The 57,671-nt window shown below is 73.0% G+C and carries 42 protein-coding genes (2 of these 42 running past the window's edge); 19 read left to right on the forward strand and 23 right to left on the reverse strand.

Translation table 11 applies throughout. From position 1 onward, the window contains the following. Window positions 1-134: the end of a succinate dehydrogenase iron-sulfur subunit gene (gene sdhB, locus WME83_RS47865; protein ID WP_020741522.1), read on the forward strand. It extends 688 nt beyond the left edge of the window; the window shows 134 of its 822 coding nt (coding positions 689-822); its start codon lies beyond the left edge, outside the window; its stop codon occupies window positions 132-134. A gap of 99 nt (window positions 135-233) precedes the next feature. Here sdhB and WME83_RS47870 read toward each other — a convergent pair whose 3' ends face one another. The 6 genes from WME83_RS47870 to WME83_RS47895 form a co-directional block, all read right to left on the reverse strand. Further along, window positions 234-818: a hypothetical protein gene (locus tag WME83_RS47870; RefSeq protein WP_437316385.1), complete on the reverse strand. Its 585-nt coding sequence runs from the start codon at window positions 816-818 to the stop codon at window positions 234-236. A 36-nt stretch (window positions 819-854) separates the two neighbouring features. Then, window positions 855-1,739 (reverse strand): branched-chain amino acid ABC transporter permease, encoded by an 885-nt coding sequence (locus WME83_RS47875; RefSeq protein WP_061623561.1) that lies wholly within the window; start codon window positions 1,737-1,739, stop codon window positions 855-857. Between the two features lie 54 nt (window positions 1,740-1,793). After that, entirely contained in the window at window positions 1,794-2,993 is a 1,200-nt protein-coding gene (locus WME83_RS47880; RefSeq protein ID WP_437316386.1) for an ABC transporter substrate-binding protein, read from the reverse strand. Between the two features lie 354 nt (window positions 2,994-3,347). Next, on the reverse strand, window positions 3,348-4,097 hold the full coding sequence (locus WME83_RS47885; protein ID WP_437316387.1) for a TlyA family RNA methyltransferase: 750 nt from the start codon (window positions 4,095-4,097) through the stop codon (window positions 3,348-3,350). After that, window positions 4,094-5,161: an ABC transporter substrate-binding protein gene (locus tag WME83_RS47890; protein ID WP_437316388.1), complete on the reverse strand. Its 1,068-nt coding sequence runs from the start codon at window positions 5,159-5,161 to the stop codon at window positions 4,094-4,096. Before WME83_RS47890 ends, WME83_RS47885 begins: the two co-directional genes overlap by 4 nt. After that, a complete protein-coding gene (locus WME83_RS47895) occupies window positions 5,154-6,323 on the reverse strand; it encodes a trypsin-like serine peptidase (RefSeq protein ID WP_437316389.1) in 1,170 nt (389 codons plus the stop codon). Before WME83_RS47895 ends, WME83_RS47890 begins: the two co-directional genes overlap by 8 nt. 322 nt (window positions 6,324-6,645) lie before the next feature. On the opposite strand from WME83_RS47895, the gene WME83_RS47900 reads away from it, so the two are divergent. From WME83_RS47900 to WME83_RS47920, 5 genes are all read left to right on the forward strand, one after another. After that, the gene (locus tag WME83_RS47900; RefSeq protein WP_437316390.1) at window positions 6,646-9,162 is read left to right on the forward strand and encodes a DNA internalization-related competence protein ComEC/Rec2; all 2,517 of its coding nucleotides are present in this window, start codon (window positions 6,646-6,648) and stop codon (window positions 9,160-9,162) included. A gap of 29 nt (window positions 9,163-9,191) precedes the next feature. Further along, the gene (locus WME83_RS47905) at window positions 9,192-10,667 is read left to right on the forward strand and encodes a B12-binding domain-containing radical SAM protein (RefSeq protein WP_437316391.1); all 1,476 of its coding nucleotides are present in this window, start codon (window positions 9,192-9,194) and stop codon (window positions 10,665-10,667) included. Between the two features lie 29 nt (window positions 10,668-10,696). Next, window positions 10,697-10,945 carry a glutaredoxin family protein gene (locus tag WME83_RS47910; RefSeq protein WP_437316392.1) on the forward strand — a complete coding sequence of 83 codons (249 nt, stop codon included), beginning with the start codon at window positions 10,697-10,699 and terminating at the stop codon, window positions 10,943-10,945. Window positions 10,946-11,010: 65 nt separating this feature from the next. Further along, on the forward strand, window positions 11,011-11,661 hold the full coding sequence (locus tag WME83_RS47915) for a TlpA family protein disulfide reductase (RefSeq protein WP_236644295.1): 651 nt from the start codon (window positions 11,011-11,013) through the stop codon (window positions 11,659-11,661). Between the two features lie 154 nt (window positions 11,662-11,815). Further along, on the forward strand, window positions 11,816-12,514 hold the full coding sequence (locus tag WME83_RS47920) for a GbsR/MarR family transcriptional regulator (protein WP_437316393.1): 699 nt from the start codon (window positions 11,816-11,818) through the stop codon (window positions 12,512-12,514). Window positions 12,515-12,659: 145 nt separating this feature from the next. On the opposite strand, the gene tssI is transcribed toward WME83_RS47920, so the two are convergent. Continuing rightward, window positions 12,660-14,708: a type VI secretion system tip protein TssI/VgrG gene (tssI, locus tag WME83_RS47925; protein WP_437316394.1), complete on the reverse strand. Its 2,049-nt coding sequence runs from the start codon at window positions 14,706-14,708 to the stop codon at window positions 12,660-12,662. Between the two features lie 52 nt (window positions 14,709-14,760). Between tssI and WME83_RS47930 the strand changes: the two genes are divergently transcribed. The 6 genes from WME83_RS47930 (at window position 14,761) to WME83_RS47955 (ending at window position 22,077) form a co-directional block, all read left to right on the forward strand. Beyond that, entirely contained in the window at window positions 14,761-15,987 is a 1,227-nt protein-coding gene (locus tag WME83_RS47930; RefSeq protein WP_437316395.1) for a hypothetical protein, read from the forward strand. Further along, window positions 15,987-18,218: a DUF2169 family type VI secretion system accessory protein gene (locus tag WME83_RS47935; RefSeq protein WP_437316396.1), complete on the forward strand. Its 2,232-nt coding sequence runs from the start codon at window positions 15,987-15,989 to the stop codon at window positions 18,216-18,218. Before WME83_RS47930 ends, WME83_RS47935 begins: the two co-directional genes overlap by 1 nt. Next, window positions 18,215-19,954, forward strand: coding sequence for a pentapeptide repeat-containing protein (locus WME83_RS47940; RefSeq protein ID WP_437316397.1), 1,740 nt, complete (start codon window positions 18,215-18,217; stop codon window positions 19,952-19,954). The genes WME83_RS47935 and WME83_RS47940 overlap by 4 nt, the downstream gene beginning before the upstream one ends. A 22-nt stretch (window positions 19,955-19,976) precedes the next feature. Further along, window positions 19,977-20,957: a S41 family peptidase gene (locus WME83_RS47945; protein ID WP_437316398.1), complete on the forward strand. Its 981-nt coding sequence runs from the start codon at window positions 19,977-19,979 to the stop codon at window positions 20,955-20,957. A 219-nt stretch (window positions 20,958-21,176) separates the two neighbouring features. Next, the gene (locus tag WME83_RS47950) at window positions 21,177-21,491 is read left to right on the forward strand and encodes a hypothetical protein (RefSeq protein WP_437316399.1); all 315 of its coding nucleotides are present in this window, start codon (window positions 21,177-21,179) and stop codon (window positions 21,489-21,491) included. Between the two features lie 25 nt (window positions 21,492-21,516). Then, on the forward strand, window positions 21,517-22,077 hold the full coding sequence (locus tag WME83_RS47955; RefSeq protein ID WP_437316400.1) for a hypothetical protein: 561 nt from the start codon (window positions 21,517-21,519) through the stop codon (window positions 22,075-22,077). Window positions 22,078-22,207: 130 nt separating this feature from the next. On the opposite strand, the gene WME83_RS47960 is transcribed toward WME83_RS47955, so the two are convergent. The 13 genes from WME83_RS47960 to WME83_RS48020 form a co-directional block, all read right to left on the reverse strand. Next, a complete protein-coding gene (locus tag WME83_RS47960) occupies window positions 22,208-23,011 on the reverse strand; it encodes a hypothetical protein (RefSeq protein WP_437316401.1) in 804 nt (267 codons plus the stop codon). 150 nt (window positions 23,012-23,161) lie between these two features. Further along, a complete protein-coding gene (locus tag WME83_RS47965) occupies window positions 23,162-23,713 on the reverse strand; it encodes a DUF3540 domain-containing protein (RefSeq protein ID WP_437316402.1) in 552 nt (183 codons plus the stop codon). Between the two features lie 130 nt (window positions 23,714-23,843). Then, complete coding sequence (locus WME83_RS47970) at window positions 23,844-25,652, reverse strand: DUF2169 family type VI secretion system accessory protein (protein WP_437316403.1); 1,809 nt, start codon at window positions 25,650-25,652, stop codon at window positions 23,844-23,846. A gap of 59 nt (window positions 25,653-25,711) precedes the next feature. Continuing rightward, complete coding sequence (locus WME83_RS47975) at window positions 25,712-26,494, reverse strand: FHA domain-containing protein (protein WP_165374547.1); 783 nt, start codon at window positions 26,492-26,494, stop codon at window positions 25,712-25,714. 632 nt (window positions 26,495-27,126) lie between these two features. Next, window positions 27,127-27,765, reverse strand: coding sequence for a signal peptidase I (gene lepB / locus WME83_RS47980; protein ID WP_437316404.1), 639 nt, complete (start codon window positions 27,763-27,765; stop codon window positions 27,127-27,129). A gap of 73 nt (window positions 27,766-27,838) precedes the next feature. Next, window positions 27,839-28,648 (reverse strand): trypsin-like serine peptidase, encoded by an 810-nt coding sequence (locus WME83_RS47985; protein WP_437316405.1) that lies wholly within the window; start codon window positions 28,646-28,648, stop codon window positions 27,839-27,841. 405 nt (window positions 28,649-29,053) lie between these two features. Continuing rightward, window positions 29,054-29,581: a hypothetical protein gene (locus tag WME83_RS47990; RefSeq protein ID WP_437316406.1), complete on the reverse strand. Its 528-nt coding sequence runs from the start codon at window positions 29,579-29,581 to the stop codon at window positions 29,054-29,056. A gap of 121 nt (window positions 29,582-29,702) precedes the next feature. Next, complete coding sequence (gene proB / locus WME83_RS47995; RefSeq protein WP_437316407.1) at window positions 29,703-30,860, reverse strand: glutamate 5-kinase; 1,158 nt, start codon at window positions 30,858-30,860, stop codon at window positions 29,703-29,705. After that, window positions 30,853-31,506 (reverse strand): hypothetical protein, encoded by a 654-nt coding sequence (locus tag WME83_RS48000; protein WP_437316408.1) that lies wholly within the window; start codon window positions 31,504-31,506, stop codon window positions 30,853-30,855. Before WME83_RS48000 ends, proB begins: the two co-directional genes overlap by 8 nt. 80 nt (window positions 31,507-31,586) lie before the next feature. Further along, window positions 31,587-32,531: an ABC transporter ATP-binding protein gene (locus WME83_RS48005; RefSeq protein WP_437316409.1), complete on the reverse strand. Its 945-nt coding sequence runs from the start codon at window positions 32,529-32,531 to the stop codon at window positions 31,587-31,589. A 4-nt stretch (window positions 32,532-32,535) separates the two neighbouring features. Continuing rightward, a complete protein-coding gene (sppA, locus tag WME83_RS48010) occupies window positions 32,536-35,142 on the reverse strand; it encodes a signal peptide peptidase SppA (protein WP_437316410.1) in 2,607 nt (868 codons plus the stop codon). Then, complete coding sequence (locus WME83_RS48015; protein WP_437316411.1) at window positions 35,139-35,636, reverse strand: DUF2505 domain-containing protein; 498 nt, start codon at window positions 35,634-35,636, stop codon at window positions 35,139-35,141. Before WME83_RS48015 ends, sppA begins: the two co-directional genes overlap by 4 nt. A gap of 174 nt (window positions 35,637-35,810) precedes the next feature. Next, window positions 35,811-36,683, reverse strand: coding sequence for a hypothetical protein (locus WME83_RS48020; RefSeq protein WP_437316412.1), 873 nt, complete (start codon window positions 36,681-36,683; stop codon window positions 35,811-35,813). Between the two features lie 296 nt (window positions 36,684-36,979). On the opposite strand from WME83_RS48020, the gene WME83_RS48025 reads away from it, so the two are divergent. The 6 genes from WME83_RS48025 (at window position 36,980) to WME83_RS48050 (ending at window position 50,357) form a co-directional block, all read left to right on the forward strand. After that, window positions 36,980-46,126, forward strand: coding sequence for a SpvB/TcaC N-terminal domain-containing protein (locus WME83_RS48025; RefSeq protein WP_437316413.1), 9,147 nt, complete (start codon window positions 36,980-36,982; stop codon window positions 46,124-46,126). 1,227 nt (window positions 46,127-47,353) lie between these two features. Continuing rightward, window positions 47,354-47,530 (forward strand): hypothetical protein, encoded by a 177-nt coding sequence (locus tag WME83_RS48030; RefSeq protein ID WP_437316414.1) that lies wholly within the window; start codon window positions 47,354-47,356, stop codon window positions 47,528-47,530. Between the two features lie 56 nt (window positions 47,531-47,586). After that, window positions 47,587-48,063: a hypothetical protein gene (locus tag WME83_RS48035; RefSeq protein ID WP_437316415.1), complete on the forward strand. Its 477-nt coding sequence runs from the start codon at window positions 47,587-47,589 to the stop codon at window positions 48,061-48,063. A 187-nt stretch (window positions 48,064-48,250) separates the two neighbouring features. After that, complete coding sequence (locus tag WME83_RS48040; RefSeq protein WP_437316416.1) at window positions 48,251-48,628, forward strand: hypothetical protein; 378 nt, start codon at window positions 48,251-48,253, stop codon at window positions 48,626-48,628. A gap of 10 nt (window positions 48,629-48,638) precedes the next feature. Next, a complete protein-coding gene (locus WME83_RS48045; protein WP_437316417.1) occupies window positions 48,639-48,872 on the forward strand; it encodes a hypothetical protein in 234 nt (77 codons plus the stop codon). A gap of 240 nt (window positions 48,873-49,112) precedes the next feature. Continuing rightward, window positions 49,113-50,357 carry an outer membrane protein assembly factor BamB family protein gene (locus WME83_RS48050; RefSeq protein WP_437316418.1) on the forward strand — a complete coding sequence of 415 codons (1,245 nt, stop codon included), beginning with the start codon at window positions 49,113-49,115 and terminating at the stop codon, window positions 50,355-50,357. A 21-nt stretch (window positions 50,358-50,378) separates the two neighbouring features. On the opposite strand, the gene WME83_RS48055 is transcribed toward WME83_RS48050, so the two are convergent. The 3 genes from WME83_RS48055 to WME83_RS48065 all read right to left on the reverse strand — a co-directional run bounded on the left by WME83_RS48055 (window position 50,379) and on the right by WME83_RS48065 (window position 56,099). Then, window positions 50,379-50,735, reverse strand: coding sequence for a hypothetical protein (locus tag WME83_RS48055; protein ID WP_437316419.1), 357 nt, complete (start codon window positions 50,733-50,735; stop codon window positions 50,379-50,381). Window positions 50,736-50,805: 70 nt separating this feature from the next. Then, complete coding sequence (locus WME83_RS48060; RefSeq protein WP_437316420.1) at window positions 50,806-53,319, reverse strand: sensor domain-containing diguanylate cyclase; 2,514 nt, start codon at window positions 53,317-53,319, stop codon at window positions 50,806-50,808. Window positions 53,320-53,465: 146 nt separating this feature from the next. Further along, window positions 53,466-56,099 carry a PAS domain S-box protein gene (locus WME83_RS48065; protein WP_437316421.1) on the reverse strand — a complete coding sequence of 878 codons (2,634 nt, stop codon included), beginning with the start codon at window positions 56,097-56,099 and terminating at the stop codon, window positions 53,466-53,468. 236 nt (window positions 56,100-56,335) lie between these two features. Between WME83_RS48065 and WME83_RS48070 the strand changes: the two genes are divergently transcribed. Then, window positions 56,336-57,671 carry the 5' portion of an ATP-binding protein gene (locus WME83_RS48070; RefSeq protein ID WP_437316422.1) on the forward strand. The gene runs 242 nt beyond the window's last position, so 1,336 of the gene's 1,578 nt are visible here — the first part of the coding sequence; the start codon lies at window positions 56,336-56,338; its stop codon lies off the right edge, out of view.

Here is a 57,671-nt window from a genome sequence, read left to right on the forward strand (position 1 = left end):
GCGGGATCACCGATTGCGGCAAATCGCAGAACTGCGTCGAGGTGTGCCCGAAGGAGATCCCGCTCGTCGACTCGCTCGCGACGGTCGCCCGCGACACCACCAAGCGAATGCTGTTTGGGTGGTTGCTGAAGTGAGCTCGCGAGCTCGTTGATCCATCGTCGCCCCTGATCCCTGACCGCGGTAGGTCCCCGGAGCCCCCGCTCGGCGCACGGAGAGCCGATGTCCGAGCGGGATCAGGGAAACGGCGCCCCCGCCCCGAACCCGAGCCCGCTCCCGAACCCGAGCCCGCTCCCGAACCCCACCCCCACCGGCTCCGTCGTCGTCTGCCGCTCCAGCTTGCGGATGCGCAGCCCGAGCAGGTGCGTGACCAGCGTGCAGGTCTGGTGCGCCCGCGGCGTCACGCCGCACCCCAGCCAGACGCCGAACGGCTCCCGCTCGCCCTCCTCGACGTAGCGGATCACCGCGCCGCTCTGGGCGACCGTGAGCCACGCGCTCGCCTCGCCCGGCAGCGACGCGTGCAGCACGCCGATCTGGCCCAGCGGGTCGTCGTTCGGGCCGATGACCCGGCCGTCCGGCTCGAGCAACGCCAGCGGCTCGGCCTCCAGGCCGAACACCCGCCCGCCGCGATCCACGTTGAGCTGGTGCTCGCCGTTCACGAGGATCTTGCCGTCGGGCAGGACGTCGACCGCGAGGTTTCCGTGCACCCAGCGCGCGCGCGGGATGTCGAGCAGCGCGCCGCCGCGGGCCCAGTTGGCCGGGGGCGCCGCGGTGCACGCCGCGAGCAGCGAGAGCGGCACGACGAGAGCGAGGCGTCGCATGCGCCGAGCATACCGCAGCGGCGCGCCGGCGCAGCGTTACACCTTCTCGGTCCCCGTCGTGCCGAGCAGCCCCGTCGGCTTCACGAGGAGCACCCCGATCAGCACCGCGAACACGAGGACGTCCTGCAGGCCCGAGTAGGGCGTGAGCTTCGTCATCTCGCCGATGATCCCGATCAGCATGCCCCCGAGCATCGCGCCCGTGATGTTGCCGATGCCGCCGATGACCGCCGCCACGAAGGCCCGATTGCCGATCACCACGCCCATCGTGGGATACACCTGCGACTGATCCAGGCAGTAGAGCACCGCACCCACCGCCGCGAGCATCGAGCCCGTGACGAAGGTCAGCGCGATGATGCGGCTCGTGCGGATGCCCATCAGCCGGGCGGCCTCGACGTTCACGCTGAGCGCGCGCATCGCCTTGCCCGTCCAGGTGCGCCGCACGAGCAGCTCCAGGCCGATCATCACGAGGATCGACGTGACGAAGATCACCTTGCGCGTGTGCTCGATCGGCAAGAGCTGCGGATATCCGCGGTAGCGCGCGGTGAAGAGGAGCTGCGCCAGGTTCTGGAGGAGGACGCTCATCCCGAGCGCCGTGACCAGCGGCGTGATCCGGGTGTTGGCGAGGCCGCGCCCCCGGGATCGCAGCGGCGCATAGGCCACCCGCTCGACCAGGACCCCGAGCGCGCCCGCGAACGCCATCGCGCAGAGGGTGCCGGCCACGCCCGCGAACAGCGGCGCGTCCTGGCCGCCGAACGCCGCAATCCCGAACAGCCCGGCGAAGGCGCCCATCATGAACACCTCGCTATGAGCGAAGTTGATGAGCTTGAGGATGCCGTAAACCATCGTGTAGCCGAGGGCGACGAGGGCGATCATCGACCCCTGGGCGAGCCCCGTGATCAGGGCATTCACGATCTTCTCCATGGAGACCCCTTCACACGCGCGCGGGGTGTGGACCCCGCGCGCGCGGCACGACCACTACTGCTTCGCGGACTTCTCGTTGACCGTCGCGTAGTAGGTAAACTGCTTGTCCTTGATCCGGACAATCACGACCGGCTTGTCCGCGTTGCGGTTCTCATCGATGGTGATGACCCCCGTCGCGCCCTGGAACCCCTTGGTGTCCTGGATGGCCTGCCGGATGGCGTCCGGCGTCATCTCCTTGGCGCGGCCCATCGCGTCCGCGAGCAGCCTGGCCGCGTCGTAGGCCTGGGCGGCGATGCTCGACGGCGTGCGCTTGTACCGCTCCTGGTACTTCTTCACGAACGCCTGCGAGTTGGGCCAGGGGACGTCCGGCGCGTAGTGGTTCGTGAAGTACGCGCCGTCGAGCTCCTCCGCGGCGTCGCGCAAGAGCTCGTTCGCGTCCCACCCGTCGGTGCCGACGAACATGCTGCCCGGCACGCCCGCGGCCTTGGCCTGCCGCGCGATCGGGGCCATCGAGGTGTAATAGATCGGCGCGTAGATCATCTCCGGGTTCGCCGACTTGAGCTCGTTGATGTACGTCGTGAAGTTGGTCTCCTTCTTGAGGAAGCTCTTCTCCATGACGATCTCCCCGCCGAGGCGCTTCACCTCGGCGCGGAACTCGTTGGCGAGGCCCGAGGAGTAGAGATCGTCGGAGGCGAAGAGGAGGCCGACCTTCTTCTTGCCGAGCGTGTTCACGATGAACTGCGCGCCCATCTGGCCCTGCACGTCGTCCGTGAAACAGGCGCGGAACACGAAGGGGCCGACCTTCGTCACGTCCGGGTTCGTGGACGACGGCGAGATCATCGGCACCTTCTTCTTGTTCGCGACGATGCCGCCGGCGCGCGAGCGGGACGAGGCGACCTCGCCGAGGAGGGCGAGCACGTGATCCCGGTCGATCAGCTGCAGGACCTTGTTGGTCGCCTCCTCGGGCTTCGACTTGTTGTCCTCGTAGAGGACGTTGATCGGCTTGCCCTTGACCCCGCCCGCCTTGTTGATCTCGTCGATGGCGAGGTCGATGCCCTCCTTCGAGTCGACGCCGAACGCCGTCTCCTCGCCCGAGAGGCTGAAGTAGGCGCCGACCTTCCACTCGGGGTCGTCCTTGGCGTGCTTGGCCGGGTCGCCGCCCGAGCCCTCGCTCTTCTTGCCGCACCCGAGCGCCATCGCGCTCAGCGCGAGCGCCCCGGCGATCATCCTCACCAAACCCCGTCGTCCGAGCATGCTGTCGTCCTCCCTGTCGCCGGGCCGCCTCGCGTGTGGGTCCGCCCGCCGGTGGCCATGGCCGCCCACGCAGCGGCCCAGAGCGCGTGTACTCATCGCGTCTACCATTGTCTACGCGGCACGTCAGCTATCTCCGGCCGCGCCGCGCTCGGCGCCGGGCCTCTTAAGTGTTCGATTCTCCACGGATTCCGCCGGTCGAGCCCGCCGCCGGCCCGCGCGGCGCCGGGGCTGACGCAGCCGGCTGCCGCGGCGCGCCGCGCGGCGCGCAGCACGCCAGGCGGCGCGGCGCGCCTCGCGGGGCGCAGCACGCCAGGCGGCGCGGCGCGCCTCGCGGGGCCGCTGCAGTCGGCGCGGCTAGCCGGCGCGGCGCGCGTGGACGAAGTGCTCGACGTTCCCCTTCGGCCCGCGCACCGCGCTGTCGACCTCCCCGACGACGGAGAAGCCCGCGGCCTCGATGGCCTGGCGCGCCTCGGCGATCGCCGCGAGGCGGGTCGCCTCGTCGCGGATGACGCCGCGCCCGCGGGCGGCGGCCTCGCGGCCCGCCTCGAACTGCGGCTTGATCAGCGCGACGAGATCGCCGGCGGGGCGGAGCAGGCGGGCGATCGCGTCGATGAGCCGGGAGATGCTGATGAAGGACGCGTCGACCACCACGAGATCGATGGGGCAGTCGAAGTCCTCGCGCCGGAGCTCGCGCGCGTTGACCCGATCGCGCACCTCGACGCGGGGATCGGCGCGGAGCTTGCTGGCGAGCTGGCCGTAGCCGACGTCGACCGCGAACACCCGCGCCGCGCCGCGCTGGAGCAGGCAGTCGGTGAAGCCGCCGGTCGAGGCGCCGACGTCGACGCAGGTCTTCCCGGCGACGTCGAGGCCGTGCTGCGCCGCGAACGCGGCGAGCGCGTGCTCGAGCTTGTCGCCGCCGCGCGAGACGAACCGGGGGCCGGACGCGACGTGGACCTCGGCGTCCTCCGGGAGCAGCGTGCCCGGCTTGTCGATGCGGCGCGGCCCCGAGGTGACCTTGCCGGCCATGATCAGCGCCTGCGCCTCGGTGCGCGAGGCGACGAGCTTCCGGGCGACGAGCAGCGCGTCGGCGCGGACGCGGGTCACGGCGCCCCCGCCGGCGAAGGGGGAACGGGGCCCGCGCCGCCGCCCCGGGCGGCGGGGGCGGCCGTCGCGTCGGAGAGCGAGAGCGCGTCGCCGTGGAGCGCCCGGGCGACCTCGGCGAGCCCGTCGCCGATGCGCGGCCCCGGGCGCAGCACGGCGTCGGTGCGGAGCGGGCGCACGCGCCCCTCGCGCACGGCGCGCAGGGATCTCCAGCCGGGCGCGTCCCGGAGCATCGCCAGCCTGGGGGCGCCTTGCGCGCGCGACGGGTCAGCGCCGTCAGCGCCGTCCGCGCCGATCGTGCCGTCGAGCAGCACGTCGGGATCCAGCGCGAGCAGGTGCTCGACGCTGATCGACGGATAGGCGCCGCCGCGGGCGATCGCGTTCTCGCCGCCGGCGAGCCGGATGAGCTCATCGGCGAAGCTGCCGGGACCCGCGGCGAAGATGGGCGAGGTGTCGAACAGCAGGGCGACCCGGACGCGCGGTCGCCCCTTCACGGCCTGCTCGACCTCCTGGCGGCGGGCGCGGAGCCGGGCGATCGCCTGCTCGGCGCCGGGGGCCGCGTCGAGCCGCCGGCCGAGCTCCGCGAGCATCTCCTCGATCTGGGCGAGCGACTCGGTCTCGGGGAAGCACGTCGCGATCCCGTGCCCGCGCAGCGCCTCTTCCAGCGCCGGCCCCGCGGGGCCGCGGGCGCCGACGACGAGGGTCGGCGAGAGCGCGATGATCGCCTCGATGCTCGGATCGGCGTAGCCGCCGACGCTGGGCAGGCGGAGCACCTCGGGCGGGTGGTCGCAGTGGCGGGAGCGGCCGACGAGCGCCGCGCCGGCCCCGATCGCGCAGACCGCCTCCGTGGTGCTGGGCGACAGGGAGACGACGCGCGCGCCGCCCTGCGCCGCCGGGGCCCGGCGCCCGCACGCCGCGAGCGCGACCGCCGCGAGCGCGGCGAGCGCGGCCCGCCGCGGGAGCGCGGCTCCGTGCGGGAGCGCGGCTCGCTGCGAGAACGCGGCTCCCTGCGAGAGCGCGGCGCCCCGCGCGCGGGGCGTCGACGATGAGCGCCGCCCTTCAGCCAAGCCGATCCCGACTGCGGCGCCGCCGCAGGCTCGCCACCGCGCCCAGGCCCGCCGCGCCGAGCAGCCAGGGGACCGGCTTCGTCGGATCAGGCCTCGGCTGGATGCTGCAGGACCCGGCGGACGCCGCGTCCTCCCCGTCTGCTTCGCCGTCGTCCTCGGGCGGCGGCTCCGGGAGCTTCGCGCAGAAGCCGAGCTCGTCGTTGCAGCTGTAGCCGCTCGGGCACGTCGCGATCTCGTTGCAGGGGCGGGTGCAGTAGCCGTCGAGGCACGCGTTCGTCGAGCACTGCTCCGGCTGCTCGCAGGCGCCCCCGATCTCCGCCGCGTAGATCGGATCGGTGGGGTAGCCGGTCGCCCAGCGGGGCGCCGCGTAGCCTCCGACGTCGGCGGCATGCACGGTCGCCTCTTTAATCCATTCCGCCCAGCCGTACACATAGCCGTAGATCGGGTACTCGCAGCCCTCGGCCCCGCGCGAGGTCACGCCGATCACCCGGTGCATCAGGTCGAGGCTGGGGCCGCCCGAGTCCCCCTCGCAGATGCCCGTGTCCCCGACCCACTCGGTCGGCTTTACCACGGACGCCGGGCAGCCGTCGGCCACGCAATCGATGAAGAGGTTGTCGCGGCGCCGCCGCAGGCCCGCGCCGGTGCTCAAGTCGTTCGTCGCGCCGAAGCCGACCGCGTAGTACTCCTCGCCCCTCTTCAGGGGTACGTCGACGCGCGGGACGAGCGGCACGGCTTCGCTCTCCGGGATCAGCTCGTCCAGGATCAGGATCGCCTGGTCGTTGCCGCAGAAGCTGTCCGCTTCCGTGCCGGGGAGCAGCACGATCTCGCTGCCGCCGTAGTAGCGCGAGGACTCGCCGATCTCCGCGTCGGTCGTCACGAAGATCCGCCGCGCCAGGTGCGTGTCCGTGAACTTGGTGCTCCGGCAGGTGATCTGGCCGTCCAGCTCATTGGCCATGTCCGATACGCAGTGCCGGGCCGTCAGCACCACGTTCGGGGCGATCAGGCTGCCGGTGCAGATCGCGCCGATCTCGGCGTTGTAGATGCCCACGACGGCCCTGTCGCCGTCGTCCAGGTAACCGTCCTGGATGGCGTCGCGCGCCTCTCCGGTCTCATCAGGGAGCTCCTCCAGGGCCGAGCTGCACGCCGTAGCAGCGAGTCCCAAGGCAAGAATCAAGGCGACTCTGGGCGACCAAAACGACATCGCTAGCCTCCAAGTACTGCAATGTAGGTGCGAGCCGTGAGGCGACGCGCCGAGCCGATGATTCTAGAGGGGAATGTGCGGTCATGCACGCGCGCCACGCGCGTTGAACGACTCGTCTCGTTGCATGCCCTACATCAAGAGACCGTCCCGGAGCCCTTGCAGGGTCGTCAGGGTACCGGCGTCCCCCGGATCCGCCATGGCGGCGCCAGGGACCTGGCGGCCCTATCCACCGTGAAAAGCCGCGGAAACGTGCGCGGCCCGGGTGTTGCGGGGCGGTGCGGCCGTGATCGATCCGGTCCTGCTCTTCGGGCTCGCGCTCGCCGCGGGCGCCCCGCTCGCCCTCGCCCCGATCCCCACCGCGCTCGGCGCGGCGCTCGCCGCGGCGGCGCTCCACCGCCGGGCCGGCCGCGCGGCGCTCGCCGCCGCCGCGGTCGCGCTCGCCGTCAGCGGCCTCCGCGCCCGCGCGCTGCTCGACGACGCGAGCGGCCTCTACGACGGCGCCGCCGCGCTGCTGCAGCCGCCGGCGCGCTGCGAGGTGACGGCCGCGGTCGTCACCTCGCCGGTCGTGGTCGGGACGGCGCAGCGGCGCTCCGACGAGGCCGGTGAGGCGCCGAGCGCGCGCGTCGATGTGGAGCTCACCGGTGGCACGTGCGGCGGGCGGGCGCTGCCGGGACCGCTCCGGGCGCGCCTCTACGGAGCGCCGCTGGAGCTCGCGCGGGGCGACCGGATCGAGGTCGTCGTCGACCTCGCGCCGATCCACCTGTTCCGCAACGAGGGGCTCCGGGACGCGACCGCCGCGATCGCGCGGAGCGGGATCGTCGCGAGCGGGACGATCGTCGACGCGCGGCGGACGCTGTCGGGGCGCTCGATCGGGGCGGCGGTCGACCGCGCGCGGGCCGCGGTGCGGGCGCGCATCGAGGCCACGTTCCACCCCGACGCGGCCGCGCTCGGGCGCGCGCTCGTGCTCGGCGAGACCGACCTCACGCCCGAGGACCAGGACGCCTTCCGCGAGAGCGGACTCGCCCACCTGCTCGCGGTCTCGGGGACGCACCTGATCCTCGCGGTGGCGGGCTTCGCCGCGGTCCTGCGCGCGATCCTCGTCCGCGTCGGCCCGATCGCGGCGCGGTGGGACGCGGGCCGCATCACCGCGGCGCTGTGCGTGCCGGCCGCGTGGCTCTACGCCGACTTCGCCGGCGGCGGCGGATCGGCCATGCGCGCGGCGGCGATGCTCAGCTGCGCCATGGGCGCCCGGCTCCTGGGCCTCCGCCCGGTGGGCGTCCGCAACTTCGCCCTGTCGCTCGCGGGCGCCGCCGCCGTCGATCCGCTGATCGCGTGCGATCTCTCGTTCGGCCTCTCCGCGGCCGCGACCGCCGGGCTGCTCTGGCTGCAGCGGCCGCTCGCCGCGCTGCTCGTCCCCGGCGAGCGAGGGCGCGAGGACGGCGGCGGTCCGGAGCGCGGTCCGCTCGACGCGTCGCCGCGGGCCCTCGCGCGCCGGCTCCTCGCGCCGCTGGCGACGACGCTCGCCGCCATGTTCGGGTGCGCGCCGCTGCTGCTCATGAACGGCGAGACGTTCCCGCTGCTCGGCGTGGCGGCGAACGTGGTGGCCGCGCCGATCGGCGAGCTGGCGGCGCTCCCGTTCTGCCTCGCGCACGCGGTGCTCTCGTGGGCGCCGCCGGTCGAGCGCGGGTGCGCGCTCGTCGGGTCGGGCGCGCTGCTCGCGGTGCGCGCCGTCGCCCGCGCCTCGGCGGAGACCGGCGTGGTGCTGCGCCTGCCCGAGCCGTCGCCCGCCCAGCTGGCCGCGCTCGCCGCCGCGATCGCGCTCGCGTGGGCCGCGGAGCGCCGCGGCCGCCGGCTCGCCGCGCTCGCGGCCGGCGCCGCCGCGTGGCTCGCGCTCGAGGTCGTCGCCGTGCGCGCCGGCGCGCCGCGCGGCGTGCTGCGCGTCAACGTCCTCGACGTGGGGCAGGGCGACGCCATCCTCATCGACCTGCCCGAGGGCGGCGCGATGCTCGTCGACGCGGGCGGCTTCGTGGGCAGCCCGGTCGATCCGGGGGCGCGCGTCCTCCGGCCGCTCCTGCGATCGCGCCGCCGCGCGCGCCTCGACGCGATCGTCCTGTCGCACCCGCACCCGGACCACTTCGGCGGCCTGCCCGCCGTGGTCGAGGGCGTGGAGGTCGGCGAGCTCTGGGACACCGGCCAGGGCGAGGCCGAGGGCGCGGGCCCGGTGTACGCCAGGCTGCTCTCGGACCTGCGCCGGCGCGGCGTGCCCGTCGTGCGGCCCGCCTCGCTGTGCGGCAGGCCGCGGGTGCTCTCGGGGGCGACGATCGAGGTGCTCGCGCCGTGCCCCGAGCTCCACCCGGACCGGGGCGCCAACGACAACTCGTTCGTCCTGCGCATCACCTACGGGGCTCGCTCCGCGCTGCTCGTGGGCGACGCGGAGCACGAGGCCGAGGACGCGCTCGTTTCGCGCCACGGCGCCGCGCTCCGCGCCGATCTGCTCAAGGTGGGGCACCACGGCAGCCGGACCTCGACCGGCGCGGCGCTCCTCGAGGCCGTCGACCCCTCGGTCGCCGCCGTGTCCTGCGGCGTCCGCAACCGCTTCGGGCACCCGAGCCCCGAGGTGCTCTCCCGCCTGTCGGCCCGGGGCGTGGCGATCGCGCGCATGGACCGCGGCGGCGCCCTGGTCTGGGAGACCGACGGCGAGCGCGTCCTCTGGTCCCGCCCGGGCCGGCCGCCGAGCCCGGCCCCGGGCTCCGGACGGCGCCGTTCGCCGCCCGTGTCCTTGCGCCTGGACGCCCCCTGAGGGACGCTCCGGCGATGGCTCGTAGCGCGATGACGACCACGATCCGCCGCCGGCTGGCGAGCGAGATCGGTCGTATCGACAAGCAGGCGCCCTTCCGCGTCGCGCTGTCTTACCCGTCCCCGTACCGGGCTGGCATGAGCTCGCTCGGCTTTCTCCAGATCTACAAGCTGATCCAGGCCGAGCCCGGGATGGCGTGCGAGCGCGCCTTCCTGCCGGACGACGAGGGCGTGAGCGCCGAGGGCGCTCCGGTCACGTACGAGGGGCTCCGCCCCCTCTCCGACTTTCCGGTCATCGCGCTCTCGGTGGCGTACGAGCTCGAGCTCGCCGGGGTCGTCCGCCTGCTCGAGCTCGCCGGGCTGCCGGCGCTCCGGGAGGAGCGCGACGGCCGCCACCCGTTCGTCCTCGCGGGCGGTCCGCTCACGTTCTCCAACCCGCTGCCGCTCGCGCCGTTCGCCGACGCGATCCTCATGGGCGAGGCCGACACGCTGGCCGTGGAGGTGCTCCGCCTGCTGCGGGACGCCCCCTCGCGCGAGGCGGCGCTCGACGCGCTGGCGGGCGTCCCCCACGTCTTCGTCCCCTCGCGCCACGGCGCGGAGATGCCCCCGGTCGCCCGGTGCGAGGACGCGCTCCTGCCCGCCTGGTCGCCGATCCGCGCCGAGGAGACCGAGCTCTCGAACATGTTCCTCATCGAGGCGGAGCGGGGCTGCTCGCGCGGGTGCACCTACTGCGTCATGCGCCGCTCGACCAACGGCGGCATGCGCATCGTCCCGAAGGATCGCCTCCTCGGGCTCATCCCCGAGGACGCGAAGCGCGTCGGCCTCGTCGGCGCCGCGGTCAGCGATCACCCGAAGATCGTCGAGGTGGTCCGGACGCTCGCCGAGCGGGGCTGCGAGGTCGGGCTGAGCAGCCTACGGCCGGACCGGCTGACCGACGAGTTCGTCGGCGCGCTGCGGCTCGCGGGCTACAAGACGCTCACGACGGCGATGGACGGCACGAGCGAGCGCGTCCGCGAGACGCTGGAGCGGCGCGCGCGGCCGAGGCACCTCCAGCGGGCGGCCGAGCTCGCGCGGCAGCACGGGATGAACCGGCTCAAGCTGTACCTGATGGTCGGCGTCCCCGGCGAGACCGACGCCGACGTCGACGAGTGCGTCGCGTTCGTCACGGAGCTCTCCCGGATCGTGCCGGTCGCGCTCGGGATCGCGCCCTTCTGCCCGAAGCGCAACACGCCGCTCCACGGCGCGCGCTTCGCGGGGATCGACGTCGTGAACAAGCGGCTCGACCGGCTCCGCCGCGGGCTGCGCGGCCGCGCCGACGTGCGGGCCACGAGCGCGCGCTGGGCGTGGGTCGAGGCGGTGCTCGCCGCCGGCGGCGAGGCCGAGGGGCGCGCGGTGCTGCAGGCGGTGCACGCCGGCGGCTCGTTCCGCGATTACGAGCGCGCGTTCGAGCGGATCAAGCGCCCGGAGCCGCCGCGTCAAAAGAGCCTGCCGCTGCTCGCGGCGGGGTGAGCGAGGGGACGCCCGTCCCGGAGGAGCGGATGAAGACGGTGACGCTGTTCACGCGCGAGCGCTGCCACCTGTGCGAGGACGCCCATGCGGCGCTCGAGCGCGTGCGCGCCCGCCTCCCGTTCGAGCTCGCCGTGGTCGACCTGGACCGCGAGGCCGGGCCGGAGAAGCGGGCGCTGTACGACTGGGAGGTCCCCGTCGTCGAGCTGGATGGGCGAAAGATCATGAAATACCGCGTCGACGAGGGGCGGCTCGAGCGGCTGCTCTCCGGGCCGGCGTGATCTTCGCGGCGCCGGGACGCTTCGCCTGCTTTCGCCCCGCGCCGCGCTAGGCTATGCCCACTACCGTGAAGTGGACGACCATCGCGCAGATCCTCTTCATCCTCGTCGCGGCCGTCGCCGTGTACGGCTTCGTGCACGCGGCGCAGAACGACCAGCGCTCCACGGGCTGCAAGGCCATGTGCGCGCTGCGCCCCGCGTACGCCGGCCGCAACCGGCTCGCGCCGGACTTCGAGCTGCCGGACATGAACGGCAAGCCGGTCCGGCTGTCGTCGTTCCGGGGCAAGACGGTCTTCTTGAACTTCTGGACCAAGACCTGCGCGCCGTGCCTGCAGGAGATGCCGGCGCTCGCGGAGCTCGGCCGGATCGCCCAGTCGCGGAAGGACTTCGTCGTCCTCACGATCTCGACCGACGAGGGGCCGGACGACGTGCGGGACGCGCTCAAGGTGGCCCTGAACGGCGATCCGCCGTTCCCGGTGCTCTTCGACCCCGAGTCCAAGGTCGTGCTGGACCAGTACGGCACGCAGCTCTACCCGGAGACGTGGATCATCGATCCGAACGGGATCATCCGGGCCCGCTTCGACGGGGCGCGGGACTGGTCGAGCAGCCTGGCCATCGACGTGGGCGAGATGGTCTCGCGCTGGGGCGGGTGCCCGGTCGAGATCTACAAGGGGCAGCCGCGCGGCGGCTTCGCCGGTCTCTGCACCGACGACTCCTGAGCGGGCTCCGGCGCGGCGCCGGAGAGGGGCGCGGGGGGTGCGCTGCGGGCGTGCAGGGGGCGCGCTCCGGGCGCGAAGGAGGAGCGTGCCGGGAGCGCGGGGCGCGCTGGCCGCTTGGCGCTTTCCCGAAAGATCGTTATGTGAGTCACCCATCATGACCGCCCGCAGGCCGACGTCGTCGACAGCGCACCCGCCGCAGCCGCCCGCAGCGAGCGAAGGGGGCGACGGGCCAGCCTCGGACGAGCGGGTCGCGGCCGCGCGGCAGGCGCTGCTCGAGGGGGTCGGCGCCGAGATCGCCGCCTCGTTCCCCGGCATCACGCGGCTCGGGGGGCAGGTCGTGGCGGCCCTCTACCTGGCGGACGTGCCGCGCTCGATGGATGAGCTCAGCCAGGAGCTCGGCCGCTCCAAGAGCAACATCTTCGCGAACCTGCGCGGCCTCGAGGCGGCCGGGATCATCGAGCGCCGGCGGGAGTCGGGGGCGCGGCACGACTCGTTCGCGCTGCGCGGCAAGTACCCCGACGTCATCGTCGGCGCCTACCTCGGCCGCCTGCGCCGCGTGGTGCAGGACAAGCGCACGCTCGCGCGGCGCGCGCTCGCGCTGCTCGGCGACGCCGAGGGCCCGGAGGCCGACGCGATGCGCGCGCGGCTCGACGACCTGTCGCGCAAGTACGACCTGTTCGCCGAGCTGATGGAGCAGCTCTTGCCGTCGATCGACGGCCCCGTCGATCTCGAGCGGCTGATCGCGCAGGTGCCCGAGGCGGTGGTCCGCTCCCTCAACGCGGCCGCCCGCGTCGCCTGGGCCGCCGGCGACGCGATCAGCCGGCTGAGCAGCCGCGCCGGTCGGAAACGCTGAGCGGCGCTCCCCGCTTCGGATACGGGCCCACCTCGGCGCTTTCGGTGCTCAGCGCCCTTTCGTGCGCCTGCGCGCCGAAAACGCCGATCTGGGCCCGTCTCCTGTGCGGGGAGCGCCGCTCAGCCGTGCAGGGGTGGAGGCGCCGTCAGCTCCGCGGCGGGCAGTCCCTCATCTCGATGAGGATGCCGGTCGACGTCTCGATCCGGTGCATCAGGTTCACCTCCCGGGTCACCGGCGACGGCGTGATCGGGTTGGGCGCGGCGCCCACGATCATCGGCCGATCGGGGTCTCCATCCACGAAGACCATCAGCACCTCGATCCCGGGCTTCAGCGGGAAATGGACGCCGTAGTTCGGCCCGGCGTGCGGCTGGATCATCCGCACGAGCCGCGAGGGAAACGCGCGCGAGGCGGGATCCCCCGCGTCGAAATGGAAGCGCACCCGGTAACGCCCCTGCTCGTCGATCGGCGACGTCGCGCCGATCTCCCCGTCCGGGAGCGGCTCGACGAGCGCCGACACCACCCCGTGGATCTTCGGCCGCGGCGTCGCCCGCGGGGGGCGGTAGGCCTGCTCGGCGCGCACCAGCCGCGCGCGATTGACGTACTCCTGCTCGCGCCCGCCCTCGCCCTCGATGGCCACCGGCTGCACGGCGCGGTGCTCCACCTCGACGATCAGAAATCGCTGCCCATCGAGCCGCGGGTGGCCCTCGATCGCGAAGACGGCCCCCGGGAGCAGCCGGAGCTCGTCGCTCCGGCACTCGTAATAGCGGCTCGCCGAGGCCCGCTCCTCCGCGCGGATCTGCGCCAGCTGCTGCCCCTCGTCCGGCGTCTTGTGGTGGGCGCCGTACTCGACGACGCCGCCCCCGAGGCCCGCCGCCGACTCGTGGGTCGCCGTGAGATCGACCCTCGGCGTCCGGTAGTTGTATTCCTGCATGACGTACGTCGCGGGAAAAGCGATGGCTTGCTCCTTGAGCTCGAACACATCGCGCCGCTCGCCCCGCGGCCGGAACACCACCGCGTCGCCCCCCGGCAGCGGCGGAAAGCCCATCTGCTCGTCGGTGAACACCATCACGTCGCGCCCGGACTCGTGCTCGAAGAAGAAGGAGATGCCGAGGTGCTCGGCGAGCCGCGAGATGAAGGCCAGATCGGTCTCCTTGTACTGGACGACCATCTCCCGCGCGGGGTGATCGCGGTAGAGGCGCATCGTCACGTCGTCGGGCCCGAGCCCCACCATCGCGAGCTTCTGCTGGATGAGCTCCGGCACGCTGACGTCGAGGAAGACCTGCTGGAGCTCCACCAGCGTCGCGCGGAACGCCCGCGGCGCGAGCCGGAGCCGGTAGGAGCGAAAAGCGGTCTCCGTCTCGTACCGGTCCTCCACCGCGGCGATCATGCCGTGCACGGTCCGCTCGTCCGCGCCCTGGACCTCGAACACGAGCGATGCGGTCGCACCGAGCACCTGCTCGATCGAGAGCTCGGCGCCGTCGCTGCACACGACGTCGATGTCGAACGAGAAGAGCTGGCCGATGGCCTCGGTGCCGCGCACCTCGCGCACCCGGACGTGGGCGCAATCGAAATCCGGGGAGTCGAGCCGCAGGACGGGGAGCTGCCGTGTCCAGTCCCGGAGCGCGGTGTTCGCCTGCTCCAGCGGCTCGAGCGGCGGCCGGAGGCGCGCCGCGGGGAGCGCCGACTCCGCCGGTCCCACCTCCGGGAACGGCAGGCGATCCGGCGCGGGCAGGTCGCCGGAGGAGGGCCGGAGCTCCCGCGGCCCCGAGGTGCTCGCCTTGAGCGATGGCGAGCCCTCGCCCGGCCCCGCGCCCCCCATCTTCGGCGACAGCGGGATTTCCCGCGGCCCCTGGGCGCGGGCCCTCGACGGCGATGGCGAGACCTCGCCCGGTCCCGCGACGCCAGCGCGCGCCGGAGCCGCGCCGACGCCACCGTTGCTCGCAGGTGGCGCGGCGGCGGATTCTTCCGCCGGTGCGGGCGCCTCTTCCGCGTTTGCAGGGCACGATGCGGGGGCGCTCGGCTCCCTGCACGGCGGCCCTGTGTCGGGCGCCTCGCGGATGCGGGCGGCGGCCGACGCCGCGGCCACCTGCGGCGCGCTGGGCGCGCGGTGCGCTGCCGCGGCCAGCGGCTCGCCGCACGGCCGGGCGGCGGTCGGCTCGCTGCACGTCAGGGTTTCGGTCGGCTCCCCGTTCATCCTTGCGCCTCCTCCGCGGCTCGCCTGTTACCGTACCCGATGCGGAGGGCGCATGGGTACGCGCGAGGGTGAAGGTATCAGCGGGAAATACCTCCTCATCGAGGTCCCGAATTTCAACGACGCCGGGGCCGACGCCGACGCGATGGGCTCCTATCTGCGCCTCGGCGCGGTCAAGGACCCGAGCCTCGCCGCCAACCCGGGCGCGCCGAAGGCGAGCGGCGAGGACCTCGCCGCCCTGGTCACCTCGTTCATCGACGACACCCGCAAGCGCGACGGCTGCCCGGGGTTCATCCCCGAGGCCGAGCGCCAGGCCGAGACCGCAAAGCTGCACACCAAGGGCGGCTGGCGCGACCACTCCGACGGCAACCGCATCACCACCACGCGCGGCGACAAGGTCGAGGTCATCAAGGGCAATTACCGCATGCTCGTCCTTGGCCGGCAGGACGACAAGGCCGGCTGGGACGTCTCCGGCGGCCATATCCAGGACGCCACCGACCTCTGGACCGCCGCCACCACCATCGAATGGGTTCAGAACTACAACGGCACGTGGAAGGTCACCGAGAAGACCGAGAAGGGCGACGTCGACACCACTTACCATGGCGATACGTTCGATCGGTTCTACGGGAACAAGCAGACCAGCATCACCGGCTCCGAGGCCCCCACGGCCGAGCGCCCGAACCCCGTCTGCCTGAGCTCGACCTGGGCGCAGCGGATCGAGTCGTATACCGGCTCCGCCGCCTGCCCGGTGCCGCAGATCCTCGACGAGACGTGGGCCGTCACGATCGCCAGCAAGACGACCGCGACCTCGATCTCCGACGAGACCACCGCGCAGACCATCGCCAGCAAGACGACCGCCACGGAGGTCAGCGACGAGACCACGGCGAGCACCGTCTCGAGCACCACCACGGCGAGCACCGTCTCGAGCACCACCACGGCGAGCGCGGTCAGCGATACCACCATCGGAGATGTCCAGTCGGTGACCGTCGGCAGCACCAGCGACGTCACCATCGGCAACGCGGCGTCGATCACCGTCGGCGCCACCGAGGAGATCACGATCGGCGGCCTGGTCGAGCTGACCATCGCGGCCCTGCTCGAGGTCTCGCTCACCGCGGGGGTGTCGATCAACATGGGCCCCAAGGCCGAGCTCAACCTGACGAACCGGCAGGAGCTCTCGCAGTTCCGCACCAACGTGAAGAACATCTGCTCCAGCGTCTCGTCGGCCGAATCGGTGAGCACCGGGGCGTACAACCTGATGTCCGGCGTCATCAACCTGTTCTGATGCAAACCCGGAACCTCACGCCGTTCCTCTTCGGCACGAAGGTCTGCTCGCGCAGGCCGCCGCAGCCCGAGGCCGTCCTCATCGTCCGCGGCCGCTTCTCGCTCCGCCTGGGCGAGCCGCTCGCGCCGGTGGAAGGCCCGCTCGCCCAGGGCGCGCTCACGGCCGAGGCGTTCGACGGCGAAGGCGGGGAGCGCGAGGGCGAGTGCACCTATCCCGGCGATTTCGCCGACTGGAAGCCGGCCGCCGATCTGCTCCTCCGCGGCGCATGCCGCCCGCCCGACGGCGATCTGCAGCGCGAGCACCCCGTGGGCTTCGCGGTCGGGGCGTGGTCGAAATCGCAGATGGTCCCGGCGCCGCGCGACGGCCGGCCGGTCCCCGCGCCGTTCGGGCCGCTCCACCCCGACGCGCCCGAGCGCCGCCGGAAGCTCGGCAAGGAGTACGGCCCCTCGTACCGCAAGACGCGCGCCCCGTGGACCGCCGAGGACTTCGACTGGACCTATTTCCAGGCCGCCCCGCCGGATCAACGCCTCGCCGGCTACCTGCGCGGCGACGAGGAGGTCACGCTCCTCCACCTCCACCCCGCCGCAGCGGCCGCCTCGTTCCGCCTGCCGGGCCTGCGCATCCGCGTGGTCGTCGAGGACGCGCGCGGCCGCGTGCAGGACGCCGCCATGAGCCTCGACACGCTGTTCGTCGAGCCCGACACCGGCCTCGTGACGCTCACCTGGCGCGGCCACGCCGAGGTGGCCGAGGACGACCTCGCCGACCTCCGCGCCGCCGTCGTCGGCGCCGAGCCGCTCTCGGACGCGCCGTTGCCGCTCGAGCACTACCGGGAGAAGCTCGCGCAGCTCGCGCGCGATCCGCGCGGCCTCGAGGATCTCCCGCCGGAGGTGCGCGAGGCCTACGATCTCGTCCGCGACGGCGCGCCGCGGCCGGCGCCGGCGGGCGAGGCGGATCCGGTGGGCCGGCTCCTCGCGGAGCGGCTCGGCGGCCTGCACGCGCCCGAGCAGGAGCGCGTGCGACAGCTCGTCGCGAAGCTCCGGACGCTGCGCACCCCCGAGGGCGTCGACCTCGAGCGCAGCGTCGCCCAGGCGCTCGCGCGGCTGCCCGCCCAGCGGCAGGCCGCGTACCTCCCGGCCACGCCGGCGGGGACGCCGCGGGTCCCGATGGGCGGCGCGCTCGCCGCGCTCGTCGAGCGCGTCGAGCGGCTCAAGCGGGACGCGGCCGCGCGCGGGACGCAGCTCGACGGCGTCGAGCGCCTCGACGCGCTGCTCGGCGACCCCCGCCTGCGCGAGATCGTCCCCGGCTACCGGCCCCCCGGCGAGGCCGCGGCGCCGCCCTCCGAGCCCGGCCCCGGCGTCGATCTCTCGGGGCAGGACCTCGCCGGCCGCGATCTCGCCGGCCGCGATCTCTCTGGGGCGAAGCTGTCCGGCGCGCTCCTCTCGGGGGCCGACCTCTCGGGGGCCAAGCTCGCGGGCGCCGATCTCTCGCGGGCCGTGCTGTTCGAGGCGAACCTCTCGGGCGCCGATCTCTCCGGCGCCGACCTGTCGCAGGCCAACCTCACCGGCGCGCGGGCCGCCGGCGCCGATCTCCGCGGCGCCACGCTCGACCAGGCGATCCTCACCCGCGCCGCGCTCGCCCGCGCTCGCCTGGCCAGGGCGCGGGGGCGCGGCGCGCTGCTCGACGAGGCCGATCTCTGCGAGATCGATGGGGACGGGCTCCACCTCGAGGGCGCCGTCCTCCAGGCGGCGAAGCTCGACCGCGCCTCGTTGCGCGGGGCGGCCCTCATCGGGTGCATGTGCGCGGGCGCGTCCGCGAAGGGCGCGGATCTCACGGGCGCGTCCCTGCCGCGCACGAGCTTCGCCGACGCCGATCTGGAGCGCGCGACGCTCGTGGAGGCGCGGGGCGAGGGCGCCGCGCTGCTCCGGGCGAAGCTCGACGGCGCCGACCTCCGCTACGCCTCGCTCCCCCGGGCGCACCTCTCCGGGGCCTCGGCCCGGGGCGCGCGCCTCGCCTGCGCGGTGCTGCGCGAGGGCCGCTTCTACCGGGCCTCGCTCGAGCGCGCCGATCTCGCGCAGGCCGACCTCTTCGGCGCCGATCTCAGCAAGGCCCGCCTCGACGGCGCCTCGTTCGCGGGCGCCAGCCTGTACGGCGCCCGCCTCGACGGCGCGAGCGCCGCGGGCTGCGATTTCGCGGGGGCGAACCTGCGGCGCTCCAGCCTGGAGCGCGCATGACGACGGTCGCGGAGCTCTTCGAGCGCATCCGCGCCGGCGCGCCGCTCCAGGGCGCCCGCCTCGACGGGCTCGACCTCGCGGGTCGGGATCTCGCGGGCCTCGACCTCTCCCGCGCCAAGCTCCTCCGCGCCGACCTGCGCGGCGCGCGGCTCGCGGGCAGCGTCCTCTCGGGCGCGCACCTCGTCGAGTGCGACCTGCGGGAGGCGGATCTCGAGGGCTGCGCGCTGGACGGCGCGCTCGTGCTCGGCTCGAACCTCGAGGGCGCGCGGCTCGCCGGCGCGCGGCTCGCCGGGGTGAAGCTGTCTTACCAGCGCCTCGCCCGCGCCGATCTCTCCGGCGCGACGATCGCCGAGGTCGAGGCGGTGGGCTCGGACTGGTCCGGCGCGCGGCTCGTCGGCGCGACCCTCTCGGGCTCGCGCTTCGACCTCTCGAACCTCGAGGGCGCGGATCTCACGGAGGCTCGCGTCGCCCGCGCCTCCTTCACCCGCGCGAACCTCCGCGGCGCGCGCCTCGCCCGCGCCCGCGTCGAGGCCGGCGCGTTCGTCGGGGCCGATCTCGGCGGCGCGGACCTCGAAGGCGCGGAGCTCGATCGCGCGGTCTTCGTCCGGGCCGACCTCCGCGGCGCGCGCTTCCCGAGGCGCATGCGCGGCGTGGTCCTCGACGAGGCCAGGCTCGGCCGGCCCGAGCTCGCGGGCAAGGATCTCGCCGGGACCGACCTCGCGGGCGCGGATCTCTCCGGGCTCGACCTCGCGGGCGCGGATCTCTCGCTCTGCTCGCTGCGCGGCGCCGACCTGCGCGGCGCCGACCTCCGCGGCGCCCGCCTCGAGCGCTCGATCCTCTCGGACTGCGATCTCACCGGCGCGGACCTCCGGGGCGCGAGCCTCCTCGGCTGCGACCTCTCGCGCTCGATCCTCCGCGGCGTGGATCTCTCGGGCCGCGATCTGGAGTCGGTGATCCTCATCGACGCCGATCTCGAGGGGGCCGATCTCGCGGCCGCGCGCCTCGTCCGGTGCATCCTCGACGGGGCGCGGCTCTCGCGGGCGAACCTCACGCGCGCGGTGGTCCAGCAGGCGCTCCTCCGCGGGGCCGCGCTGGAGGGCGCCGTGCTCGGCAAGACGATCTTCGATCGCGTCGATTTCACCGGCGTGGATCTGCGCGCCGTCTCCTTCTCCGGCCTCACCGTGCACCGCTGCGCCTTCATGGAGGCGAACCTCGAGCGGATGAGCTTGCGCGATTGCGATTTCATGGGCAGCGATTTCTCGAGGGCGAACCTGCGCGGCGCCGATTTCGAGGGATCCATCCTGACGCAGGCCAGGCTCCGCGAGGCCGCGCTGGACGGCGCGAGCCTCTCCGGGGTCGCGGCGAAGGCCGCCTATTTCGGCGGCGCCTCGCTGCGCGGGGCGAAGCTCTCGCGGGCGATGCTCCGGTACGCCACGTTCACGCGGGCGGACCTCGAGCGCGCCAACCTCGCCGCCGCCGATCTGCGGGACGCCATGCTCGATCACGCGGCGGCGCGGGGCGCGCTGTTCCTCTCGGCGCGCCTCGAGCGCGCCAACCTGTCGCACGCGCACGTCGAGGACGCCGACTTCAGCGAGGCGGATCTCGGCGGCGCCAACCTGCACGCCCTGCGCGACGCGGGCGCGCGCTTCTCCGGCGCGAGGCTCCTCGGCGCGCGCCGGACGGACCTCGATCGGCTGGAGGCGGAGGCGTACACGCCCCCGCGGCCACCGCGATAACACCGGGGGAGGAGCGGAGAGGATGCTGCCTGCGAGCAACAACGGCGCCGGGATGAACATCGGGTTTCCGGACGTGTGCCTGACGCCGGTGGGGCCGGCGGTGGTGCCGATTCCGTATCCCAACTTCGCGCTCAACGCGATGGCGGTGAATTTCTCGGTGAAGGTGAAGGTGTCGATGATGAACGCGCTGAACCTCGGCACGACCATCCCGATGACCTTCGGGATGGAGCCCGGGGTGGCGCACCCGCTCTACATGGATGTCGGGGCCTACGTGAGGGGCAATCCCAAGGTGATCATCGAGGGGCTGCCGGCGATCAACCTCACCTGTCCGACCACCGGGAACGCCGGGAACAACGCGGTGGGCGCGGTGCTGGTGCCGAGCGCGGTGAACGTGTTCTACACGTGCGCGGCGGCGCCGGAGGAGGTGCTCCCGGGCGCGGGGAGCGTCGCGCACGCGCTGCTGGGCGACGGGATCGGGGTGATCCGGATCCGGGTGTTCTCGCTGGACGTGCCGGCATTGGTGTACCGGGCGATGCGGGCGCTCGAGGCGGAGGGGATGCGCGAGCTCGTGATCGACCTGCGCGACAACCCTGGAGGAGAGCTGCGGGCGTTCGTGGAGCTCGCGGGGGATTTCCTGCCGGCGGGGAGCGTCGTGGCGACGGTGACGGACGGCGACGGGGACGAGACCGTCTATCGGTCAGGGCAGGAGGACCCGTATGGGGTGCCGGTGACGATCCTGGTGAACCGCGGGACGGCGTCGGCGGCGGAGCTGTTCGCGGGGTGCCTCAAGGCGCACGGTCGGGCGGCGATCGCGGGGGAGCGGACCTACGGCAAGGGGGTGGGGCTGGCGCTGTGCGCGAGCGAGGGGGGCGCGCGGATGGCGGCGGCGGTGCGGGTGGCGCTGCCGGGCGGGGCGGAGGTGCAGGGGGTGGGCGTGGGACCGGTGCGCGATACGAGGGCCGCGGGGGGTAGCCGTGGGGAAGAAAAAGAAGAAGCAGAATAGCCCCGGCGGCACATCGATACCCCTCAACAGCGCGACTGCGGGTGGGGGGACCGCTTCCACGAGAACGCTCTCGGTCACCGCTCACCTGCCCTCCACGCAGACGGCGGCGACCGTGGCGGCCCCCGCGACCATGCTGGGGGCCGTTGGGGCGATGCTTGGGGGCCCGGTTGGCGCGGGCCTGGGCGCGCTGCTAGGAGGAGTCGGTGGAGCCCTGGTCCGTTGGTATTGGGCAGGGGAGGCTTCCCAGCCATCGACACCGGCGCCAGCGCCAGCGCTAGCGCCGGCGCCAATGCCGACACCGGCACCGGCGCCAATGCCGGCACCGGCACCAGCACCGGCGCCAATGCCGGCACCGGCGCCAATGCCGGCACCGGCGCCAATGCCGGCACCGGCGCCAATGCCGGCACCGGCGCCAATGCCGGCACCGGCGCCAACGCCCGCACCGGCGCCGGCGCCAATGCCGGCACCGGCGCCAACGCCCGCACCAGCACCGGTGCCTGTACCAGCGCCGTCGCCGGAAGAGATCGAGCATGACGCCCTGGTTGGGTTGTCGAACCACTTGAAACGTGAGCTCGAGAGGGAGACGAGATCCGCGGATCCTGCGCTGAGCGCATGGGCCAAGGGCATGCTCGCTAGGCTCAGCACCGTTGCCGATTTCTACTTCTGGGGTGCGCGACAGGCTCGCACCAGGCTCGATCTCGAGCGGCTGCGAAATGACCTCGCGACCGAACGAAACGCGGCGAACGCGCGCGCTGACGCCATCTCCCGCCGGCGCGCTCTCTTCAATCGGAACAACTCCGCTACCTGGGAGATGAACCCGGTGCGGTACCTGAACGACATCACCGAGGCCGATGTCCGAGTGTCACCCGAGGGCGAGCGGATCCTGAGAGAGCTCGCGCTCGGGCAGCTCAGGGATCGGCATGGTCCCGCCACCGAGGGACAAATGTCGCACCAGCATCTCTCAGGCGGCTCGCGGGGCATCGGGTTCATCTACGTCCAGCAGCCCGACGGCACGGTCACCCCCTACGTGGTGGATCTGGGTAACAAGCTGTCCGACAACAAGTACCGGTGGGATCACGGGGGCATCGGCTACGTTCCCCCTCGCCCAGGCGGTCTGTAGGACACGGCTGGTCGGCGGGCGCCAGCGCTGAGCGCGGTGGACGGCGGGCGTGCCTCGTCAGCCGGCAGGGTGGGGGCGCCGGGAGGATGCGTGACGCCGGATGTCGAGGCCCGCGCGCTGGTCCGGCCCTTCAGGGGAAGGCCGCATTCAGACGTTTGATGACGGTCGATATGGGGGCATAGAAGGCGACGTATTTTTCGATGCCGTCGACACTGAAAGTGTCCGGAGCAGGCAAACCCGGGGCCGTCCACACCGACTGGGTGTTTTCCGTACCGCTCCAGTCGAACATGTTCCCGATGTCGTTCTCCGACCACGTGGGCGTGGTTCCCATGCGGTCCCCGTTGTTGGCGCCCACGACCATCCGGCCATCGAGCGTACGTACCATGTGGAACGGGACCCAGCGCCCGTTCGTCTCGGCCTCGAGCGCCGAGCGCTCGCCCGGGCGGAAACGACGATAGAAGATGATGATCGAGTCCGCAGGCAGATGGTCCGGGTCCGTGACCCACCGGTCCTGCGCCGGGTCGACGATCTGGTACGTGTTTGCCTTGGGTGCGGCGAACCGCCAGCGAGTGCACACTTCCGGTGAGAGGCCATCCGTCAATGTCAGGCTGAAGACGCCGGCGTCATAACAAGTGGTGGGCAGGATCCCCTCATTCAATGGGTGTTTTTGCGTCATCGCATTGTGAGCCTCGGAGCCTGGTGTCGCCAGCATGGCGGGCGAGAACTGCGGTCGCGCCGGCCTCCTCTGCGACCACCAGTACGCCGTCACGAGAGCGCCTGTCGCGAGCGCCGCGACGGTGGTCCCGGCGATGGCGGTCAGGCTCCAGCCGGTGCCGAGATCGCCCTCAGCTCCCGGCGATTCTGGGTCTTCCGCCATGGCCTGGCCGAGCATGCTCGCGCCGAGCAAGCCCGTGGCGATAGAGCCCCAGCCCATGGACAGGGACAGGGATGCTCCCGGTGTATTCCGGAGCGTCGCCGCGTTCCCTTCATCGTGGGTCGCCGCTTGCAGCCCTTGCTTGTTCCCTCTGCGGCTCCTCTTGCGCCTTCCCATGCCCTTCCCTCGGACGAGCGCGCCCGCCAGCCTCTACCCCAGGTGGATCTCCTTCCCGTTGATCGTCACCGTCTCCTCGGTCAGCACCGTCGCGCTCCTCGCCTTGGTCGTCGCCGACCCGTCCACCACCGTGTGGCTCTCCCGCGCGTGCAGGCTGAACAGCTCGGTCACGCGCTGAACGAGCGACGCCGCCTTCTGCACCAGCGCCCCCGCGAACACCCGCACCTTGTCGCCGTGCAGCTCCACCTCCGGCCCCCGCAGCTCCACCCCTCGATCCCCGGACAGCCGCAGCGCCCCGCCCGCGGCCCGGACGTCGACGTCGCCCTGGAGCTCCAGCGTCACCTTGCCCGTCCCGTGCAGGACGCCGATGACGTAGAAGCGCGCCCCGCGGCCGATCACCAGGAGCACGTCGCCCACCGCCGGCGCGTACGGGATCGCCAGCGCCATCGTCGCCTCCGCGCGCTCCCCCTCCGGCAGCTCGATGACCACCGCGTGCCCGCGGGCCTCCAGCACATGCGCAGGCCCCAGGTACTCCTCGACGCGCACGGACGCCGCGCGCTCCCGAACCACGGCTACCTCCGACATGACGGTCCCTCCAACCTCGCTGTGGTGCTGGCCGGAGCTGCCCCGGAGAGGGGACCATGCGGCCGGGAAGATCCTGGCTCTTTCTTCCCGTCTTCATGGTGAGATCCGGCCATCATCCCCTCTTTCCGGCTCAGTCCTTGCGGAAGCGCTTGTACAGGCTGCCAAGAAGGCTGGTCCGCCCTCGCTGCGGCGCGGGCGGGGTCGGGGCCGGCGCACGCGATCCGGGCGAAGGCTCGACCTCGGGGCCGCGCTCCGGTGCGGGCAGCACCTCGGCGGCGAGCGCGGGCGCGGATGCGGCTGCAGGCGCAGGCGCAGGCGTCGTCGCGATCGCCGGCGCGGACGCGGGTGCCGGCGCAGGTCCGGGCGCTGACGCGGCCACGGGCGCCGATGCGGGCGCGGGCGCAGGCGACGACGCGGCGTCCGGCTCCAGCGCGGCATCCGGCGCACGCGCAGCCTCCGGCGCACGCGCAGCGTCCGGCGCACGCGCGGCGTCCGGCTCGCGCAGATCGACCGTCCCCTCCAGCGGCGACGCGGGCACCGGGACCGCCGCCGCGCGGCCCGCCGCCCACGGCGCGCCCGGGTGCTCGCCGCTCTCCCGCTCGCCGCGCACGCCCGCCGGCGCGATCGGAAACGGCGCGCGCACCGCGTCGTGACCCTCGCCTCGGACCCGCGCGGGCGGCGGCAGCGCGGCCTGCGCCTCGCGGGACCGCGCCTCGCTCCCCGTCGGCGGCAGCGTGTCGTCGAGCGGGAACGTGCCCGCGAGCGGATGCGTGCCCGCGAGCGGGTGCGTGCCCGCGAGCGGATGCTCTCGCGCGGCCGCCACGCTCTCCGGCGCCTCGACGACATCCTCGTCGTCGAGGGTCACCGTCGTGCTCCAGTCCGTCAGCTTCACGGTCTCGGGCGCCGCCTCCTCGAGCGGCGCCCTGGCGAGCACCTCGGCGAGGTCGGGCCACGGCACCGGCTCGCCCCCGACCTCCACGCCCACCGCCACGCGCAGCGCCGAGAGCGCCTCCTCCGAGGCCACCTGGAAGCTCCCGCGGAAGACCACCGCGCAGCGCTCGGCGTCGGCGTGCACGATCAGCGTGTCGCCCGAGAGCGACAGCCACCGCTGCGCGCCGTTCGGCAGGTAGATCGTCGCGAGCGCCCGCAGCGACGGCAGGCGCGTGGCCAGCGCGGGGTGATGCGGGCTCAGGCCCTCCAGCACGATCTGCTCGCCGCCGAGCACCCGGTCGAAGCGCTGATCCAGCGGCGCGGACTGGAAGTACGACCCGTCGAAATCCTCCGGGATCGACGCGACCCCCTCCAGCTCGCTCCGCGCGAGCCCGCGGAGCAGGCGCGCCCGGGCCGGCGCGATCGCCGGGATCGGCCCGAGGCCGATCGACGCGCGCCTCCCGCCCGGCGGCAGCACGTTGGGCAGCGAGATCTTGCCGCCCGTGTCCTCGATCGCGCCGACGCCGAACGGGTTCTCCGGCTCGTCGGCGCCGCCCCAGGCGCGCTGGTACTCGATCGGCATCTTCACGAACGGCTCCGGCTCGGGATCCGGCGACGCCGCCGAGGCCGCTCGATCGCCGACGACCTCGAGGCGCTTGTCGACCAGCGCCGCCGCCCCGCGCACGATCGCGAGCCGCACCGGCATCCGCCGGACCGGCACCCCGCCCGGCGCCCACGCGTGCCCCGTGAGCACCACCTCGGCGCGCTCCAGCCAGGGCGCGAGATCGCTCGCCGCGAGGAGCGGCCGCATCGGGTGGCCGCGCACGTAGACCTCGCCCCGGATCACCTCCATCGGCGCGATCCGCCGCGCCTCGCCGCCGGCGACCATCGCGAAGGTGGCCTTCGCGACGAGCGTCACATGGAGCTGGCCGCGGCTGCGCCACAGCCTCGCGCCCGCGGCGACCGGTCCGGCGCGGAGGACGTCGAGCGGCCAGCGAGCGGCGGTCATGGGCGATCGCTCCTCCGGCGGAGATCGCGCCGGGTCGGCCGCGCGCGGCCGGCCGGCGCTCAGTTGGTGTTGAGCTCGACGCGCAGCAGCTTGCGGCCGATGAAGAGGTAGTCGCCGTGGGCGAGCTCGCGCTCGCTCTTGATGCGCACGTAGGTGCCGTTGCGGCTGTTGAGATCGGTGAGCGTGAACTTGCCGTTGTGCTCCTCGAGCCGGCAGTGCGAGCCCGACATGTACAGGTCGACGGGGAAGTTCAGGTCGCCGCCCTCGCGCCCGATCTGCAGCGAGCTGCCGCGCGCGCACACGGTCATGCCGACCGCGCCGCCCTGGAGCACCTGGGTGAGGCGGAACGGGCTCGGGTGCTTGGGCGAGGAGTAGAAGAAGGTCCCGTCCGGATCCTGGCCGTCGGAGGCGCGCGGCGTCGGATCGAGCCGGAAGAGCTGCTCGCCCGCGAGGAACGTGTCGCCCGGCGTGATGTCGATCGTGCCGCGCACGCGGATGTACACGCCGTTCAGCGAGCCCTCGTCGCGCACGACCAGCTTGCCGTCGCGGTAGAAGAAGTTCGCGTGCTTCGGCGAGACGAACGGATCGTCCGGGAAGACGAGCTGCCCGTTGCGGCCGACGATGTGCTGCTCGGCCTTCAGGTGGAAGGAGAGGCCGTCCATGCCCTCGCCGCGGATGAGGATCAGCTTCGCCTTCGCCGGGTTCTGCATGTCCCCGAAGAACAGCGTCTGCGCGTTGAGGATCTCGGGCGGGACCGCCGTTCCGCACCTCCCGCAGAACTTGTGGCCCGAGGGAACACCGCTCGAGCAGGAACGGCAGACGTAGTTACGGGCTTGCTCCATCAGCTCCTCCTGGGAGAGTTCGGCAAATTCGCTCTTGGACGAGGTGGTCTTGGGGCTCCGCCCCGCGCCGCGCGAGCTCGTCGGGTCGAGCCGGGGCTCCCTCGCGCCCAGGCTGCCGGCGGCGGGCGTCGGAGAGCGCCGGGCCGACGCGGCCGGCGCGTTCCCCCGGCGCGGCGTGAACAGGGCCAAGTCGTTCGCGCACTCAGGACAACGCGCGGTGCCCATCGGGCTCCACAGGTCGCACTGGCCACAGACGATGCCAATCTCGTGCTGCTCGGTGTGCAAACGTCTCCTCGGTGCATTGGAGGACCGCGGATCGCGGTTCTCCGACCCGCGCCAGCGGAAGGCCGCCTGGGCGGACCTCCGACCGATGAAGCGAGCCCGGGGGCGGAGGACCCTGCCCGCTGCTCGCGCTGGATCCCCGACCCGGGTGGAGAGAACCACGGTTCTAGACGTCGAAGAGCGGAGGGGTCAAGCACGAGCTGAAGCGGGCCGCCGGCGCTGCCGCAGGCTGCCGGCCCTGGAGCAGCTTGCCGGCGCAGACGTGGCCGCCGGCGCGGACGTGGCCGCCGGCGCAGACGTGGCCGCCGGCGCAGACGTGGCCGCCGGCGCAGACGTGGCCGCGGGCGCTGTCAGCGCACGAAGGTGAAGCGGCGCTGGTCGTCGCTCCAGCCCCCGGCGCCCCAGAGCCGGAACACGATCCGCTGGGTGCACGCGGCGCGCGGCTGGAGGCCGAAATCGCGCGAGTCGTCGTGGTAGCTCCGGTTGTCGCTCAGCAGGAAGACCGTGTCGGGCTGCACCTCCACGCGGTGGCGGCGCTCGAGCGGCGGCCTGCGCCCCGTCGCCCGCATGTGGAGGCCGGGCCCCATCCTCACCATGTCGCACGCGACCTGGACCGTGTTGTTCGTGGCGGGATCGACGATGCTCAGCTTCGGCTCGGTGCACGCGACCTCGGCCTCGTAGCGCTGCCCGTTCACGACCAGGGCGCCGTGGTCGACCTCGATCGTGTCGCCCGGCACGCCCGCGATCCGGCCGACGATGTGGCTGCCGGGGACCTCGGGATCCGGGCACCGCACCAGCTCGCCGAAGCCGGGCGTGCCCCGCGTCAGCACGACGACCACGTCGCCCGGGGCGAGGCTCGGGGCGATCGAGGCGCCGAGGCTCGGGTCGTCCGGCACCGCCCACACGTCGAGGACGAGCGCGCGGAGCACGACGCCGATCACCAGCAAGGTCCCGACGATCCAGAGCAGCCCGTTGAACAGCTTCCGCATGGCGGCCCCGCAGCCTAGCGCAGCGGCGGCCGCGGGCGGCGGGCAACGCAGGCCCGCGGACGCCGCGCCGCCGTCAACGCAGGCAGCTCCGGTAGGGCGGCAGCTCGCTCGGGCTGGCGCCCGCCGCGATCTCGCGGGCCGCGGAGAAGAGCTCGGGCCACACGTCGAGGCGGCTGAAATACGAGGTGCCGGTCGTGTGCTCGTCGCCGTCCATCACGCTCGACGAGATCACGCCGACGACGTCGCCCCACGCGTCGCTCCGCGCAGGCCCCCCCGAGTCCCCCGGGCAGATCGAGGCGGTCGCGACGAAGTGCCCCGGGGCCAGCCGGTCGATCGTGCCGCCCGGCCGCGGCACGAGGTGGATCGGATCGCGCGAGAGCGCGCAGCGGCCGAAGCCGTACGGGGTCACCGTCTCCTTGAGCGCGGGCTCGCCCTCGATCCGCGGCGCGAGGGTCGGGATCCCGATCAGGCGGCGCGACAGCACGAGGATCGCGATGTCGCCCTCGCCCGACGTGTACCCGCAGTCCGGCGACACCACCGCGCGGACCGTCACGTCGCCCCAGGGCAGGTGGTCGCCCCCGAGCTCGATCGAGATGGCCTCGGGCTCCTGATCGCGGCGCAGCGTCCTGCCGTTCTCGTCGCGCGCCGCGACGCAGTGGTGCGCGGTGAGCACCAGGTCCTCGGTGATGAGCGTCCCCGTGCAGGTCACGTCGGTGACGATCCGGACGATCGCGTCCTCGTTCGTCGCCAGCTCGAACGGCGGCCGCAGCTGGACCGGGCGCTCCTCCTGGCCCGGCTTCGCGGCGGGGATCGCCAGCCCTGCGTTGGTGATCGGCGGCGCGCAGCCCGCGGCGGCGGTGAGGCCGAGCGCTGCAGCGACCACGACGGCGCGTCGGTACAACCCTGTCAAGGCAGTCGCCAGGGCGCCCAGCGTGCGAGCTTGCGGCTGTTCCACCTGAGGGAGACCCTCCCAAGCGCAACCGGTTGTTCAATCGGACAGCGCCCCCGGTGTGGACGCGCCGAGCAAGACCCAAGGCTACGACAGAAGGCGGTGACCGTCATTCGACAACGACAGGGTTTCCAAGCTTGGATACGACCCTGACGATCGGCGACCCCGCCGCGGGCGCCCTCGCCGCGCTCGCGCCCCCGCGCTGTCACATGGACCGCATGACGAACTCCCCTCCTGTCCAGCCAGATCGAAGAGATTGGCCCTGAGCAGATCTCTTCCGGTGCGCGCGCACGATCTCGGCGCCTCGATCGTCCCTGACGCGCGCTGGGCGCGCTGCGTTCAGCGCATCGCAACGAGGCGCACCTCGCTCGCGCTGCGCTCGTAGGCGGCGCGCGCGGCGGTCGCGTCGACCTGCGGATCGTCGACCCCTGCGGCGACGAGCTGCTCGAGGAAGGCGCGCTGCCGCTCGGACTTCGCCGCGAGCCACGCGGGACAGCCGCCCGCGGCGCAGGCGGCCGAGGCCTGCTCGGCCGCGGCGAGCGCGTCGCGGACGCGACCGCGGCGGAGCAGCGCGCGCGCCGAGAGGTGCGCCGCCTCCGGGAGCTCACGCACCTCGCGGGGCGCGGCCTCGAGCGCGGAGGAGGCGAGGCCCGGCTGATCGCGATCGAGGTAGGCGGCGGCGAGCGCGGTGACGCTCTCCCGCGTCCGGCCCTCGGCGTAGCGGGCCTCGAGCTCGGCGAGCTCACCGAGCCCTGCCGTGGCGCGCGCCGGCAACAGCTGCGACGCCTGGACGCTCGGCCCGAGCCCGACCGTCCAGGCGACCCCCGCGAGAACCAAGCCGTTGGCGACGAACAACCCGAAGCGCATCACCCGACCTCCCGGAGCTGATGGAGCAGTGACCGCCGGGCGGCGCGAAGGTTCCCGCGCGCATCGAGGGACGCGCGATCGGGTGGCCTTTGCACCTACAGGGTGCGCATGGGCGGCGGGGTCACTCGCTCGGGAGCACCACGAGGTCGTCGCGGTGGACGACGACGTCCTCGCCGGCGTCGTCGCGCTTCTTCCGCGCGATGCGCGCGGCGTCGCCGGCGGACATCCGCGCGAGCCCGCGCGCGATCTCGGTGCCCTCCGGGTCGAAGACGGCCACGGCGTCCCCCGGGAGGAAGGTGCCGCGCACGCCGAGGACGCCGACCGCGAGGATGCTCCGGTTCTTCGAGGCGATCGCCTCGGCGGCGCCCCGGTCGACGAGGATCGCGCCGCGCGGGCGCAGCGTGTACGCGATCCAGTGCTTGCGCGCGCTGAGCCGCTGAGGGACGGCGGCGAAGAGGGTGCCGACGTCCTCGCCCGAGAGGATGCTCGTGATGATGCCCGGCTCGCGCGCGGCGGCGATGACCACGTGCGAGCCCGCGAGCGTGGCGCGCCGCGCGGCCTCCACCTTGCTGGCCATGCCGCCGGTGCCGACGCCGGAGGTGGAGCCGCCGGCGAGGTGCCGCGCCTCGCGGGCGACGCTGCGCACGAACGGCACGCGGCGCCCGTCGCCGTCGAGCAGGCCCTCGACGTCCGAGAGGAGGATCAGGAGATCGGCCTCGCAGAGCGGCGTGACCATCGCCGCGAGCTGGTCGTTGTCGCCGAACTTGATCTCCTCGACCGCCACGGCGTCGTTCTCGTTGATGATCGGGATGGCGCCCGCCTCGAGCAGCGCGGCGAGGGCGTTCCTCGCGTTGTTGGTGCGGGTGCGGTCCGCGAGGTCGGCGTGCGTGAGGAGCACCTGCGCGACGCGCAGGCCGACCTTGCCGAACGCCTCCTCGTAGCGCTGCATCAGCACGCTCTGGCCGGCCGCGGCCGCGGCCTGGAGCCAGGCCATGTCCTTCGGCCGCGCCTTGAGCCCGAGCTTCGTCACCCCGAGGGCGATGGCGCCGCTCGACACGATGACGAGGTTCCGGCCGGAGCGGGCGCGGAGCGCGGCCACCTCGACGGCGAGCCGATCCCAGGCGTCGCCGGAGAGGCTCTTCGAGCCGATCTTGACGATGATGCGGCGGCAGCGCTTGAGCGCGGCGCGCGCGCCGTCGGGATCGATCTCGGGCGCGGCGCCCTCCGCGTGGCGGCCCGCGGCGCCCTTCGTGGCGGTGCGTTCCTCGTGGTCAGTCATGGGGCAGGCCGGCGGCGGCGATCTCGTCGAAGGCCGCGTCGAGGCGCCGCTCGATGTACTCGGGGACGGCGGCGCCGGCGAGCAGGAACGCATCGATCCAGCGCGTGAACTCGTCGCGCAGGTCCTCCGCGCCGCTCGGCAGGATGGTGACGCTCGCGTGGAGCGAGGGGGACAGCGAGCGCCGCACGGCGCGGTCGACGGCGTCGCGGATCCAGCGCGCCTCGTCGGCGTGGATGCGGACGGCGCTGCTCCGGCGGAAGCGCGTGATGTAGCGGTTCAGCAGGTGGCCGAGGGCGTAGACCTCGAGGCCGCGCGCGGCCGCCGCGAGCGCGAGGGCCGGGTTCAGCCGCCGGAGGACCTCCTTCGTGACGAGCTGCGCGGCCTTGCGGAGCGGGGTCTGCTCCGCGCCGGGCTGGGCGAGCAGGGCGCGCGCGTCGGTGGTGAGGCTGAGGCCGTGGCGGGCCACCGTGTCCTGGGCGATCGCCCCGCGGATGCGCAGGAGCATCCGATCGGGGAGGACCGGGACCGGGAGCCACGAGGCGCCCACCGCGAACGCGGTGAGCACGGCGAGTCGACCTCCGGGAGGCGGGCCGCCCGGGGTGACCTGAGCGGCGGACGGCTTGTTCGCGGCGGCTTCGGATGACATCGGGCGCACGGTACTACGGCGCCCGCCGGGTGGCGAACAGTGGCGACGGCGGCGCGCGGCCCCGAGCCGGCGCGCCGCCCTCAGAAGAGGGGGGTGAGCTCGACGATCGCGGCGCGGCAGCGCGCGGCGGCCAGGATGACGTCGCGGGTGGTCGCGCCCTCGGGCAGCGCGGCCGAGAAGCGCGCCGGCCCTCCCCGCAGCGCGATGCCCCGGGCGGCGAGCTCCTCGCGGAGGAGCTCCGCGTTGCTGCGGACGGTGAGCGTGTAGAGGCGCCCGCCGGCGGCGACCTCCGCGAACGTGCCCGAGAAGGCGAGCTCGCCGCCGGCGAGCACGAGCACGTCGGTGGCGCCGCGGACCAGGACGCCCCGCGGGCCCTCGACGTCGAGGCGCGCGGCCGTGAGCAGCGCGCCGCGGCCCTCGGTGGCGCCCGCGAGCGCGGCGAGGACGAAGCCGGCCGCGCCGTCGTCGAGGCCGACGAGCGGATCCTCGGCGATCAGCACGGGCGGCGCCGTCGCGATCGCCTGGGCGAGGACGAGCGCGCGGCGCTCGGGCAGCGCGAGCGTCCGGAGCGCGCGCTTCTGGGCGGCCGCGAGGCCGACCCGGGCCAGGGCGGAGGGCACCATCTCGGCGGCGGCGCGCGGCGAGGCGCCGGCGAGCCGCGCGCCCCAGGCGACGTAGGCGTCCACGGTCCACGCGAGCGGCAGCGGCGGATCGAGCGGCGCCGCCCCGCTCGCGGCCCGGTGCGCCGAGCGCGCGACGTCGCGGCCCGCGATCGCGAGCCGCCCGGCGACGACGCGCGCCTCGCCGGGCGCCGCGTCGAGCGCGTCGTCCGGCGACGCGGAGCGGACAGACGACAGCGGGATGCCCGTGAGCGCCGCGAAGAGCGCGCCGGTGTCGCCGGCGCAGAGCACGCGGTCGCCGCGCGACGCCGCGGTGAGCGCGTCGATCGCGACCACGTCGTCGACGGCGATGCGCGCGGCGCGGGCGTCGAAGAGCGGCGGGCCCGCGACCTCGGCGTCCCCCATGGGCTCAGCGCTCCTCGAGCGAGGGCAGCGCGGGCTCGTCCTCGCGCGCCGTGGCGGGGGCGCCGAACGAGATCTCGCCGGCGAACTCGCTGCGCGCGAGCGGCCTGTCGGCGCCGAACACGAGGAAGGGCGTGAGGGCGCGCGCGGCGTCGAGCATGACGGGCGGGATGGTCGCCGTCGCGAGCTCGCCCTGGGCCTGCGCCGAGAGGCCTACGAGGCTGAGCGCGTAGCCGAGGAGCGACGTGTCCTCCTCGGGGAGCGACAGGACGGGCGCGTCGTCGGGCAGCTGGCCGAGCCGGCGCGCCTCGGCGAGCGCCTCCCGCAGCCCGCCGACGCGATCGACGAGCCGGCGCTCCAGGGCCTGGGCGCCGGTCCACACGCGCCCGCGCGCGATGGCGTCGACCTCGTCGGGCCGCATGCGCCGGCCCTCGGCGACGCGGGCGACGAACCGGTCGTAGAGCTGCTTGACCTTGACCCCGAGCTGCTCGCGCTCGTCGTCGGTGAACGGCCGGTAGATCGACTCGGCGTCGGCGCGCGGCGACGAGCGGTGCGTCTCGATGCTGACGCCGAGCTTCTGGAGCAGCCCGGTGACGTCGACCTTCCCGTAGAAGATGCCGATCGATCCGGTGATGGTGGAGCGGTTCGCGAAGATCTGACCGCCGGCGACGGACGCGTAGTAGCCGCCGCTCGCGGCCTGCGAGCCCATCGAGACGATGAGCGGCTTCACGCGCGCCGTGAGGATCGCCTCGCGGAGGATGACGTCCGACGCGAGCGTCGAGCCGCCGCCGGTCTCCACGCGGAGCACGACGGCGCGGACGTTGCGGTCCTCGCGTGCGCGGCGCAGCGCCCCGGCGATCGTGTACGAGCCCGCGAGCTTGACGCCGAGGAGCGGGATCGACCGGCTCTCGCCGTCGATCATATCGCCGTCGAGGTAGACGAGGGCGATCTTGGGCGAGTAGCCCCAGCGCTCCGGCGCCTCGTCGCCCGGGTCGTCGTCGACGACGCGGGAGGCGCGCCCCATCACCTCGTCGATGACGCGGCCGAGCTCGTCGTCGTAGGCGAGCAGGTCGACGAGGCCGCTCTGCCGCGCCTCCTGCGCGAGGAACGGGCCGCGCGCGAGCCGCCGCTTGAGCTCCTCGACGGGGATGCGGCGCCCGGCGCTCACCGCGTCGAGGAACGCGCCGCTCAGCTGATCGACCAGCGCCTGATGGTCCTCCTTGCCGACCTGGGTGCTGCCCTCACGGGCGAACTGCTCGGCGGCGAGCTTGTGCGGGCCGATGCGGACGAGGTCGGCCTGCACGCCGAGCTTCTTGAGGAGCCCGCCGAAGTAGAAATAGCTCGACGAGATGCCGGAGAAGCGCAGCCCGCCCGCGGGGTTCATCGCGATGGCGTCGGCGTGCGAGCACACGTGGAGCGCGCGGCCGCCGGCGTCCTCGAGGTGGCAGAGGACCTTCTTGCCGTGGCTCCTGAGGTTGCGGATCGCGTCGGCGACCTCCTCGGCGTGGGCGAGCGAGCTGGCCGGCTCGGCGCGGAGCACGAGCGCGACGCCGGAGACCTCCGGGGCCTCGGCGAGGCGCCAGAGCTGCTGCAGGAGCCGCGTGTGCCTGCGGACCCCCGGGGTCGAGTCGAGGCGCACGCGGACGACGCGGGCCAGCCGCCGGACGCCCGGCTCGGAGAAGCTGCGGAGCGCGACGCTGGTGTAGAAGCCGGTGCCGCTCTTGGTGACGGCGTCCCCGAAGACGCCGCCGCCGGAGACCTGGAGCCCGCCGACGTTGACGTCGAGGCCGGCCATGGCGGCGACCTCGGGGCCGTCCTCTCTGGCGAGGTCGCGCAGCGTAACGTCGCCCCGGAGGGTGCCCACGTAGGGCACGCGCAGGCCGAGCGTCGCGCGCGGCGTGAAGGTGCCGCTCCGGTCGGGGTCGCTGTTCTCGACGTAGGCGGTCTCGAGCCCGATCTCGAGCGCGCGCCTGCCGGAGGCGGGCCGCACCGCGACGCCGAAATCGTAGCTGCGCTCGAGGGCCTCGCCGAGGCGGTTCTCGGGGCGGTTCCAGTCGCGCGCGACGGCCGAGAGGGAGAGCCAGGTGAAGGGCCGGAGGGTGATGCCGCTCGTGAGGGAGAAGTACCCGTCGAGCGCCGGCGCGTCGGAGCTGCCCCAGCCGAGCGTCGTTCCGAACGCGAAGCCCGGGCCGGTGTCGAGCGCGAGCCCCCAGCGGAACCACCGCGAGGGGCTGTCGAACGGCGCCGGCGCGGCCCCGGGCGGGTCGAGGAAGTCGAAGCGCAGGCCGGTCGACACGTACCAGAGCGGCACGCCGAGCGCGAACGCGTGGCCGCGCGCGGGCAGCGGCGAGGCCGAGCCCGTGGAGACCCAGGTCCACCGGAGCTCCGTGCCTGGCAGGAAGGAGAGGTTCGCGGGGTTCACCGCGATGGCCGAGGTGTCGTCGCTGCTGGCGACGGGCTTGCCCGGGTCGGGGATCGGCTGCGCGGGGCCGTCGGTCGGCGCGGCGAGCGCGGCGGTCGCGCTGGCGAGCGCGCACAGGCCGAGGAGCGCGGCGGCGGGGCGGGCGAAGCGGGCGCGGCGGGCGGGGGTCTCGCGGCGGGGTAGGTCGTTCATGCGGTGACGAGCTCCCGGAGCGTATCCGCTTCGGCGTCGTACGTCCGCTGGACCTCGGCGAGGGCGAGGCGTTCGACGAGGGGGCCGAGCAGGCGCAGCCGGATCTCGATGTCGCCGTCGACGCGGCGGCGGGTGCGCCCCTGGGGCAGGCGCTCGAGCCGGTAGGTGCCTGCGGAGCGGAAGTAGCCGCGCCACTGCTCCTTCGGGCTGACCTGCCACGTGGAGGCGTGATCGGAGAGGCGGTAGGTCGAGCGCTCCTCCCAGGACATGGCGTCCTTGGCGACGGGATAGTCCTTGAAGATCGGCAGCGGCGCGCTCGCCTGGAAGCGGAGGACGCGGAGGAGCTCGCCGTCCCGGAGCGCGTGCTCGACGGTGACGACGCTCTCGAGGGAGGCGACCTTGGTGGCCAGCCGCGGCCCGAGCTCCGGTGACAGCACGGCGAGCTCGACGGCGTCGAGGGGGGCGTCGAGCTCGTGACAGATGGTGAAGTGCACGCGGCCTTCTAACACGCCCTCTTCGAGGATCGGGTGGGGGAGGGAGAGGATCGGGTGCGGGCGTGAGAGGATCGGTCGCGCGAGCGAGAGGATCGGGTGTGGGAGTGAGAGGATCGCGTGCGGGCGTGAGAGGATCGGGCGCTGGAGCGAGAGGATCTCGTCCCGCGGGCGACGTTATGCTTCCGGGGTCAGCTCCGGGCTCGACGCCGGGGCGGTGACGGGCGCGATGGGCTTGGCCTTCTCGCGGGAGCGCCGCCGCAGGCTCGTCCGGTAGCGCGATACGAACCTGGCCGCGAGCTTGGGCTGATCGCGGAACGCGTAGCGGCCGCCCTCGCGGATCTCCTTGGCGAGCTCGTCGGCGGCCCAGAACGTGCGGTTGCGGAGCTCCAGCGCGCGGGCGGCGCTCGCGTCGGAGGCCTCGTTGGCGGCGGCGTCCTCGAGCGCATCGGCGAGCGCCCTGGCCCGCTGGAGGTCCTTCCTCGTGATGTCGGTCACGCCGAGCGCGCTCTCGTGGTCGGACCAGAAGTCGACGAGATCGCGCAGGTCCTGGATCGTGTCGGCGAGGCCGGAGCCGTCGGCGATGCGCGAGAGCTCGGCCTGGGCGGCGGCGTCGTTGCGGCAGCCCCAGCGGCCGCCGGCCACGAGCTTCGCGTCGAGCGCCTCGGCCTCGTCGCGGAGCCTGCGCTGCGCCGACGTGAGCTGCACGGCGCCGCGCGCACTCTGCCAGGCCTTCTCGAGCGCGCCGAGGCGCCGGGCGAAGCGGGCGAGGAGAGCCACCTTATCGGAGGTGATCCCGATCCTGGCGAGCCGCGCCGCGTGTGCGTCGGCGAGGCGCGCGAGCGAGGTGAGCTCGCGCTCGGCGACGCTGACCGGCATGTCGGGGGCAGTCGCGTAGGTCGGGTTCAGCGCGAGGAGCGCCTCATCGCTGGTCGGATCATGGGGTTGTGCGGCAGGGCGCTTCGTCCTGGAGACGGGCGTCTTGCCGGACGACCTGGCCTTGGGTGAGGTGGACTCGGACGTGTTCTTGACGGTGCGTTTCAGGGGCATGGACTCCCTCCTGGTTGAGCGTAACGGGCGATGGTCGCTCATGAGGAGGAGCTGTCAACCGCGTTCAGCGCGGCCAGGTGTCCGAATGCTGCTGCGAGGATGCTCGTGTGTAGCTTTCATGAAGAGGCGGCTGGGGCTCGGAGGCGACGTCGGCGCCCATTCATTGCTTTCGCGAAAAGCGGATTGACACGGCGCGTTCTGCCGTGGATTCCTGTGCGCCAACGAACGGACTTTGCATCGGGGGATCTCGAATGCGACACGCGGGCTGGTCGTATCGTCTCGTGGTATTTTGTGCTGTGGTGCTCTTGCTCGGGCGGGGGCACGAGGGCGTCGCGCTGGCCGGGCCGCCGGAGCCGCGGCTCTTGCCCTTATCGCCTCCGGGCGGCGGGGTGGCGCTCTCGGCGATTCCATTGCGGCTGCCGAGCGACGGCGCAGGGGGGCTGCTCTTGGGGCCTCGTCTCGACGCGCCGCTGGTCGAGGACGTGGGGGCGCCCCATGGCGAAATGGTGCTCCCCGACCAGGCCCGGGTGGTGGCGTTCGAGGGAGCTGTCCTGGAGATCCCGCAGGGAGCCGTGGACGAGCCGGTGCGGATCACGATCCGGCCGCTGCCATCGGGCGAGGTGCGGCCGATGGGGCGTGCGATGGTCAACGTCACGCCCGGGGGGAGGGCGTATCGCTTCGGGCCGCACGGGCTCAGGTTCAAGAAGCCGGTGCGGTTGACGCTGCCGGTTGACGAGCACGCCATTCCTCCGGGGATGACGGCGCAGCACGTGACGGGCTTCTATTTCGACGAGGCGCTCGGCACCTGGCAGCGCGTCGACCGAGCCGGCGAGGCGGCGAAGGGGAAGCTGGCGAGCCTCACCGACCACTTCACCGATTTCATCAATGCGACGCTGGCGATGCCCGATGCGCCGGGGGCACGCTCGTTCGATCCGAGCAGCATCAAGGGGCTCGCGCTCGGCAGCCCGCTCGCCGGCGTGGCGCTGGTCGCGCCGCCGGAGGCGAGCTCGAGCGGCTCAGCGCACCTGAGCCACCCGATCGTGGTCCCGCCGGGGCGCAACGGGATCCAGCCGTCGCTCGCCATCCGTTACGACAGCGAGCACCGCAACGGGTGGCTCGGCGTGGGCTGGGATCTGCGGCTGTCGCGGGTGGAGATCGACACGCGCTTCGGCGTGCCGACGTACGCGACGGGCGAGGAGCGCTATGCGCTCGACGGGAGCGAGCTCGTGCGGACTGGCGACGTGTCGGTCGAGCCCCAGGCCTACCGGCAGCGGGTGGAGGGGCGCTTTGCGCGGATCCTGCGCCACGGGACCGGACCGGACAGCTATCACTGGGAGGTCACGGACAAGAGCGGAACGACCTACGTCTACGGGCGCAGCGCGAACGCGCGGCTCGCCGATCCGGATCCGGACCGGCCGAGCAATGTGTTCCGCTGGTACCTGGAGGAGGTCCGCGACCCGTTCGGCAACCAGATGTTCTTCCATTACGCGCATCGGGCCGAGTCCTCGGGCCCGGCGCCGCACATCGAGGTGCACCCCGAGCGCATCGAATACACGGCCAACACGTCGCAGGGCGTCGAGGCGGCGTATGCCGTCGACTTCCTCTCGGAGGGCGGCCGGAAGGACGTGACGCTGAACGGCAGGCCGGGCTTCCTGGAGCAGACCAGCGAGCGGCTCCGGCGCGTGGACGTGCGGTTCGGCGAGACGATCATCCGCAGCTACGCGCTCGAGTATACCGAAGGGGATTTCGGCAAGAGCTTGCTCCAGGCGATCGCCGTCTCCGGCAAGGGGAGCCGGGACGACGAGGGGACGCTCACGAGCGAGGAGCTCTATCGACACACGTTCGAGTACTTCACCGCGCCGCGCACCGCGTCCGGGCAGCCCGGGGCGTTCGCGGCCGACGCCGAGACGTGGGGACAGGCGTGGTCTCAAAAAGGCCTGTCGCGCACGGAGGACTCGGCCTTCGGCGGCAGCGTGTCGGTGGGGCTGCTCGGGATCGTCAGCGTGGGCGGCGGCGGGTACAGCGGCGACCAGACGACGCGCTCCAGCCTGCTCGACCTGAACGGCGACGGATTGCCCGACTTCGCCGGCGACGGCGGGGACGCGCTGCGCAACCTGCTGCGCCTGCCCGACCACAATCACCTCGATCCGTTCCACCTCGGCGGGCTCTCCGCGGGGGATCTCGGGCTGACGGACACCTCGGGGTGGAGCGTTCACGCGGGCATCAACGTGGGCGATGCGCTCAGCGCGTCGGCGGCGTACACGCGCAGCCGGGCGGAAGACGAGCGGGTCGTCTCGGATCTCAACGGCGACGGGTTCCCCGATCTCGTGTCGGTCGGGGACCTCGGGCAGCTCCAGGTCGCGCTCAACGATCGGCGCGGCGGGTTCCTGGTCGCGAAGGACTGGGGGGCCGTCGACGGCAGCGCGCCGTCGGGTCGTCCGGACTTCGCGCTGGCGTCGCGCGCCGACTTCTTTCCGGCGGACCCGATGCTGCGGTGGATCGCGCCGTTCGAGGGGGACGTGCGCATCGGAGGCGTGCTGCAAAAGCAGGAGGCGGGCGGCGATGGGCTGCGCGTGGAGCTCGTGCGCAACGGGGAGCTGCCGCCGCTGTTCGGCCATGCGTTCGGTCCGGACGAGCTCGGGCCGTGCGCGATCGGCGCGGGCGATTGCGGGGGCGCGCCGCTCTCGGTTCACGTGTTCGCGGGCGATCGGCTCTACTTCCGGGTGAGCGCGGCGCCCGAGATCGACCCGGAGCGGGTGGTGAACACGGCGTCCGACCTTCTGTCGTGGAGCCCGACGATCACCTACGAGGTCAGCGAGGAGCTGCTCGCGCAGGTGGGGCCGGACGGTCGGCCCATCCATCGATTCGAGTACGCGCAGGACCATCGCCTCGGGGGGCGGCCCGAGGTGCCGTGGGTCGCGTCGTCGGACGGCCTCGTGCGCATCACCGGCGATCTGGTGAAAGGGTCGACGAGCGATGAGCTGCGGGTGTCGATCGCGCGGGAGAGCGAGGGCACGTTCCACAGCGTGATGGATGAGGAGGTGGTGAGCGCGGACGCAGGGGTGCTGGCGCTCGCGGGACGCATTCACGGCGATGAGAACGGCCTGGTGTCGGTGAAGGAGGGCGATCGGCTGTGGTTCCGGGTGAAGTCGGACGTGCCGGACGACCCGGCGCGCGTCTCGTGGACGCCGACGGTCGAGTACCGGACGTACTGCCGCGCCGATCGGCAGACGGGCGAGCGGCGCTGCGGGCCGGTGCAGTGCGCGATCCAGCCGAACGGCCGCGCCGGCTGCAAGCTGGACAGCGACACGGCCGAGGACGCGCCGCTTCCGGTGGCGCTGATCGAGCAGCAGCCGTATGTCGCGATGCCCGTGCAGCGGTGGAGGCCGGGGGCGCGCCGCTCGCCCTGGATCGCGACCGAGACGGGCACGGTGCGGCTCGAAGGGACGGTGGTCGTGCCGGGGAATACGTCGCTGACGCTGCTGGTGCAAGGCGTGCACCGGCTGCTCCACAAGCAGCTGTATGTGCCTGCGAGCAGCGCCGGAAGCGCGGTGACCATGGCGGTCGATCTCCAGGTCCAGGCCGGCGAGCCGATCTACGTCACGCTCTTCCAGACGAACGCGGCCGACAGCAACGGAGCGATCATCGGCGCGAGCATCGATGGGGCGCCGGTGTGGTTCACCGTCCTCGTGCCGGATCCGGCGTCCGAGGCGCTCATCGACGGCGCTCCGCAGGACCCGACGGCGGGCGGGTTCCATGGCTGGTCCGTCGGCTTCATGAACGGAGACCGCGCGTTCTCCGAGGCGGACATCCTGTTCCCGACGCGCGACCCCGAGCGCGGCTTCACGCTCGCGGTGCCGCTCTCGCTGGAGGACGGCACGCCGATCTGGGGCGCCGCGGCGTCGGAGGCGTTCGTGGGCGGCGATCGGGTCTTGCCGTCGGTGGTGGGGCGGCTCTCGGGGCAGCGCCACCGGGGCAGCGTGCGCTACGCGGAGACGTGGAACGCGGAGCTCACGGCGGGCGCGGGTCCCGTGGGCGGCGGCTACAGCTTCGGCAGCACGACGACGGACCTGGAGCTCATCGATCTGAACGGCGACCGCTACCCGGACCGCGTGACGCGCGAGGGCGCGGTGCTCAATACCGGCAAGGGGTTCGGCGCGAGCGCGTCGTTCTCGCTGCCGGAGGCGCTGCGGCGGGTGGAGCACCGGACGGTGCGGCTGAGCGGCGACCTCGCGTCGCTCACGTTCAGCGCGGGAGACGAGGAGGAGCAGACGCTCAACAAGACCGACAGCCGGGGGCGCTCGCAGGGCTACCTGCGCACGAGCTTCAGCGCCGGGACGAGCTACGGATTGTCGGCCGCGCACGTGGAGCTGCTCGACATCAACGGCGACGGGCTGGTCGACCAGGTGACGCAGAACCCCGAGAGCGAGGAGATGACGGTGGCCCTGAACCTCGGCTACCGGTTCACGGCGCCGGTGCCGTGGCAGCGGGACGGGTTCACCAAAGGCAGCTTCGACGCAGGCGAGCTGAACGGCGCGCTCGGCGAGGTGCTGGGCTTCTTCTCGGACGCGGCGGGCGTGGAGGCGGTGCGGCTGGAGGACACGGGCGCGCAGAGCGTCGGGTTCGGGGCGAGCGCGGGCGGCTCCAGCGGCGGGGTGAGCGCGAGCGTGGGCGCGGGGATCGGCTACACGCGCACGACGGCGCGCACGATCGTGGACTTCGTCGACATGAACGGCGACGGGCTGCCGGACAAGGTGATGAAGGATCCGGGGGAGACGTCGTTCCGGGTGCAGCTGAACCTCGGCGACCGGTTCGCCGCGGAGGAGCAATGGCCGGCCGGCGCCTGGGGCGTGAACATCGACCCGCAGGAGTACACGTTCATGGGCGGCGGCGACGCGGTGGGCTTCCGGCGCTCGGAGAGCCTCGACGGAAGCGTGTCGCTCCAGGTCTGTTACTTCGTCTGCATCGGCGGGTCGGTGTACTACTCCGAGGGCAGCGGAGGGTCGCAGCTCGGGTTCGAGGACATCGACGGCGACGGGCTGGCCGACCACGTGCTGAAGCGGGACGGCGACAGCGCGGTGCGGGCGCGGAGGAATGTCATCGGCAAGGCGAACCTGCTCTGGCGCGTGCATCGGCCGCTGGGCGGGAGCGTGGAGATCGACTACCGGCGCGAGGGCAACCTGGTGGTGCCGAGGGAGGTCGCCGCGAACGCGCCGGTGGACGAGAGCGGGCTGCCCGCGGATGACGCGAGCACGGCGATCGACGACAGGACAGCGGTGGTCGACATGCCGTCGAGCCAGTGGGTGCTGAGCGACGTGGTCGTGCGCGACGGCGTGGAGGGCGTGAGCGGCGCGCACGGGGTGCACACGTACCGGACGCAGATCGGCACGCACGGGGACGGGGTGTACCACCGCGATGAGCGGCTGGACCTCGGGTACCGGCGTGTCGCGACGACGACGCTGGGCGAGGTTGAGAATGGGGTCTCCGCGATCTCGGTCGAGGAGGTCGATTACCGGAACGAGGACGTCTACCGGCGCGGGCTCGCGGCGCGCTCGACGCTGCGCGACGGCGAGGGGATGCTCTACACGGTGGAGGAGGTCGATCACCTGGCGCCCGATCTGACGCAGATCGCGGCGAACGGGTGGTTCTTCCCGAGGGAGACGGAGCGGAGGAGCGCGTTCTACGAGGGGACCACGGACGACCCGGCGGCGGTTCACAAACACACGCGGGAGACGCGGTTCTATGACGAGGACGGCAACCTCACCGACGTGTTCTCCTATGGCGAGGACGGGACCTCGGCCGACGACGTGCACCACCACATCAAGTACGAGCAGGACGACGCGCCCTACTTCGTGAAGCCGAGGCTGGTGCGGACGACGGACACGGAGGAGCGCATGCTGCGCGAGCGCACGGCGACGTACGCGCCGGCGACGGGCGCGCTCGAGACGCTCACGAATGTCATCTCCGGAGGCAAGCGGCCGGACGGCTCGCCGTACGCGGCCGACCAGGCGACCTGGCGCTTCGAGCACGATGAGGTCGGCAACCTCGAGACCTTCACCGATCCGACCGCCTACAAGCTGACCTACGGCTACGATGCCCTGACGCAGAGCTACCGCACGTGCGTGAGCGACAGCTTCGGCTACCGCTCGATCAGCGTGCCCAATTACGCGTTCGGCACGGTCGCGCAGGAGACGGACGTCAACGGGCACACGATCGCCCATCGATACGACGCCTTCGGCCGGCTGATCGGGGTTTGGGGGCCGAACGACCTCACCGAGCCAGAGGCGCTTCCGGTCGGATGCACACCGAGCAAGATCTGGAGCGAGGAAGACCTCGACGGAGAGGGTGATCCGGCGGTCGGATTCGAGTACGCGCTCCAGCCCGATCAGTCGACGGCGCTGCCGGCCTGGGCGAAGACGAGCCACAAGGACGCGGAGCACCCGGGCGATCCGATCGTGACGGTGACGTTCGCCGATGGGCTCGGGCGGGTGATCCAGACCAAGAAGGACCTGGAGCGCGACACGGGCACGGGTACCGAGGTCGGGATGACGGTGAGCGGCGCGGTGGCGTTCGACGCGCTCGGCCGCGTGGTGGAGCAGGGGCAGCCGGTGTTCAGCGTGGAGCCGGACACGACGTTCGTGGCCGTGGAGATGCTGCGGAGCACGCACTTCCAGCACGACGTGCTGTCGCGGAAGCGGCGGGTCGAGGCGCCTGACCCGAAGGCCGAGGCGACGGGCGGCCATGCGCGGACGCTGATCGAGTACGACGTGGTGCAGTTCGACGGGCGGCTCTTGTTCCAGGAGACGGTGATCGACGCGAACGGCAAGTCGCGGAGCAGCTACCGGGACGTGGGCGGGCGGATCGCGGCGGTCGAGGAGTGGAACACGATCGACGGAGCTCCGCAGCAGATCGTGACGCGGTACGAGCACAACCCGCTGGGCGAGCTGGTGCGCGTGACGGACGCGCGCAACAACGCGACGACGGCGACGTACGACTCGGTCGGCCGGATGGTGGAGCTGGTGAGCCCGGACGCCGGGCGCACGGAGTGGCGGTATGACCTGGCCGGCAACCTGCGGGCGAAGCAGACGGCGGAGCTCGGGCTGCGCGGTCAGCTGATCCGGTACGAGTACAGCTACAACCGTCTGTCGAAGATCGACTATCCGGTGACGCAGGACGTGGTGTACACGTACGGCGCCGCCGATGAGGCGGGCGATGCGAAGGGCAACCGCGCGGGGCGGCTGACGCAGGAGACGAGCGCGGCGGGGACGCGGAGCTATCGCTACGATCGCTTCGGGAACGTGGCCGAGCTCGTGGCGGAGTTCCCGCGGCTGCGCGAGCCGCACCGGGGGCCGTACCAGGCGACGCTGAGCTACGTGTTCGATTCTCTGGGGCGGATGCAGGAGATCCACTTCCCCGGCTCCGGCGAGGAGATCGTGCGCTACGGCTACGACCGCGGCGGCCTCTTGGTGTCGGCGCTCGGGGAGAACCAGAAGGTCAATCCGCAGCACCCGGACGAGCCGATGACGACGGAGTACCTGAGGCACATCGGGTACGACGCGTTCGGGCAGCGGGTGCGGGTCGTGGCGGGCAACGGGGTCGAGACGAAGTACCGTTACAACCAATCGACGCGGCGGCTGTCGGAGGTGGACGCGGATCACCGGACGCCGCAGATGCAGCAGATGGGCCGTCCGCCGAGGGCGTTCCAGCGGCTGCGCTACGACTACGACCTCGTGGGCAACGTGCTCGCGCTCGACAACGCGGCGCCGTTCGACGAGTCGCTGGGCGGGGCGGTGATGGTCGCGACGACGCAGCAGCGGTTCGCGTACGACGACCTGAACCAGCTGACCGCGGCGTCGGGGACCTACCAGGAGCGGGGGCACGAGCAGCAGCGATACACGCTCGACATCACGTACGACGTCCTCGGGAACGTGAAGAGGAAGGGGCAGGAGGTCGCCCGCTACGTGCCGAATGGCCCGGGGCAGTGGCGGTTCGAACAGCCGATTCGTGAGAGGACGTACCGCAACGAGTACCGCTACACGGGGCCGAGGCCGCACGCGGCGAACCAGGTGGACGAGTTCGTGCCGGCGGAGTCGCAGCCGCGGCTGCGGGAGCTGTTCCACGACGCGAACGGCAACCACAAGGAGTGGAAGTACCGCGGCAGCCCGCAGCGGGTCCTGAGCTGGGACGAGGACAACCGGCTGGTGTCGGTGCGGGAGAACGGACAGGAGCTGTCGCGGGCGCTGTACGACGGCGCCGGGGAGCGGCGCGTTCACCTGCACCGGGTGGCCGGCGAGGAGGAGACGGCGTACGTCGACCAGCACCTCGTGGTGCGCAACGGGGTGACGGCGACGAAGCACATCTTCGCGGGCGAGACGCGGATCGCGAGCAAGATCGACGCGGACTGGTTCCAGGAGCCGCCGATCTTGTACTACCACCCCGACCACCTCGGGAGCACGCAGTACGTCACCGACCAGGACCAGCAGCTGAGCCAGCACGTCGAGTACCTGCCGAGCGGCGAGCTGTGGACCGACCAGACGGACTCGCGGTTCCAGAACCGGCAGCCGTACCTGTTCAACGGCAAGGAGCTCGACCTGTCGACGGGGCTCTATGACTACGGGGCGCGCAGCTATGAGCCGCGGCTCGGGGTGTGGCTGAGCCCGGATCCGATCCTCGACCAGTACATGGCCGGAGGGCCTGCCGGGGGCGTCTTCAATCCAGGCAATCTCGGGCTGTACACCTACGCGCTGAACAATCCTGTCAATCTCGTCGATCCGGATGGTCGGCAAGCGCAAGGAGGGGGAGGCCGGAACATTCCGCCCGGCGGCGCTGGGATGGGTGGGTGCCGGAATCCAAGCTGTTTCAACGGACCCGAGGGGGCAGCGTTCCACCAAAGCCAACTGGTGCAGCGCATGGCCCAAAGCGGGCGGGCGGCAAGCGCAGCGGCCGCGACTGGCGGCTTGAGGCGCGGCCTCGGCGACGCCGCGCGTCGGTTGCTGCTCAGGCTCGTCACGCAGCAGCAACAACAGCAGACCGCACAGGCGGCAGCGCAGCCGGCCGTGGCGCCGCCGCCGGCGCCACAAGCGGCTCCGAAGCCGCCTGCATCATCCGCAGGGGGTGCGATCGACAAGGCTCGCGCAGCGCGCGATGCAGCGGGTCGTCTCCCGGATGGACGACCCGATCGGTCGAGCGCGGCATATGTAGGCATCGCGCGTGATGGCGAAACTGCCGTAGGCCGCTCAGGGCCTGGCGTTCACGCCGAGGTTGAGGCGGATGCGAAGCTTCCTGGTGGAACCATGACGGAGGTCATGGGTTGGCGGAGAAATGTAGCTACGGGCCAGCTGGAATGGGCGCAGATTCCAATTTGTGCGAACTGCCAAACTAGGTTCCCTCCGGAGCGATTCGTCCCCGGAACTGTTCGTGCGCCCACGGGAGGTTCAAAATGACGAGTGCGAATGCGGCGGAGCGTCTCTTGGTGTTAATTGACTGGTCGAGTCTCCGAGCCGTGGGCGGGGACGGCGAAGGAGTGCAACGCGCAATCGATGAACTTCTAGTGTCGGAGAACGGAGAGGCTGCTCAACGCGCGTATTGGGGTATTGAGAATCACGCGTTCGTCCAAGGCGAGCTGTTTGAGGTCTCTGAGGCGTGTGCATCGGTCTTGATTGCTTCCCTGACCGATCCGCGCGAAAAGTGGGTTCGCGTGGCTGTGCTCGAGCTCATCTTCCAGATTCTTTGTGGGCATGCTTCAGCGAGCCCGGGCACGCCATCTGACATCGTGGAGCGATGTCGTCGTGCAGTGCGAGAGGGACTGTGGCTCCTATATCGCGAGGCGATATGCGGGGAGCGAGATGCGGCGCTCGATGTGTTGGAGCAGCTTGGTGAGGGAGAGCGAGCTCGCAGGCTTCTGAGTACGGCCACTGCGGATGAGACGCATGCGAGACGTGGGCGTCCGTGATGGAGCGGAAATGGCGCCGAAACCAGCACAAGCATTCGACGAGATCTCTGTCGGTGCCCCTACACATGCCGGCAGGGGAGATTTGTTATCGAGTTCACGCCGCGCCAGGGCGTTGCGTTCTCTCCGGGAAAGCCGGGCGAGCTTATCCCCCGGGGCACGGTTCGCTTGAGCTACGAGCCGCGGCTCGGGGTGTGGCTCAGCCCGGATCCGATCCTCGACCAGTACATGCGGGGGGCGCCGAACGGCGGTGTCTACAGCCCAATCCACCTGGGGCTGTCTACGTACACGCGGAATAACCCGCTGAGGTTCGTCGATTCGACTGGGCTGGCCGAGGAATGCGTCGATGGCGGGTGTCAGTCGTACGTGGGGCCGCTGGACAGCCCGGAACAGAGCATCGATCCGGATGAGACGATGTGCACCTCTGGAGTCTGCGTGGACGGAGGCCCCGCGGAGCGACTCGCTTTCCGCCAAGCGCAGGTCGCTCGAGAAGATCTGCCGCTGGAAACATCGATGATCGACCCGATCGACGCGGTGGGCATTGGGGGTACAGCCGTGACGCTGGTGAAGGCTGGGGGCAAGGCTCTCGCCAAGCTAGCTGCGCGGAAGGCCGCAGCGAAAGTGGAAGCCTTGGCCGCAAGGGGGGAGGGCTGCTGTCGAAGTTCATGCCTACGCAGTCCGCCCGGCGCTTCGACATGGACAAGGTCGACGAATATGCGGAATGGACAAGGTCGACGAATATGCGGAGATGATGCGCAATCGCGCCTGGAACTGGTCCGAGTACAATTTCATCGTGGACAAGGCCGGAAACATCGTATCGGGTCATCACCGTGTGCTCGCGGCGGAGCGAGCCGGCGTCGAGATTCCTGAGAGGGCGATCCGCCACTTGATTCGGTGACGCCTAGGCCTGTCTACGATTGGAAGGAAATAGTCGATCCCTAGCGCGAGGTTTGTATGGGCGTTGAGGATTTCAAGGTTGCAATTGAGTCGTCTGTATCCCAAGATGATGCTGCTGGACTCCTGTTGCGGATTCCCGGAGCTTCACCGGCCGACAGCTTCAGCCCAAAGGCTCGGCGCGTACACGTGCGAGGCGAAGATTATGTTTTCGAAATCGAGATCCGTGCCACGGGTGGCGAGAGCCGCATAGAATTCAGCATGGCGATCTGTCATCCGATCTCTGGGCTCAAGAAGTTTACGGCATTGGTCTGGGAGATGATCGCAGTCCTGTGCGCCGAGTCTGTCTCGATCATGGAAGATCTACCGGAAGGAGTGGCCGGGGACTTCCCGCCCGCACCACTGGAAGATTTTGCTGATGCTATGGCGCGTGGACTCGCATTCAAGCGTGAGCTCTGGAGAGCTGACTTCGGCGTAGACGAGGCGGCCATCACCTCCCGGGAGGCATTGGGCCGCTTCGTCTTGCGGGAAACATGACTGAGCACGCGCCGCCCGGCTCCAGCTCCGGAAGGGTTGAAGGCGCTCCGGTTCGATCGTCGTACCCGCTATCGAACGTCATTGATCCCTCCGAGCCGGCCGCTGTCTTCGCGTGTCGTCCCCACCGCCCCGACGCTTCCTTGCTCGGCCAACCGGAGCCGCGCTACGACCGCCGCAGGACCACCGCGTGCGACCCCCGCCCCGCGCCGCCGCCGGCGACGGACAGCGCTGCGCGCTCCTCCTCCCGGCGCTCGCCGCGCTCGCGGCGCTGTCCGTCGCCTGCCGCGGCGGCCAGACGCAGGGCGAGGCCTTCGATCCGCGCTGGAAGGACGACGGCGGCGCCGGGATCGCGGCCTTCCAGCGGCGCTTCGCCGGAAGACCCGTCCCCGTCGGCGTCGACGTGGCGGTCGGCGTCGTCGCGGCCCCTGGTGTCATCAGCATGACCACCGGTGCGTTCACGCAGACAGGGTCGATCCTTGTCCCTTATGCAGCGGTTTATGGGCCTGATCTGCTCATCTATGGTGCTGCCCGCCGCGCCGTTCGTGGCGTTCTCTGGTATGGGTGATTGATGGTTTATGTTGCGAGATGGGCTCACGAGTCCAGAGTGGTGGATCAAGTTGTTTTCTGTGCTGGCAGTGGCCGGTATTGGGATCGTCCTTGCCGGTGGCCGAGTCAAGAGCAAGCCGATGATTGTGCTCGGCGTGACTCTGTGTGCGCCGCTGGTTTTGGGAGGTGTCGTGATGTTTGCGGCTGGAATCGTGGCTCTGGCCGTTGACAGGAGGAAGAATCGCAAAAAATCGAATGAATAGCGACTGGCGCCCCGGGGGGGCACGGCGGTGATCCACGAACGACCGGCTCACCGATCTGGGCTGAATCCCACCTTCGCCACGAACACGCCGAGCCCATCCCCTCGGACGGCGGCGCGCGCCGCCGTCCGAGGCCACGCACCTCCGCTCCGCCGCGCGCCTCGCTCGCGCCGCCCCCACCGCCCCGACGGTTCCTTGCTCGGCCAGCCGGAGCCGCGCTACGACCGCCGCAGGACTCCTCGCATGCGACCCCCGCGCCCGCCCCGCGCCGCCGCCCGCGCGCTCCTCCTCGCGGCGGCCGCGCTCTCGGCGCTCTCCGTCGCCTGCGGCGGCGGACAGACGCAGGGCGAGGCCTTCGACCCGCGCTGGAAGGACGACGGCGGCGCCGGCATCGCGGCCTTCCAGCGGCGCTTCGCCGGAAGACCCATCCCCATCGGCGCCGACGTGGCCGTCGGCGTCGTGGGCGGCACCGGCGCGCGCGAGCTCGTCGGGGTGCCGCTCGGCGGCGGCGCCGCGTGGACCTTCGAGCACCCGCTCGACGCGCGGCCGGCCGTCGCGGGGAGCGTCGTCGTCGGGCTCGGCCAGGGCGAGCTGTTCGCGCTCGACGCGCGCACCGGCCAGCTGCTCTGGATGCGGCGGGCCGGCGGCAGGCTCCGCGGCGCGGGCGACGACGGCGAGACCACCGTGGTGTCGCTCGTGTCGACCACCGGCACCATGAGCGTGGTGCTCGCCATCGGCCACGACGGGATGGTGCAGCGCCAGATCGAGGACGACGCCGACATCGGCGTGCCCGCCGTCGTGGGGCGCTACGCGTTCCTGCCGTGGCAGGGGCGGTACGTCACGGTCTTCGACCTGCAGACGGGCCGCGAGGCGGCGCGGGCGCTGCTCCGCACCGAGGTGAGCCGCGCCTTCCTGCTCGGCGGCGCCGTCTTCTTCGGCGGCGGCTCGGCGGCGACGCGCTTCGACGCGGCCATCGGCCTCGGCGCGGCCGGCCGCGCGTCGACCGCGCGCCTGCCGGCGCGCGAGCTGCCCGGGGCGCCGGTCTGGATGAGCGACGGGACCGAGGTGCTCGCGCCGGTCGCCTCGGCCGAGGACAGGGCGCGCCTCTACGCCCGCCCCCGCGCCTCCGGGCCGCCCGGCATCGAGGCGGAGCGCTTCGTGGCGACGTACTACCGGGCCGCCGTCGGCATCAACGCGCGCACGGGCGCGCTCGCGTGGGCCCACGCCGGCGAGAGCGACTTCCTCGGCGGCGCGGCGTACACCGGCGGCTTCGCGCTGTGCGACGCGCGCGGCGGGATCACCTTCCTCGACGCGCAGGGCGGCGCCGTGACAGGGCGCGCGTCGCTCGGCCGGCCGGTCCAGGCGTGCGTGGTGCAGGCCGACGGGCTCACCGCCGCGAAGATCGCCGACACGGCGGCTGCGCGCGCCGACAGATCGGCCGCAGAAGGTGAACAGGAAGGCAGGAAGGCCGCGGCTAGCGCGCCTTGACCGGCGCCGCGCTGCCGCACCTCAGCGAGGCTTGTCGCCCTTGTCCTCCGGGTCGACCGCGATGCGGAACCCAGGGTCCTCCGGCGTCGGCCCGGCGGGCCGCGTCGGTGGGACGTCGGGCTCCGCGCCGTCCTGGGGACGCTCGTCCCGCGGCGGCGGCGCCGGCGGGCGCTTGCTCAGCTCGGCGCCGAGCCGGCCGACCACGTTCGTCGCCGCCCGCACGAGCTCGCGCCCGGCGTCGTCGACCGCCTTGCCGACGCTCGTGCGGTCGAGGTCCCTGCGCAGGTCCCCGGCCGTCTTGCGCGCCGCGCGCCAGAGCAGGCTCAGCCCCTGCTTGAGATCCTCTTTGGGGTCGCCGCGATCGGGGTCCGAGCTCATCGCTCCTCCTTGGCCTCTCGAGCAGGCTTATGTTCCCGCCGCGCTGGCGCCGCAAGCGGCGCGCAGGCGCTCAGGCCGCGGTCTTCGGCTTGCTCGAGGGATCAGCCTCCGACGGACGCCTCGGCTTGCTCCGGGGCTCGGCCTCGCCGGGCGCGCCGGGCGTCTTCGCCGGTGGCGGCCCCGAGGCCGCGGCGCGCCTCCCGGCCGCCGGCGCGCTGTCCGGCCCCGCGAGCGCCGGGGCGGCGCTGCCCACGGGCGCCCTGCGCGGCGGGGCGGGCGCCGCCGCGGCCCTCACCGCGGCGGCCCTCGCCGCCGCGCCCGGCTCCGCCGCGGTCCTCGCCGCGGATCTCGACGGCGCGGCCGCCTCCGCCGCGGCCCTCGCCGGCGCCGGGGGCTCCGACCCTGCCTTCGCCGGCGCGGTCGCCTCCGCCGCGGGCGGGTGCGCGCTGTTCGATCGCATCGACGGCGACCACGCCGTCGAGCGGTTCCGGCCCGACCGCTTCGAGACGTACAGCGACTCGTCCGCGGCCTTGAAGAGCTCCTCCCACGTGCTGCCCGCCTCGGGGTACGTGGCGATCCCGATCGAGCAGGTGACCTGGCACTGCACCGGGCCGTTGCTCCCGGCCGCGTGGAACGTCGTCCGGCCGAGCTCCTCGCGCACGCGCTCGGCCAGCAGCATCGCGCCGCGCGCGTCCGTCTCCTCGCAGATCACCACGAACTCCTCGCCGCCGAAGCGCGCGACCGCGTCGGTCGTGCGCTTGGCGCGCCGGAGCACGTCGCCGAGCCCCTTGATGATCACGTCGCCCACGTCGTGGCCGTACGTGTCGTTCACCTTCTTGAAGTGGTCGATGTCGGTCACGAGCACCGAGAGCCGCCGCGAGAACCGGCGCGCCGCCGTGATCTTCTGGTCGGCCACCTCGAGCATCGCCCGCTTGTTGAGCAGCCCGGTGAGCCCGTCCATGGTCGCGAGCTCCTCGAGGCGCCGCATCATCCGCGCGTTCGAGAGCGACACGGCCATGTGGCTCGCGAGGACCTCGAGCGTGCTGCGCACCGAGTCGGTGAAGGCCGCGCGCCGCCGCGAGCCGAGGACCAGCGTGCCGAGCGGCCGGTCGTGGACGACGAGCGGGAGCACGATGATCGACGGCATCGACGGCGGCGTGACGCGGCGGGTGAAGACGATCTGCCGCTTCTCGTCGTACTCGCCGCGGTACGGCAGCGGGTGCCGGTTCTGGAGCACCATCGAGACGAGCCCGGCGTTGTGGCGGAACCGCTGCCCGGTCAGCTCGGCGACCCCATCGCCGCTCACGGCGCGGATCTCGTGGACCTTCTGGGCCTCGTCGTAGAGCGTGACCGCCGCGAAATCGACCGACGTGATCTCGCGGGCGCTCGTGACCCCCGCCTCGATGACGCCCGGCTCGGTCGTGGCGGCGCCGAGCGCCTCGGCGGCGCGGTAGAGCTTGCCCTGCTCGACCTTGGCGCGCTCCAGCTGGACGAAGACGCGCTCGTTCTGGATGGCGCGCACGGCGTAGCGGCACGCCTCGTCGATGAGCTCGAGCTCCCGCGGCGAGAACGGCCGGTCCTCGACGCGATCGACGACGAGCACGCCGCGGAGCTGGCCGTGCTCGAACACCGGCAGCGCGCACACGGCGCGCACCGGGGAGGCGCCGACGTAGTAGGGGAGCTTGTAGCCGGGCTTGAGGCCGCCGATGACGACCGGCGCGCGCTGCGTGATCGCCGCGCCGAAGACGCCGTCGCCCGAGAGGAACGGGCCCTCGGAGAGGTTCGGGGCGTCGCTCGCGAGCTCGCTGATGCGCAGGTGCGTGCCGGCGTCGTTCTGCCAGAGGAGCATCGCGGTGTAGAGATCGAGCGACTCGCGCAGGAGGCGGAGCGCGAAGAGCACCGACTGGTGGATCTCCTCGACGCCCGAGCGGGCGAGCCGCTCGTCGTCGCCCTTCTGGGCGGCGCCGCGCGCCTGGGCCGGGGCGGAGAGCAGCCGGTAGCTGCGCGCGTCGTCGCGGAGCCGCTCGATCTCGGCCTTGAGCCGGGTGTTGGAGGCCTTCCGGACGCGGCTGATCTCGGCGCGGAGGATGGCCGCGTTCAGCACCGAGAAGACGGCCATGAAGCCGATGTGCGGCGCGGCGGCGCCCCACGCGATCGGCGCGCCGCGCTTGGCCATGGCCGAGCGGACGGCGAGCTCGAGGGCCGCGGCGGCGAGCGCGACGAGGAGCGACGCGCCGGGGCGGGCGAACGCGCTCACGAGGGCGATGACGACGTAGAGGGCGGCGTGGGCGTCGCCGTCGAGCGAGCCGTCGAGGCGGAGGACCGCGGCGAACGTCGCGACGACGAGGAGGGCGCCGACCTCGAGGTCGAGCAGCGCGCTCGCCTCGATGGCGGCGGCGCGCCGCCGCGCCCGCTGGACGAGCGCCGCGACCAGCACGATCAGCGCCACGGCGGCCGCGAGCTTCGGCAGGGGCTCGGCCGCGTCGAGGACGACGAGCCCCCCGAGGGCCAGCGCGCAGGCGAGCGGCGCCGCGTTGCGCGCGATACGTCGGGCGGTGAGCACGGCGAGCACCAGGTTGGCCATGGGCTCGCATGCCGCTATCAGAGGTCGATCCTCCGGGCCCAGTTCTCGGCTGCGGGCGGCCGGCCGGTGAGGTGGGTGAGGATGCGACAACGCCGGGCGCCGCCTCGATGCGCCGCGGCTGCGCGCGGCGAGGGCGAGCGCGCGTCCTACCTCGCGGCGGGCGCCGGCGGCGGGCCGCCCTCCGGCGGGGCGCCGCCCGCGCCGACGGCGCGCGGCAGCTCGACCGAGAAGGTCGCGCCGCGCCCCGGCGCGCTCTCCACCCGCACGGCGCCCCCGTGCTGCTCCACGATGAGCCGCACGATCCACAGGCCGAGGCCGAACCCGCCGTAGTGCATCACCGACGCCGCGCGCTGGAAGCGCTCGAAGATGCGCGCCTGGTCGCCGGGCGCGATGCCGATGCCGCGATCCTGCACGGCGAACCGGACCCGCTCGGCGTCGGCCTCGACGCGCACGTCGATGGGCGCGCCGGCGCCGTATTTCACCGCGTTCGACAGGAGGTTCGTGATCACCTGCTCCATGCGGGCGCGATCCCAGCGCACGAGGACCTCCTCGCCCCCGAGCAGCCGGATCGACGAGCCCCGGCGCGGCCCCTCCTCGAACCGCTCGACGCTCTCGCGGAGCAGCGCGACGAGGTCGAACTCCTCGACGTGGAGCGACAGGCCCCGCGCCGAGATCCGGGAGACGTCGAGCAGCTCGTTCACGAGGTCGCTCAGCCGGAAGACGCTCCGGTGCATGGTCGAGAGCTTGGCGTCGAGCCGCGCCGCGTCCTGGGAGGCCTGGCCGAGCCGGAGCGCCCGGCGCAGGCTCTCCACCTGGAGGAGGAGCGCCGTGAGCGGCGTCTTGAGCTCGTGCGACGCGATGGAGAGGAACTCGTCGCGCACCTCGACCGCCTCCTCGAGGCTCCGGAGGAGCCGCTCGCGCTCGTGCTCCAGCCGGAGCCGCTCGGTCTCGTCGCGGGTGTTCATCACGGCGCCCGCGGGCGCGCCGTCCGCGCGGCGCAGCGGGGACGCGCTCGCGGAGAGGACGCGCGCCGAGCCGTCCGGCCGCTGGACCTGCCAGCAGACGCTCTCCACCTTCTCCCCGCGCAGGGCGCGGTGGAGCGGCGTCTCCGCGGCGGGCGCCGGGGCGCCCTCCGGCGGGGCGGCGCCCGTCGCGCGCGCCCAGGCGTCGATCGTGAGCTCCGTGGCCGGCCCGAGCTGCCGCTCGGCCTCGGGGTTCATCAGGCGGACGACGCCGTGCTCGTCCACCATGACGATCCCGTCGCCGCTCTGCCCGATGATGCGCCGCAGGACCGCGTGCTCGGCGGCGCGCCTGGCCTCGCTCTCCCGGAGCGCGTCCTCGGCGCGCTTGCGCTCGATCCCGTGGGCCACCGTGACGGCGATCGTCCCGAGCGCGTCGAGCACCTGCTCGTGCAAGGGCCGCCGCGCGAACATCGCCATGACGCCGATGAGCCGGTCCTCGACGAGCAGGGGGTAGCCGGCGAACGACACCATGCCCTCGCGCCGCGCCCAGCCCTTCTCGCTCACCTGGGGATCGCGGAGGACGTCGTTCGTGAGGTGCGGCCGGAGCTCCTTCGCGATACGGCCGATCTTGTAGCTGCCCACGGGGATGCGGCTGTGGGGGCCGTCGAGGTGCGTGTAGATCCCCGCGCTCGCGCGGAGGTCGAGGACCTGCGCGCGCTCGTCGAGCAGCCAGATGCGGGCGAACGCCGCGTCGAGGTGCCCCCGGATCGCCTCGGCGCAGCGCTGCAGGAGCTCGCGCATCGTCCCGGGGAGGGACAGCGCCGCGCTCACCTCGGCCCGGAGCGCGCCCATGAGCGCCTGCGCGGAGAGCAGCTGCTCGCTCCGCTTCCGCTCGGTGATGTCCACGAACGTGACGATGGCGCCGACGACCTCGCCTTGCCTGCGGACCGGGCGGGACCAGTACTCGACGGGGAAGCTCGTCCCGTCGGCGCGGAAGAGCAGCTCGCCGGCGAGGTGCGCGGCCTCGCCGCCCCAGGCCGTGCGGCAGATCCGGCACTCCGACTCGGGCAGCGGCGCGCCGCCCTCGCGCGTGTGGTGGACGAGCTGGTGCATGGCGCGGCCGACGAGCTCCGCCTCGTCGCGGTACCCGAGCAGCCGCACGCACGCCCGGTTGGCGAACGTGCACCGGCACGCGCGATCGAGCCCGTAGATCCCTTGCTCGGTCGACTCGAGCAGCGCCTGCGCCCGCTCCTCGCTCTCGCGGAGCGCCTCCTCGGCGACCTTGGCCCGCGTGACGTCGACGGAGATGCCGCGGGCGACGGGCCCCCTGCCGGCGGGGTCCGCGCGGCGGGCGAGCTCGCTGCTGAGCCACACCGTGCGGCCGTCGGCGGCGAAGAAGCGGTGCTCGATGCGCTCGGTCGAACCCTCCGCGAGGACCTTGCGCGCCAAGGCGAGCAGCCGCGACCGGTCCTCCGGGTGCTGGTGCCGCCAGAAGAGGCCGTCATCGGCCGCCCAGCGCTCGGCGGCGTGCCCGAACAGCTCCCTCGCCGGCGCGCGCGCCGTCGACAGCTCGAGCGCCTCGCCGGAGACCTCCCAGATCAGCGCGCCCGGCGCGCCGAGGAGCGCCGGCGCCCACGCGCCCTCGGCCGGCATGTCCCGCTCCTCCTCGGCCGGCGTGTCCCGCTCGTCCTCGGCCGGCGTGTCCCGCTCCTCCTCGGCCGGCGCGTCGCGCTCGTCCTCGGCGCGCGCTGGGCCCGGTCGGCCTGAGCCCGGTGCGCTCCTCGTCTGGCCCTGCGCGTCGCTCGCCGGACAGCCCACATGTCAGGCTAGCATGGTTGCCGCAGCGCGCCGGTGGGTCTCCTGCTCTCGAGCCTGCGCGGCGCGGCTCGGCTCCCCTCGGCGCGCACGGCCGATCCTGCGCCGGGGCGCCGTCGCGGCGGGCGGCGAGCGGCGGCCCAGCTCCCTCGATCCGCGCCGCCCCGGCTCGCCGGGCGGCGCGCGTGGGCGGCGGATCCGCCGCCTGCCCCGTGCGATCGGGGGCGACCTGGGCGAGGATGGCGCCGAAGGGGCAGGGACACGCCGTGCGGCTCGGGATCCGGCTTCAGCTCTTGTTCGCGCTCGGCGCGCTGCTCGTGCTGGCGTTCGTGCCGCTCTTCTTCGCCGTCGCGAACCTCACGCGGGCCACGATGGTCGGCGCGCGCGCGTCGAGCGCCCGCGCGATCGGCCGCGCGATCGCCGGGCACGTCGCCGCGGCGCGGGCGAGCCGGTCGGCGCCGGAGCTCTCGCCGCTGCTCGAGGCGCAGCTCGGGCCGGACGGCGCGTCGGCGATCGGCGTCTACGACGCGGCGGGCGCGCTCGTCGACCGCGCCGGGGACCCGGAGGCGGCGGCGGCGCTGCCGGCCTCGGTGGAGGCGGGCGCGGAGGTGCTGAGGACCGTGCGCACCGCGCGGGGCGGCGCGGTCCTGGTCGTCGTCCCGGAGCACGCGCGGGAGGCGGCGCCCGAGGCGGAGGCGGCGCCGCGCGCCGACGCGGACGCGGAGCCCGGCGCGGCGCCCGCGCGGCCGCCGCAGGTCGGCTCCGTGGCCGTGCTGGTGCCGACCGACCCGTCGACGGTGCCCGCCGCGCCGCTCGTCCGGATCGTGGCGCTCTACACGGGGGTCGTGGCGCTGGCGCTGCTCGTGTTCGCGTACATCGCGATGACGCGCCTCGTGGTGCGGCCGGTCGACGCGCTGTCGGAGGCCGCCCGCCGCGTGGCCGGCGGGGCGCGCGACCTCGAGGCGCCGCGCGCCGGCGCGCGGGAGCTCGCGGAGCTCGGGGCGAGCCTCGCGCACATGACGGCCCGCCTCCGGGCCGACGAGGAGTCGCTGCGGGCGAAGATCGCCGAGGTCGAGCGCTACGCGGCGGACCTGAAGAGCGCGCAGGAGCGGCTCGTCCGCTCCGAGCGCCTCGCGTCCGTGGGGCGGCTCGCGGCGGGGCTCGCGCACGAGATCGGCAACCCCATCGCGGCGATCCTCGGCTTCCAGGAGCTCCTGCTCGCCGGGGGGCTCACGCCCGACGAGGAGCGCGAGTTCCTCGAGCGGATGAAGCGCGAGACCGAGCGCATTCACAAGATCTTGCGCGACCTGCTCGACTTCGCGCGGCCGGCGGCGCGCGGCGCGGGCGACGCCGGGGAGGAGCCCTCCGGCTCGGTCGCGGAGGCGCTCGAGGACGTCGTCTCGCTGGTCTCGCCGCAGAAGGCGTTCCGCGCGGTCGAGCTCGTGCGGGACGTCGCGCCCGACGTGCCGCCCGTCCAGCTGTCGCACGGCCGCCTGGTGCAGGTGCTCCTGAACCTCCTCCTGAACGCGGCCGACGCGGTGCCGCGCGCCGGCGGGCGCGTCTGGGTGCGCGCGT

Source organism: Sorangium sp. So ce385 (assembly GCF_051474135.1).
Lineage (GTDB): Bacteria > Myxococcota_A > Polyangia > Polyangiales > Polyangiaceae > Sorangium > Sorangium cellulosum_D.

Coding starts and splice junctions, on each gene's coding strand:
- WME83_RS47870 (WP_437316385.1), bottom strand. CDS start 818: ATGCGACGCCTCGCTCTCGTCGTGCCGCTCTCGCTGCTCGCGGCGTGC.
- WME83_RS47875 (WP_061623561.1), bottom strand. CDS start 1,739: ATGGAGAAGATCGTGAATGCCCTGATCACGGGGCTCGCCCAGGGGTCG.
- WME83_RS47880 (WP_437316386.1), bottom strand. CDS start 2,993: ATGCTCGGACGACGGGGTTTGGTGAGGATGATCGCCGGGGCGCTCGCG.
- WME83_RS47905 (WP_437316391.1), top strand. CDS start 9,192: ATGACGACCACGATCCGCCGCCGGCTGGCGAGCGAGATCGGTCGTATC.
- WME83_RS47910 (WP_437316392.1), top strand. CDS start 10,697: ATGAAGACGGTGACGCTGTTCACGCGCGAGCGCTGCCACCTGTGCGAG.
- WME83_RS47920 (WP_437316393.1), top strand. CDS start 11,816: ATGACCGCCCGCAGGCCGACGTCGTCGACAGCGCACCCGCCGCAGCCG.
- tssI (WP_437316394.1), bottom strand. CDS start 14,708: ATGAACGGGGAGCCGACCGAAACCCTGACGTGCAGCGAGCCGACCGCC.
- WME83_RS47930 (WP_437316395.1), top strand. CDS start 14,761: ATGGGTACGCGCGAGGGTGAAGGTATCAGCGGGAAATACCTCCTCATC.
- WME83_RS47935 (WP_437316396.1), top strand. CDS start 15,987: ATGCAAACCCGGAACCTCACGCCGTTCCTCTTCGGCACGAAGGTCTGC.
- WME83_RS47940 (WP_437316397.1), top strand. CDS start 18,215: ATGACGACGGTCGCGGAGCTCTTCGAGCGCATCCGCGCCGGCGCGCCG.
- WME83_RS47945 (WP_437316398.1), top strand. CDS start 19,977: ATGCTGCCTGCGAGCAACAACGGCGCCGGGATGAACATCGGGTTTCCG.
- WME83_RS47960 (WP_437316401.1), bottom strand. CDS start 23,011: ATGGGCTGGGGCTCTATCGCCACGGGCTTGCTCGGCGCGAGCATGCTC.
- WME83_RS47965 (WP_437316402.1), bottom strand. CDS start 23,713: ATGTCGGAGGTAGCCGTGGTTCGGGAGCGCGCGGCGTCCGTGCGCGTC.
- WME83_RS47970 (WP_437316403.1), bottom strand. CDS start 25,652: ATGACCGCCGCTCGCTGGCCGCTCGACGTCCTCCGCGCCGGACCGGTC.
- WME83_RS47975 (WP_165374547.1), bottom strand. CDS start 26,494: ATGGAGCAAGCCCGTAACTACGTCTGCCGTTCCTGCTCGAGCGGTGTT.
- lepB (WP_437316404.1), bottom strand. CDS start 27,765: ATGCGGAAGCTGTTCAACGGGCTGCTCTGGATCGTCGGGACCTTGCTG.
- WME83_RS47990 (WP_437316406.1), bottom strand. CDS start 29,581: ATGCGCTTCGGGTTGTTCGTCGCCAACGGCTTGGTTCTCGCGGGGGTC.
- proB (WP_437316407.1), bottom strand. CDS start 30,860: ATGACTGACCACGAGGAACGCACCGCCACGAAGGGCGCCGCGGGCCGC.
- WME83_RS48000 (WP_437316408.1), bottom strand. CDS start 31,506: ATGTCATCCGAAGCCGCCGCGAACAAGCCGTCCGCCGCTCAGGTCACC.
- WME83_RS48005 (WP_437316409.1), bottom strand. CDS start 32,531: ATGGGGGACGCCGAGGTCGCGGGCCCGCCGCTCTTCGACGCCCGCGCC.
- sppA (WP_437316410.1), bottom strand. CDS start 35,142: ATGAACGACCTACCCCGCCGCGAGACCCCCGCCCGCCGCGCCCGCTTC.
- WME83_RS48020 (WP_437316412.1), bottom strand. CDS start 36,683: ATGCCCCTGAAACGCACCGTCAAGAACACGTCCGAGTCCACCTCACCC.
- WME83_RS48030 (WP_437316414.1), top strand. CDS start 47,354: ATGGACAAGGTCGACGAATATGCGGAGATGATGCGCAATCGCGCCTGG.
- WME83_RS48035 (WP_437316415.1), top strand. CDS start 47,587: ATGGGCGTTGAGGATTTCAAGGTTGCAATTGAGTCGTCTGTATCCCAA.
- WME83_RS48045 (WP_437316417.1), top strand. CDS start 48,639: ATGTTGCGAGATGGGCTCACGAGTCCAGAGTGGTGGATCAAGTTGTTT.
- WME83_RS48050 (WP_437316418.1), top strand. CDS start 49,113: ATGCGACCCCCGCGCCCGCCCCGCGCCGCCGCCCGCGCGCTCCTCCTC.
- WME83_RS48055 (WP_437316419.1), bottom strand. CDS start 50,735: ATGAGCTCGGACCCCGATCGCGGCGACCCCAAAGAGGATCTCAAGCAG.
- WME83_RS48060 (WP_437316420.1), bottom strand. CDS start 53,319: ATGGCCAACCTGGTGCTCGCCGTGCTCACCGCCCGACGTATCGCGCGC.